Source organism: Streptomyces sp. NPDC000941, assembly GCF_053599555.1.
The window spans coordinates 1-56,504 of the sequence record NZ_JBSFMM010000051.1; the positions used below are offsets into that span (position 1 = coordinate 1).

49 protein-coding genes are annotated in these 56,504 nt (G+C 68.9%); 28 read left to right on the top strand and 21 right to left on the bottom strand.

Going from position 1 to position 56,504, the window contains the following annotated elements; translation table 11 throughout:
• Positions 1-49: 49 nt before the first annotated feature.
• On the bottom strand, positions 50-1,024 hold the full coding sequence (locus tag ACWDSL_RS18465) for a methionyl-tRNA formyltransferase (protein ID WP_450486579.1): 975 nt from the start codon (positions 1,022-1,024) through the stop codon (positions 50-52).
• Positions 1,025-1,897: a ThiF family adenylyltransferase gene (locus tag ACWDSL_RS18470; protein WP_014175765.1), complete on the bottom strand. Its 873-nt coding sequence runs from the start codon at positions 1,895-1,897 to the stop codon at positions 1,025-1,027.
• A gap of 339 nt (positions 1,898-2,236) precedes the next feature.
• On the opposite strand from ACWDSL_RS18470, the gene ACWDSL_RS18475 reads away from it, so the two are divergent.
• Positions 2,237-2,956: an ArsR/SmtB family transcription factor gene (locus tag ACWDSL_RS18475; RefSeq protein WP_450486581.1), complete on the top strand. Its 720-nt coding sequence runs from the start codon at positions 2,237-2,239 to the stop codon at positions 2,954-2,956.
• A gap of 56 nt (positions 2,957-3,012) precedes the next feature.
• Here ACWDSL_RS18475 and ACWDSL_RS18480 read toward each other — a convergent pair whose 3' ends face one another.
• The 4 genes from ACWDSL_RS18480 to ACWDSL_RS18495 form a co-directional block, all read right to left on the bottom strand.
• Entirely contained in the window at positions 3,013-4,011 is a 999-nt protein-coding gene (locus ACWDSL_RS18480; RefSeq protein ID WP_450486583.1) for an aldo/keto reductase, read from the bottom strand.
• A 16-nt stretch (positions 4,012-4,027) separates the two neighbouring features.
• Complete coding sequence (locus ACWDSL_RS18485; RefSeq protein WP_450486585.1) at positions 4,028-4,588, bottom strand: RidA family protein; 561 nt, start codon at positions 4,586-4,588, stop codon at positions 4,028-4,030.
• Positions 4,589-4,636: 48 nt separating this feature from the next.
• Positions 4,637-6,256 (bottom strand): long-chain-fatty-acid--CoA ligase, encoded by a 1,620-nt coding sequence (locus ACWDSL_RS18490; RefSeq protein ID WP_450486587.1) that lies wholly within the window; start codon positions 6,254-6,256, stop codon positions 4,637-4,639.
• A gap of 148 nt (positions 6,257-6,404) precedes the next feature.
• The gene (locus tag ACWDSL_RS18495) at positions 6,405-6,905 is read right to left on the bottom strand and encodes a TetR/AcrR family transcriptional regulator (protein ID WP_450486664.1); all 501 of its coding nucleotides are present in this window, start codon (positions 6,903-6,905) and stop codon (positions 6,405-6,407) included.
• A 190-nt stretch (positions 6,906-7,095) separates the two neighbouring features.
• Here ACWDSL_RS18495 and ACWDSL_RS18500 point away from each other — a divergent pair, with 190 nt between their 5' ends.
• Together ACWDSL_RS18500 and ACWDSL_RS18505 are read left to right on the top strand one after the other, a co-directional pair.
• The gene (locus ACWDSL_RS18500; RefSeq protein ID WP_450486588.1) at positions 7,096-8,538 is read left to right on the top strand and encodes an aldehyde dehydrogenase; all 1,443 of its coding nucleotides are present in this window, start codon (positions 7,096-7,098) and stop codon (positions 8,536-8,538) included.
• Positions 8,539-8,669: 131 nt separating this feature from the next.
• Complete coding sequence (locus ACWDSL_RS18505; protein WP_450486590.1) at positions 8,670-8,939, top strand: hypothetical protein; 270 nt, start codon at positions 8,670-8,672, stop codon at positions 8,937-8,939.
• Positions 8,940-9,144: 205 nt separating this feature from the next.
• On the opposite strand, the gene ACWDSL_RS18510 is transcribed toward ACWDSL_RS18505, so the two are convergent.
• On the bottom strand, positions 9,145-9,942 hold the full coding sequence (locus ACWDSL_RS18510) for an aldo/keto reductase (RefSeq protein ID WP_450486592.1): 798 nt from the start codon (positions 9,940-9,942) through the stop codon (positions 9,145-9,147).
• A 383-nt stretch (positions 9,943-10,325) separates the two neighbouring features.
• On the opposite strand from ACWDSL_RS18510, the gene ACWDSL_RS18515 reads away from it, so the two are divergent.
• The 13 genes from ACWDSL_RS18515 (at position 10,326) to ACWDSL_RS18575 (ending at position 24,949) form a co-directional block, all read left to right on the top strand.
• On the top strand, positions 10,326-12,263 hold the full coding sequence (locus ACWDSL_RS18515; protein ID WP_450486594.1) for a glycoside hydrolase family 127 protein: 1,938 nt from the start codon (positions 10,326-10,328) through the stop codon (positions 12,261-12,263).
• A 162-nt stretch (positions 12,264-12,425) separates the two neighbouring features.
• Positions 12,426-14,123 carry an ABC transporter substrate-binding protein gene (locus ACWDSL_RS18520; protein WP_450486596.1) on the top strand — a complete coding sequence of 566 codons (1,698 nt, stop codon included), beginning with the start codon at positions 12,426-12,428 and terminating at the stop codon, positions 14,121-14,123.
• A gap of 5 nt (positions 14,124-14,128) precedes the next feature.
• Positions 14,129-15,088, top strand: coding sequence for an ABC transporter permease (locus ACWDSL_RS18525; RefSeq protein WP_450486598.1), 960 nt, complete (start codon positions 14,129-14,131; stop codon positions 15,086-15,088).
• Positions 15,088-16,083, top strand: a complete 996-nt coding sequence (locus tag ACWDSL_RS18530) for an ABC transporter permease (RefSeq protein WP_450486600.1) — start codon at positions 15,088-15,090, stop codon at positions 16,081-16,083. The genes ACWDSL_RS18525 and ACWDSL_RS18530 overlap by 1 nt, the downstream gene beginning before the upstream one ends.
• Positions 16,080-16,928 (top strand): ABC transporter ATP-binding protein, encoded by an 849-nt coding sequence (locus tag ACWDSL_RS18535; RefSeq protein ID WP_450486602.1) that lies wholly within the window; start codon positions 16,080-16,082, stop codon positions 16,926-16,928. The genes ACWDSL_RS18530 and ACWDSL_RS18535 overlap by 4 nt, the downstream gene beginning before the upstream one ends.
• Positions 16,925-17,812, top strand: a complete 888-nt coding sequence (locus tag ACWDSL_RS18540) for an ATP-binding cassette domain-containing protein (protein WP_450486604.1) — start codon at positions 16,925-16,927, stop codon at positions 17,810-17,812. Before ACWDSL_RS18535 ends, ACWDSL_RS18540 begins: the two co-directional genes overlap by 4 nt.
• Positions 17,809-19,284: an aminopeptidase P family protein gene (locus tag ACWDSL_RS18545; protein WP_450486606.1), complete on the top strand. Its 1,476-nt coding sequence runs from the start codon at positions 17,809-17,811 to the stop codon at positions 19,282-19,284. Before ACWDSL_RS18540 ends, ACWDSL_RS18545 begins: the two co-directional genes overlap by 4 nt.
• A gap of 61 nt (positions 19,285-19,345) precedes the next feature.
• A complete protein-coding gene (locus ACWDSL_RS18550; protein ID WP_450486608.1) occupies positions 19,346-20,254 on the top strand; it encodes a dihydrodipicolinate synthase family protein in 909 nt (302 codons plus the stop codon).
• The gene (locus ACWDSL_RS18555) at positions 20,251-21,252 is read left to right on the top strand and encodes a proline racemase family protein (protein WP_450486610.1); all 1,002 of its coding nucleotides are present in this window, start codon (positions 20,251-20,253) and stop codon (positions 21,250-21,252) included. The genes ACWDSL_RS18550 and ACWDSL_RS18555 overlap by 4 nt, the downstream gene beginning before the upstream one ends.
• 96 nt (positions 21,253-21,348) lie before the next feature.
• Entirely contained in the window at positions 21,349-21,987 is a 639-nt protein-coding gene (locus ACWDSL_RS18560; RefSeq protein WP_450486612.1) for a GntR family transcriptional regulator, read from the top strand.
• The gene (locus ACWDSL_RS18565) at positions 21,984-23,180 is read left to right on the top strand and encodes an NAD(P)/FAD-dependent oxidoreductase (RefSeq protein WP_450486614.1); all 1,197 of its coding nucleotides are present in this window, start codon (positions 21,984-21,986) and stop codon (positions 23,178-23,180) included. Before ACWDSL_RS18560 ends, ACWDSL_RS18565 begins: the two co-directional genes overlap by 4 nt.
• A 4-nt stretch (positions 23,181-23,184) precedes the next feature.
• Positions 23,185-23,478 (top strand): (2Fe-2S)-binding protein, encoded by a 294-nt coding sequence (locus tag ACWDSL_RS18570; protein ID WP_450486616.1) that lies wholly within the window; start codon positions 23,185-23,187, stop codon positions 23,476-23,478.
• 16 nt (positions 23,479-23,494) lie between these two features.
• Positions 23,495-24,949 carry an FAD/NAD(P)-dependent oxidoreductase gene (locus ACWDSL_RS18575; RefSeq protein WP_450486618.1) on the top strand — a complete coding sequence of 485 codons (1,455 nt, stop codon included), beginning with the start codon at positions 23,495-23,497 and terminating at the stop codon, positions 24,947-24,949.
• A 20-nt stretch (positions 24,950-24,969) separates the two neighbouring features.
• Here ACWDSL_RS18575 and ACWDSL_RS18580 read toward each other — a convergent pair whose 3' ends face one another.
• On the bottom strand, positions 24,970-25,368 hold the full coding sequence (locus ACWDSL_RS18580) for a MerR family transcriptional regulator (protein WP_450486620.1): 399 nt from the start codon (positions 25,366-25,368) through the stop codon (positions 24,970-24,972).
• Between the two features lie 64 nt (positions 25,369-25,432).
• On the opposite strand from ACWDSL_RS18580, the gene ACWDSL_RS18585 reads away from it, so the two are divergent.
• Positions 25,433-26,614 (top strand): MFS transporter, encoded by a 1,182-nt coding sequence (locus ACWDSL_RS18585; RefSeq protein ID WP_450486622.1) that lies wholly within the window; start codon positions 25,433-25,435, stop codon positions 26,612-26,614.
• 7 nt (positions 26,615-26,621) lie between these two features.
• Here ACWDSL_RS18585 and ACWDSL_RS18590 read toward each other — a convergent pair whose 3' ends face one another.
• The 9 genes from ACWDSL_RS18590 to ACWDSL_RS18630 all read right to left on the bottom strand — a co-directional run bounded on the left by ACWDSL_RS18590 (position 26,622) and on the right by ACWDSL_RS18630 (position 36,159).
• The gene (locus tag ACWDSL_RS18590; protein WP_450486624.1) at positions 26,622-26,840 is read right to left on the bottom strand and encodes a hypothetical protein; all 219 of its coding nucleotides are present in this window, start codon (positions 26,838-26,840) and stop codon (positions 26,622-26,624) included.
• Between the two features lie 198 nt (positions 26,841-27,038).
• Complete coding sequence (locus ACWDSL_RS18595) at positions 27,039-27,593, bottom strand: hypothetical protein (RefSeq protein ID WP_450486626.1); 555 nt, start codon at positions 27,591-27,593, stop codon at positions 27,039-27,041.
• A 15-nt stretch (positions 27,594-27,608) separates the two neighbouring features.
• Positions 27,609-29,363, bottom strand: a complete 1,755-nt coding sequence (locus ACWDSL_RS18600) for an alpha/beta hydrolase (protein WP_450486627.1) — start codon at positions 29,361-29,363, stop codon at positions 27,609-27,611.
• 8 nt (positions 29,364-29,371) lie between these two features.
• On the bottom strand, positions 29,372-29,872 hold the full coding sequence (locus ACWDSL_RS18605) for a hypothetical protein (protein WP_450486629.1): 501 nt from the start codon (positions 29,870-29,872) through the stop codon (positions 29,372-29,374).
• Between the two features lie 215 nt (positions 29,873-30,087).
• Entirely contained in the window at positions 30,088-31,650 is a 1,563-nt protein-coding gene (locus ACWDSL_RS18610) for a S41 family peptidase (RefSeq protein WP_450486631.1), read from the bottom strand.
• A gap of 141 nt (positions 31,651-31,791) precedes the next feature.
• Positions 31,792-33,102, bottom strand: coding sequence for a sensor histidine kinase (locus tag ACWDSL_RS18615; protein WP_450486633.1), 1,311 nt, complete (start codon positions 33,100-33,102; stop codon positions 31,792-31,794).
• A 168-nt stretch (positions 33,103-33,270) separates the two neighbouring features.
• Complete coding sequence (locus tag ACWDSL_RS18620; protein ID WP_450486635.1) at positions 33,271-33,930, bottom strand: response regulator transcription factor; 660 nt, start codon at positions 33,928-33,930, stop codon at positions 33,271-33,273.
• 85 nt (positions 33,931-34,015) lie between these two features.
• Positions 34,016-34,504: a hypothetical protein gene (locus ACWDSL_RS18625; protein WP_450486637.1), complete on the bottom strand. Its 489-nt coding sequence runs from the start codon at positions 34,502-34,504 to the stop codon at positions 34,016-34,018.
• A gap of 26 nt (positions 34,505-34,530) precedes the next feature.
• Positions 34,531-36,159: an IS200/IS605 family accessory protein TnpB-related protein gene (locus tag ACWDSL_RS18630; protein WP_450486666.1), complete on the bottom strand. Its 1,629-nt coding sequence runs from the start codon at positions 36,157-36,159 to the stop codon at positions 34,531-34,533.
• A 441-nt stretch (positions 36,160-36,600) separates the two neighbouring features.
• Between ACWDSL_RS18630 and ACWDSL_RS18635 the strand changes: the two genes are divergently transcribed.
• The 4 genes from ACWDSL_RS18635 (at position 36,601) to ACWDSL_RS18650 (ending at position 43,260) form a co-directional block, all read left to right on the top strand.
• Positions 36,601-37,197, top strand: coding sequence for a hypothetical protein (locus tag ACWDSL_RS18635; RefSeq protein ID WP_450486639.1), 597 nt, complete (start codon positions 36,601-36,603; stop codon positions 37,195-37,197).
• Positions 37,197-41,918, top strand: coding sequence for a putative T7SS-secreted protein (locus tag ACWDSL_RS18640; RefSeq protein WP_450486641.1), 4,722 nt, complete (start codon positions 37,197-37,199; stop codon positions 41,916-41,918). Before ACWDSL_RS18635 ends, ACWDSL_RS18640 begins: the two co-directional genes overlap by 1 nt.
• Positions 41,911-42,576: a DUF7919 family protein gene (locus tag ACWDSL_RS18645; protein WP_450486643.1), complete on the top strand. Its 666-nt coding sequence runs from the start codon at positions 41,911-41,913 to the stop codon at positions 42,574-42,576. The genes ACWDSL_RS18640 and ACWDSL_RS18645 overlap by 8 nt, the downstream gene beginning before the upstream one ends.
• Before the next feature lie 453 nt (positions 42,577-43,029).
• The gene (locus ACWDSL_RS18650) at positions 43,030-43,260 is read left to right on the top strand and encodes a hypothetical protein (RefSeq protein WP_450486645.1); all 231 of its coding nucleotides are present in this window, start codon (positions 43,030-43,032) and stop codon (positions 43,258-43,260) included.
• A gap of 206 nt (positions 43,261-43,466) precedes the next feature.
• Here ACWDSL_RS18650 and ACWDSL_RS18655 read toward each other — a convergent pair whose 3' ends face one another.
• Both ACWDSL_RS18655 and ACWDSL_RS18660 read right to left on the bottom strand, forming a co-directional pair.
• Positions 43,467-43,679, bottom strand: coding sequence for a DUF397 domain-containing protein (locus tag ACWDSL_RS18655; RefSeq protein ID WP_450486646.1), 213 nt, complete (start codon positions 43,677-43,679; stop codon positions 43,467-43,469).
• 57 nt (positions 43,680-43,736) lie between these two features.
• Positions 43,737-44,597, bottom strand: a complete 861-nt coding sequence (locus ACWDSL_RS18660) for a DUF5753 domain-containing protein (protein WP_450486648.1) — start codon at positions 44,595-44,597, stop codon at positions 43,737-43,739.
• A gap of 151 nt (positions 44,598-44,748) precedes the next feature.
• On the opposite strand from ACWDSL_RS18660, the gene ACWDSL_RS18665 reads away from it, so the two are divergent.
• The gene (locus tag ACWDSL_RS18665; protein WP_450486650.1) at positions 44,749-45,084 is read left to right on the top strand and encodes a hypothetical protein; all 336 of its coding nucleotides are present in this window, start codon (positions 44,749-44,751) and stop codon (positions 45,082-45,084) included.
• Between the two features lie 60 nt (positions 45,085-45,144).
• Here the strand turns inward: ACWDSL_RS18665 and ACWDSL_RS18670 are convergent, their stop codons facing one another.
• Together ACWDSL_RS18670 and ACWDSL_RS18675 are read right to left on the bottom strand one after the other, a co-directional pair.
• Positions 45,145-49,023: a GH92 family glycosyl hydrolase gene (locus tag ACWDSL_RS18670; protein ID WP_450486652.1), complete on the bottom strand. Its 3,879-nt coding sequence runs from the start codon at positions 49,021-49,023 to the stop codon at positions 45,145-45,147.
• A 329-nt stretch (positions 49,024-49,352) separates the two neighbouring features.
• A complete protein-coding gene (locus ACWDSL_RS18675; RefSeq protein ID WP_450486654.1) occupies positions 49,353-49,880 on the bottom strand; it encodes a hypothetical protein in 528 nt (175 codons plus the stop codon).
• Positions 49,881-50,226: 346 nt separating this feature from the next.
• Between ACWDSL_RS18675 and ngcE the strand changes: the two genes are divergently transcribed.
• From ngcE to ACWDSL_RS18705, 6 genes are all read left to right on the top strand, one after another.
• On the top strand, positions 50,227-51,663 hold the full coding sequence (gene ngcE, locus ACWDSL_RS18680) for an N-acetylglucosamine/diacetylchitobiose ABC transporter substrate-binding protein (protein ID WP_450486656.1): 1,437 nt from the start codon (positions 50,227-50,229) through the stop codon (positions 51,661-51,663).
• A gap of 57 nt (positions 51,664-51,720) precedes the next feature.
• Entirely contained in the window at positions 51,721-52,752 is a 1,032-nt protein-coding gene (locus tag ACWDSL_RS18685) for a carbohydrate ABC transporter permease (protein WP_450486658.1), read from the top strand.
• A 103-nt stretch (positions 52,753-52,855) separates the two neighbouring features.
• The gene (locus ACWDSL_RS18690) at positions 52,856-53,815 is read left to right on the top strand and encodes a carbohydrate ABC transporter permease (protein WP_450486660.1); all 960 of its coding nucleotides are present in this window, start codon (positions 52,856-52,858) and stop codon (positions 53,813-53,815) included.
• Positions 53,816-54,103: 288 nt separating this feature from the next.
• On the top strand, positions 54,104-55,576 hold the full coding sequence (locus ACWDSL_RS18695) for a class I adenylate-forming enzyme family protein (RefSeq protein ID WP_450486668.1): 1,473 nt from the start codon (positions 54,104-54,106) through the stop codon (positions 55,574-55,576).
• Positions 55,576-55,824 (top strand): acyl carrier protein, encoded by a 249-nt coding sequence (locus ACWDSL_RS18700; RefSeq protein WP_385617542.1) that lies wholly within the window; start codon positions 55,576-55,578, stop codon positions 55,822-55,824. Before ACWDSL_RS18695 ends, ACWDSL_RS18700 begins: the two co-directional genes overlap by 1 nt.
• Positions 55,821-56,504, top strand: a 684-nt coding sequence (locus ACWDSL_RS18705; RefSeq protein WP_450486662.1) for a condensation domain-containing protein, incomplete at its 3' end; no start/stop codon positions are given. The genes ACWDSL_RS18700 and ACWDSL_RS18705, both read left to right, overlap by 4 nt.

A 56,504-nucleotide genomic window follows, 5' to 3' on the forward strand; every position in this document is an offset into this window, starting at 1 on the left:
GCAGCCGCGGCCGCGGCTGCGGCCGGACACGCTGGGGTGAAGGTCGCCGCTAGCTGTCGCCGCGGGCCTGGAATCGGGTGTCGAAACGCGCGGTGCCGTCCGGAACTCGGGCGAGCCGTTCCTCACCCTTGACGTCGATGGACCACAGCCGCAGCCAGCCGTCCCGGCTCGCCGCATAAACCGCGCCGGATTCGACGCGCAGCATTCCCGGAGCATCGGGCTCGGGGAATTTACGGCCGACGTCTTCCACGGTCAGGATGGTGAGTTGGTCCCCCCGGTCGGTGGAGACATACGCACCGGGTCTGCGGTATCCCGCACGGACGGTTCTCGCGATCGCGGCACTCGACTGGGTGAAGTCCAGCCAGTAGTCGCGATCCTCCGGCTTGCTGAAGTAGCTGCGCAAGTCGGCCGCCTGGGGGGAGGTCGTGTACTCCCGCGAGATCAGCCGGGGGAGGAGCTGCCGCAGCAGCGCCACATTGGCCATCGTATGGGATTCTCTGACCTCGAGGGCCGTTTCATGGCCGGTCAGCCGGATCGGCTTCTGCATGATGACCGGCCCACCGTCGATTTCCGGTGTCACATCGATCGCGGTCACCCCACTGTCCAGCTCTCCCTCTCTGACCATCCAGAAGAAGGGCGCCCAGCCGGCATAGCGCGGCAGCGGACTTGGGTGAAAGTTGACCGTGGTGACGGTCGGCACCGCCAGAATGTCGGGCCGGAGGATCTGCTGGTAGTTGCCGATCAGGAAGTAATCCGGCTCCAGCGCCGCCAGTTCACTGATCACCGCGGGGTCGTTGACCTTGGCCGCGCGAAACACCGGAATGCCTCGTTCACTGGCCTGCTTCTCGAGGTCGACCTGATCCTCTTCCCCGATGAAGTAGGGGGCCAGCTTTCCGGGCGGGCTGGTGACCACGCCGACGAGCTGGACCAGCGGGTGCTCGGCGAGAATGGACAGGAACGGCGAACCGAGCTTTGAGTTGACTTCGGAGAAGAGTACGACCCGGATCGGGTGTAACTCGCTCACTTAAGCCCACCACTTCCCCGGGACCATCTTCGCGGTCCAGCTCAACGAGTCGAAGATGGCGTAGCCGGGCTGGACGGGGAGGGGTTCGAGGCCCGGGATCTCAAGGATTTCCAGGGCGAGCCGCTCGGTCAGGATGCCCTCGGCCATCGGCGGGCAGGCGCCGAAGATGGGCATGCGCTGCATATCGACGAACCAGTGGTCGATCATCTCGCGTCCCGGATAGGACGGCATCACCGCGATGGCGCGCTCCACCAGCTTGTTGATGACCTCGGGCGTGAACTCGGCGTCCTCGGGGATGTCGTACACCTCCTCGATGGTCATCGAGTCCTTGGTGTACTTGTAGACGATGACCGTGTGGCCCACCGTCGGTATCTTGAGCATGAACTTGCACCGGTCGGACTTTCGGAATGCGCGGTGCAGAGCATACCGATTCTTTACCTGGTAGAACTCCATCTGGTCCATGACGTAGTCACAGCCGTCCATGAACTCTTCGGCTGAATCGGGCGTGATCCCCTCGGGGAACACGTCGATATTCACGTCCTTGGTCAGGTCGTACGTCATTTCCGCGACGACCTCGGCCTTGTTGCGGCCGATGGTCTTGACGTCCGCCCCCATCTGCCGCTGCACATTGGAGAGCTCGAAGATGTCGGGGTCGGCGAGCTTGAGATTGCGGACTCCCATACGGGCGAGCCGCATCGCGACCGCGCCGCCGATTCCACCGGTCCCGACGATTCCGATGACGGAGTCGCGAAGCTTCTCCTGGCGGGCCCGCTGCTCTTCGGGGGTGTTGCCGAGCCAGCCGAGGTTGCGGTCGACCCGCTCCCAGTAGAATTTCTCGTCGTAGGTGCCCCGATAGGTGAGCCTGTCAGCCATCGCGTGGATCCTCTCGTGAATGAGCGGAAAACTCAACGCACCTGGGCGCGGCCAAGGGGGTTGATTGATCCTTGTTTCCCTTGCGGCGCCTGCTGCCAAAAAGTTACCTGAAGAACAGTTCGGGACCCGCCTAAGTGTGCGCAAGCCGCAGGGTGTTGGCCCGACAAGGCAATCGGAATACTCCGTTCCGTTCCGATGGGGGTGAATCCATCGGTCTCTCTGGATTCGTTGGAAGTAAAGATTCCGTTCCTGTGGGCGAGGCCGAAAATGACTGTGGAATTCCCTACTTCGGCGTGTCGCTCAGTTGGCTTCGGCGGGGCCGAGGTTATCGTGATCGACATGGGACGATCACCGGAGTTCGGGCCTGATATCGCCACGGTGGCACAGTTGTTAGGGGATCGGACGCGTGCCCTCATGGTCGGTGAGTTGACAACGGGCCAGCCATTGTCAGCCAGTTCGCTGGCGGCCCTGGTCGGAATTTCCAGGCCGACCGCCAGCGAACATCTGGGCAAGCTGGTCGAAGGAGGCATATTGCATGTCGAGCGCGTCGGGCGGCACGCCTATTACCGGCTCGCGAGCCACGACGTCGCCGTCGCGCTGGATGCCTTGGCCTCGGTGGCCCCGGATCTGACGCCGTCCGCCCCGCCGGCTCACTGTCCGAGTGTTCTGAGCGAGACAAGAACGTGCTACGACCATCTCGGCGGGAAGCTCGGGGTGGCACTCACTGAAGCACTGCAGGAACAGGGTCTGATCCGCCGGGATGCCCAGCAATGGGACGTCGAATTCGAGACATGGGACGAACGCCGCCCCCTGGGCATCACCTGTGAGCCGCTGAAGGACTCCCGGCGGCCCATCGTCCGTGGCTGCGCCGACTGGAGCGGGCCGAGCCACCACATCGCCGGCGGTCTGGCCGCGGCCATGACCCAGCGTCTTTTCAGCCTCGGATGGCTGACGCGGGCCTCCAAGGACGACCGCACCGTCGCCCCGACGAGGGTCGGTCTGGCCGGGTTACGGCGCACCTTCGGTCTGACACTGTGCGAACTGGGGCCTGCCCGATGACCACCGTCATCGACCAGGCCCCAGTTCATTCAGCGGCAATGCCGCGCCGGTAGCGATCAGGCGTCGATCGTCCGCATGATTCCCTCCGGATACCGGTCTCCCGACACCGCGTCACCGGGCACCAGCGCGTCCAGTTCGCCGACCTGGTCGGCGGTCAGCACAACGCCGGCCGCCGCCGCGTTCTCCTCCACGTAGCGCACTCGCTTGGTGCCGGGGATCGGAACGATGTGTTCATTTTTGGCCAGCAGCCAGGCGAGTGCGATCTGCCCGGGGGTCGCTCCGGCCTCCTTGGCGAAGTCCTGGATACGGTCGAACAGGGCGAGGTTGCGGACGAGGTTGTCGCCCTGGAACCGGGGGTCGGTGTGCCGGTAGTCGTCATCGGACAGCCCCTCCAGGGTGCGGACCGTGCCGGTCAGCATGCCCCGCCCCAGCGGTGAGAAGGCGACCAGTCCGATGCCCAGTTCCAGGCACGCCGGCAGAATGGCGGGCTCGTTGTGCCGGGCGAACAGCGAGTACTCGCTCTCCAGGGCCGCCAGGGGATAGGTGGCGTGCGCCCGCCGGAGCGTGTCCTCGTTGACCTCGGACAGGCCGATGTGGCGGACCTTCCCCTCGGTCACCAGCTCGGCCATACCGCCGATGATCTCCTCAATGGGCATCGAACGGTCCCTGCGGTGCAGGTAGTAGAGGTCGATGACATCGGCCTTCAGCCGGCGCAGGGACGCCTCGCACGCCTGCTTCGCATACGCCGGGCTGGAGTCGAGGACGAAGCTGCCGTCCTTGGACCAGCCCTTGATGCCGAACTTGGTGGCGATCGTCACCTCGTCCCGGCGTCCGGCGATGGCCTCGCCGATCAGCTCCTCGTTGTGCCCCATCCCGGACAGGCTCGAAACCCCGTACATGTCCGAGCTGTCGAGGAACGTCATGCCGAGGTCGAGCGACCGGTGGATGGAGGCAATCGACTCACCCCGGTCGGCGGGACCGTAGTTCTGCGACATGCCCATGCAACCGAGACCGATGGCGGAGACCTTGAGTCCGCCCAGCATGCGTGTCTTCATCGTGGTGTCCTCACTCTCACTCGGGGTGCAATTCGAGTTCCGCCGCGATCTCCACCGGCACATCCCACGGCAGCCCGGCCACGCCGACCGCCACCCGGGCGTGGTAGCCGATGTCCTCGCCGAACATGTCGAGCAGGAGTTGCGAAGCCGGGTTGAAGACGGCGGGGAAGTCGAAGAAGCCGGGAACCGCGTTGGCCATGCAGTGCAGTCGGCACCACGCCTTCACCCGGTCCAGGTCCCCCACCGTGCGCTCGACGCTCGCGACCATGGACAGGACCGTCCGCACCGCGGCGTCCTGTGCGGAGGGGAGGCCGACGGTGTCGCCGATCTTGCCGTAGGGGCCGGTGAGCTGCCCCTCTGTGCTGATCGGTACATGCCCCGAGATGAAGACCCGGGAGCCGACCACCCGCACCAGCTGGGCCGGAATCTTCACATCGGGGCTGATCGGGATGCGCCAGGGTTCCGGCAGCGACAGTCCTCGCACCGCAAGCCGTTTGGACACTTCCTGGCTCGACACCCGATCGGCGGCCGGCACCTGATGGTGCACTTCCTCGCTGGTCGTTGCGGACTGCGCCACTATGAGATTCCTCTTCTCGGCTTCTGTGCGGCTTATGTGTGTGCGACCTCAGGCGGTGTCCTCGGAATACCGTGCCCGCAGGGTCTTCTTGTCGATCTTGCCGATGCTGGTCTTGGGCAGTGCGGCGACCGGCTCGATGGTGTCCGGGACCCATGAGGCCGCGACCCGGGAGGCCAGGAATTCGCGCAGCCGCTCACCCGTCACCGATTCGCCGTCCTCCGCGCGGAGCACCACACAGGCCAGCGGACGCTCTCCGGTCTTCGCGTCGGGGACCGCGACGACGGCGGCCTCCACCACGGCGGGGTGGTTGAGCAGCTGCTCCTCCAGCTTGAGCGAGGAGATCCACTCACCGTCGGACTTCACCAGGTCCTTCATCCGGTCGACGATGCGGATGTAGCCCAGTTCGTCGATGACGGCCACATCGCCGGTGCGCAGCCAGCCGTCCATGAACTTGTCGGGCTGGGCGCCTTCGCGGGCGTACTCGCGGGCGACCCAGGGGCCACGCGCCTGCAGTTCCCCCATGGTGTGGCCGTCCCGCGCCATCTCCGTCCCGGCGTCGTCGGCGATCCTCATCTCCACCAGCGGCAGCGGACGCCCCTGAGAGGTCGCGTAGTACCCGCGGGTCTCCTCGGTCGGGCGCTCGCCCACCTCCGCGGGGAGCCCGCTGAAACTGCCGTGGCCGCTGGTCTCGGTCATGCCGAAGACCTGGACGATCGGGAAGCCCACCTCTTCGTCGAACGCGCGCGAGATCGGCCGGGCGACCGGAGAGCCGCCGCACACCATGCGCTTGAGCGACGACAGATCGGGGCGCTGGGCCCGCCAGTGGTCGAGCAGCCCGGTCAGCGCGGCCCCGAACCCGACAGCCACGGTGGGGCGTTCCTTCTCCACCAGCTCGCACACCCCGGCCGGGGTCAGATCGCGGCCCGGCAGCACCAGCGCCGAGCCGTGCAGCGCGGCGGCGAAGGGCAGCCCGACCTGGCTGAGCCCCAACGGGACCAAGGCCAGCAGGGTCTCGGACGAGGAAAGCCCCTCCGCGTCGGTGAGGCCGGTGCAGAAACTCTGCAGAACGGTGCTGCGATGGCTGAAGACCACGCCCTTGGGGCGCCCCGTCGTACCGGTCGTATAGCTGGTGTGGGCCGGGGCGCTCTCCTCCAGTACGGGCCAGGTTTCCACCGGCTCCGCCGCGGCGAGCAGCGCCTCGTAGTCCAGCGCGTCTCCGTCCCGCGAGGTGTCGGTGGAGTCGGGCAGGACGATGACGCGTCGCGGGCGGCTCAGCTGCTTCTCGGCCAGCCGCCACTCGGAGAGGAGGCTGCGGTCGCAGAGCACGATCGAGTCGTCGGCGTGGTCCACGATGTAGGCGACCTGCTCGGCGGGGAGGCTGGTGTTCACGGTGTGCAGCACCGCGCCCATCGACGGTACGGCGAGATAGGTCTCGACGTGCCGGTGTGTGCTCCCGGCGAAGGTCGCCACCCGGTCGCCCGGCCGGATGCCCAGCTCCCGCAACGCCCCGGCCAACCGCCGGGCCCGCTCCACCACTTCGCCCCATGTCGAGCGGTGAAGGCCCTCCCCGACCCGGCTGACCACCGGCCGGCCGGCAAACAGCTTTTCGGCCCGACTCGTGATCATCGACGGGATGGTGAGCGGGACCTCCGGCACTGCCTGCTGCATCCGACTACCTTTCACACGAAGAGCACTCTGCCTGCGGGGTCGGTCCTTGAGCTCCGGTACGGGTGCGTACCGGCTGCCCATTCCAAGTATTCGGAAATACCGTTTGGCCGGGGCCGAAGTGTGTTGGTGATGGCGCGGCGACTGCGGGTTACCGTGCGGGTTGTTGCGCGCCGAGCCCGCGCAGAAAGGTGTCGACCACCATGTCGGCGGCCTGGGCGTCGCTGAGATGGGGCAGCTGCTGCGCGGCCAGGTGCATCAGCTGCGGCAGCAGTGAACTCGCCCAGGCGGCCGGGGTGTCCGCGCGGAGCAGCCCCTCGTCGGCGGCGCGCTCGAGGAAGGCGTCGACCTCCCGGATCAGGCCGTCGCGCCGTTCACGGATCGTTTCGTCGGCCCGCATCCGGGTGAGCTCCACGGGCCATTTGCGATTGACGCCGATGATCCCTTCGACGTAGCGGTGCAGGGCCACGGCGACGGGGGCCTCGCGCAGCCTGGAGTCCTCGGTGGCCCGCTCGACGGCCTCGTAACGCGCCTCGTAGATGGCCGCCAGCAGCTCCTCGCGGGAGGCGAACCGCCGGTAGACGGTGCGGCGGTCGACGCCGGCCTCGGCGGCGATGGCGGCGATGCTCGCGGCCGGATCGATGGCGAGCATGCGCGCTCCGGTCGTCAGGACGGCTTCCAGGTTGCGTGCTGCGTCTGCTCTCACGAGGCGAGCATAGCCCGGCGTGTGGAACCTAGGCCATGTACTGCCTCGCTGTCGAGGCAATGTAAATCATAAGTGCTACATTGAAGTGACAGATGGCAGGAGTAAGCAACCCCTGCGGACCCTGAGGAGTGAATGCATGATCACCTACGACCGGCTCTTCATCGCGGGTTCCTGGACCGCGCCGAGCAGTCCGGAACTGCTCGACATCCGCTCGCCGCACGACCAGGCGCTCATCGGGCGTGCCGCACAAGCCCGGCCCGCGGATGTGGACCGTGCCGTGGCCGCCGCCCGTACCGCCTTCGACGAGGGCCCCTGGCCCCGTACGGCTCCGGCGGAGCGGATCGCCGCCGTCCGGCGGCTCAACGCGCTGCGCGAGGCCGACGCCGAGACGGTCGCCGCGCTCATCTCCGCCGAGAACGGTTCGGCCGGATGGTTCACCCGGGCCGGGCAGCCAGGGCTCACCCGGCAGGCGGGCGCCTACTTCAAGGCGGCCGAGGAGTTCGGCTGGGAGGAGACCCTGACGCCCTCCGACCCCGCTTCCCCCACCCGGAGCGTGGTGCGCCGCGAGCCCATCGGCGTCGTAGCCGCCGTCATTCCGTGGAACTCTCCGTTCTCCGCGGCCATGGCCAAGATCATCCCTGCGCTCCTCGCCGGCAACACGGTCGTCCTCAAGGTGTGCCCGGAGAACTCGCTGAGCATGGGATTCCTCGCCGAGCTGCTGGAGCGGACCGGTCTGCCGGAGGGCGTGATCGGCGTGCTGCCCGCCGACCGGGAGACCAGTGAGCACCTGGTGTCACACCCCGGCGTGGACAAGATCGCGTTCACCGGCTCGACCCGGGCCGGCCGCAGGATCGCCTCCATCGCGGGCGACCGGCTGAAGCGGTTCAGCCTGGAGCTGGGCGGCAAGTCGGCCGCCGTCATCCTGCCCGACGCCGACATCGAGGCGGCGGTGCGGGGGCTGAAGTTCGCCTCCCTGCTCAACAACGGCGAGGCGTGCATCGCGCAGACCCGTATCCTGGCGCCGCGCAGCCGGTACGAAGAGGTCGTCGCCGCGCTCAAGGACCTCGTGGAATCGCTCAAGGTCGGCGATCCGGGCGACCCCGACACGTTCATCGGCCCGATGATCCGCCGCGATCAGCAGCAGCGCGTACGGGACTACATCGAACTCGGCATCGAGGAAGGCGCCCGACTCGTCACCGGCGGCCCCCAGGTCCCGCCGGGGCTCGAGCGGGGCAATTACGTGACCCCGACCGTGTTCGCCGACGTCGACAACTCGATGCGGATCGCGCAGGAGGAGATCTTCGGCCCGGTGCTCGTCGTCATCGCGTACGACGACGAGGACGACGCCGTACGGATCGCCAACGACTCGGCGTACGGCCTCTCCGGTGGGGTGTGGTCCGCCGACCAGGACCGTGCGCTCGATGTCGCCCGCCGTCTGCGGACCGGCACGGTCACGGTCAACGGCGCGCCCATCGCCTTCGACGGCCCGTTCGGCGGCTACAAGGCGAGCGGGATCGGCCGCGAGTACGGGGCTGTTGGGTTTGCCCAGTACGTCGAGTACAAGACCGTCACCCTATGACCGCCGCTGACGGGACCTCCGCGGCAGGAATCGCGTCATCTGTTTGACTGGCGTGACGCGACCTGTGTGACAGTCATCCCGCGGATCTCCTGCGACAGCAGGCCGACGCCGGACAACGCGGAGGCTTCCAGATGATCAACAGGCGTACCTTCGGCAAGGCCCTGGGCACGGGCGCGGCGGCCGCCTCGCTGACCGGCCCGCTGGGCCTCCCGGCCGCCTCCGCCGCCACACCGAACGCCGCCACACCGCACCAGGCCGCGACAGCGGCCGTGCCCGGCACGCACTCCGCCTTCACCCGGCTGCTCCACGGGCGCCGGGACCTGACACCCTTGAGAGTTGACCAGCTCCGAGATGGGCGACCTTCGATGGGAAGTCCCGATCTCCTCCATGCGCGTCAGTGAACATTTTCATCACTCGGCTCGCATTGGATTCCGGCGGTGCCGGGGCGGCCGTATCCGGGTGTTCGGTCGATCCGGTGGACGCCTCGGCTGGGGTGTCGTCAAGGGTGCTGGCCCGACCCCGGCTGGTCGTGACCGGCGAGGTCACCGGTGGTCGCGACGTCAACGACGTCGTCGAGCTGAACGTCGTGCGCGTCGAGCCCACCGGCTAACCCCGAGCGACCTCAGCGGTGTGCGCGGGGGTGTAGCGCTCGCCCATCACCTGGTCGCTCAGCGGGTCCAGCGCGGCCAGCGCCTCGGCGTCCAGGGTGAGTTCCAGCGCGGCCGCGTTCTGCTCCAGCCGGGCCGGGCTGCGGGTGCCCGGAATGGTCGCCACCGCCACCCCGAGCCGCTCGGCCTGGGCGTACACCCAGGCCAGCGCCACCTGGGCCGGGGTGGCACCCAGCCGGTCGGCCACCTCGCGCACGGTCTGCGCGATCTTCTCGTTGGCCTCGCCCGCCTCGCCGGCGAAGCGGGGGTTGGTGCGCCGGAAGTCCTTCTCGCCCAGTGTGGAGCGGTCCAGGGTGCCGGTCAGGAACCCACGCCCCAGCGGCGAGTACGGCACCAGCCCGACCCCCAGCTCGGCCATCACCGGGGTGACCGCCTCGACGTCGCGGGTCCACAGCGAGTACTCGCTCTGCACCGCGGTGATCGGGTGCACCGCGTGCGCCCGGCGCAGCAGCTCGCCGTCGACCTCGGACAGGCCCAGATGGCGGACCTTGCCCGCCTCGACCAGCTCGGCCATCGCCCCGACGGTCTCCTCGATCTCCACGTCCTGGGGCGGGCGGTGGGCGTAGTACAGGTCGATCACCTCGACGCCCAGCCGCAGCAGCGAGGCGTCGCAGGAGCGCAGCACGTAGTCCCGGGCACCGCGGATGCGGCGTGCCCGGTCGCCGGCGCTGCGGTCGATGCCGAACTTGGTGGCCAGCTGCACCTGGTCCCGGCGGCCGTGGATGGCCCGGCCCACCAGCACCTCAGGCGCGGCGGGGGCGGGCGAGGGTGAGGGTGAAATGGTCCACCGGCCAACAGGTCGCCACAGGGCCCGGAAACCACGTAGTAGGTGACGTGCATCGCGGTGGTGGGCCCGCCACCGCCCGGGTCCACCGTCGGTCGACGGTGTACGGGCACCTCGACAAGACCAGGACCGTGCCCCGCCAGCCGAAGAAGACCGCAGTCACGAAGCCCTGAAAGCTACCGGCGGGTTACTTGTTCCCTGGTGTCCGGGCCAGGACTCCGGGGCCGACCTGTCGGCCAGCGCGTTTCGCGGAGGTTTTCCTTCCGTATGACTCTTGGCACGGCGCGCGACTCTGTTTATGGTGCAGTGCAATGCTACATGTCACTGGAGGACGGATGGGTCACCAGACCGTGGCGCCCCTGCGGGGCTCACGTGTGCGCATCACCGGGGGGCTGCTGGCCGACTGGCAGCGGCGCAACCGCGAAGCCACCGCGCCGCACACGCTGGAGCAGCTGAGGAAGGCGGGCAATCTCGACAACCTCCGCCGACTGCTGCCCGAGGTGCCCGAGGAGAAGCGGCGCACCACGCCCTATCGGGGCCGGTATCCGTTCCTGGACACCGACCTCTACAAGACCTTGGAGGGGCTGGTCTACGAACTGGCGCTGCCGGACGACGACGGCGGCCGGCAGACGATGCGGGACTTCTACGAGGAGACCGTGGACCTGCTGGAGCGCGTCCAGGCGCCGGACGGCTACCTCAACTCCTTCTTCCAGGACCCCGACTCTGCCAAGGCCCCCTGGGAAGACCTTTCCTGGGGCCATGAAATGTACAACCTCGGCCACCTCATCCAGGCCGCCGTCGCCGCGCACCGGCAGCTCGGGGACAGACGGCTGCTGGACGTGGCCGTACGCTTCGCGGATCTGGTGGTGGAGCGCTACGGACCGCGGGGCGAGGATGCGGTCTGCGGCCACCCCGAAGTCGAGATGGCCCTGGTGGAGTTGTACCGGGAGACCGGCGAGGAGCGGTATCTGACCCAGGCCCGGCTGTTCGTCGACCGCCGAGGCCGGGGCACCGTGCCATCGCGGGGCATGGGCTCCGCGTACTTCCAGGACCATCTGCCGCTGCGCGAACTCCCGTCGGTGACCGGACACGCGGTGCGGATGGTCTACCTGGCCGCGGGCGCCACCGATGTGTTCCGGGAGACCGGCGACCGGACACTGCTCGACGCGCTGCGGCGGCTGTGGGACGACATGGTGGCCACCAAGCTGTATGTGACGGGAGGTCTCGGCAGCCGCCACTCCGACGAGGCCGTGGGGGACCGCTACGAACTTCCCTCCGAGCGCTCCTACAGCGAGACCTGCGCGGCCATCGGCACCATGCAGTGGGCCTGGCGGATGTTCCTGGCCACCGGCGACGCCCGCTATCCCGATGTGCTGGAACGCGTCCTGTACAACGCGTTCGCCGTGGGCCTGTCAGCGGACGGACGCGCCTTCTTCTACGACAACCCGCTGCAGCGGCGCCCCGATCACGAGCAGCGCAGCGGGGCCGAGGAGGGCGGCGAACCGCTGCGCCAGGCCTGGTTCGGCTGCCCCTGCTGCCCGCCCAACGTGGTGCGCTGGATGGCCCAGCTCGCGGACTTCCTCGTCGCGGAGCGGGAGGGAGAGCTGCTGGTCGCGGGGTACGCCGAGGCCGGTGTGGACGGGGAGGAGGTCGCGCTGGACATGGTGACCGGCTATCCGTGGGACGGCGAGGTGCGGCTCACCGTGCGCCGGGCGCCCGACCGGCCGTACCGGATCTCGCTCCGGGTGCCCGGCTGGGCCGACGCCGGGCGGGTTCGGCTCACGGTGGGCTCGGTGGGCGAAGAGGCTGTGGCCGGGGACGTGGCGGACGGCTGGCTGAGCGTCGAGCGGCGCTGGCGCCCGGGCGACGAACTGCGGCTGAGCCTGCCCATGCCGGTCCGCGGCCATGTCTCCCACCCCTACCTGGACGCGACGCGCGGCACGGTCGCGGTGGCCCGGGGGCCGTTGGTCTACTGCGTGGAGCAGCAGGACTGCACGGCCGGCGTCGACGACGTGCTGATCGGCGCCGAGCACATCGCGGCCGCCCGGACCGTCGCCGCCCCGGAATCCGACGGTGTGCCGTCGGGAGCGCCGCTGATCCGGATCACCGCGGACATCGCGCCGCCGCCCTCACCCGAGCTGTATCCCGTGCTCGCGACCGGTCCGCGACAGGACCGGCCCGACACCGACACCGCCGAGCTGACCCTCGTCCCGTACTTCGCATGGGGCAACCGGGAGCCCGGCCCCATGCGGGTGTGGATCAGAAACAGCTGATCAACCCCTGCCTGATCACCCCCCTGATCACCCCCGCCTGATCACCCCCCCCTGCCTGTACATCCCTCCGCCCGTACATCCCCCTGCCTGTATCTCCCCCCACGCGTACGTCCCCCTGCGTACGTCCCTTGTCCGTCCTCCCTTACTTCCGGAGAAGGTGCCATGAGAAGAGCTGTCCTGTCCTGCGCCGCCCTGTGTACCGCCATTCCCCTGACCCTCACCGCCTGCAGCGGAGGCGGTCCCGCCGCCTCCGGCCAGGCCAAGCCCACCGCGGACCCCGCCACCGGCGGCACCGTGCACTTCCTGGAGAAGCCCGACTTCTCGCACCTCGACCCGGCTCGCGGTTTCGACGGCGGGGTCAACAACTTCTACCGCCTGATCTACCGCACCCTCACCACCCGCGAGGCGACCGGTCCGAACAACGACGGGACGAAGATCGTCGGCGATCTGGCCACCGACACCGGCCGGCCGTCCGAGAACAACAAGACCTGGACCTTCACCCTCAAGAAGGGGCTGTTCTTCCAGAGCGGCGCCCCGATCACCAGCCAGGACGTCAAGTTCGGCGTGGAGCGGGCCTGGGATCCCGACGCGGGCATCGGCTCGCCGTACGCCAAGCAGGTCATCGCCGCACCCGCCGACTACAAGGGCCCGTACCAGTCGGGTGATCTGGAGACCATCGAGACCCCCGACGAGCGCACCATCGTCTTCCATCTCAAGAAGTCCTATCCGCAGTTCGCCAGCGTGGTCGCCCAGCCGAACTTCACCCCCTTCCCCAAGGGCACCGGCGCCAAGGCCGCCTTCGACACCAAGCCGATCGCGTCCGGCCCGTACCAGGTGGCGAGCTACCGGCGGGGCTCCACGCTCGAGCTGGTCCGCAACAAGCACTGGAAGCGCTCCACCGACAAGGTGCGCGCCGCCCGCCCGGACAGTTTCGTATGGACCTTCGGCCTGGACGCGGCCACCATCGACGAGCGTCTGATAGCGCAGCAGGGCAAGGACGTCAACGCCATCGGCCCCAAGGTGCAGCCCGCGACCATCGCCCGGCTCCAGACCCCGCAGCTCAAGCAGCGCACACTCGCCGGCGTGACCGGCTGCACCACGTACATGAGCCTGAACACCACCAAGGGGCCGCTCAAGGACGTCCGGGTGCGCCAGGCGATCGAGTACGCCGTCAACAAGCAGACCACGGTGGACGCGCTCGGCGGCTCCGCCCTGGCCACCGCGGCCACCTCCATCGAGCCCCCGTCGATCCCCGGGCGGGACGCCACGGATGTGTATCCCTCCAAGGACGGCACCGGCGATCCGGAAGCCGCCCGCAAGTTGCTGGCCAAGGCGGGCCAAGCCGACGGCTTCACCCTCACCGTGGACACCCGGGCCAACCCCACCGAGCAGGCGGTCGCGGTGGCCGTCCAGCAGGGGCTGAAGCGGGTGGGCATCAAGGTGAAGATCAACACCATTGACACCTCGACCTTCTACGAGGTCATCGGCACGCCCTCGCAGCAGCACGACGCGGCGCTCACCGGCTGGTGCCCGGACTGGCCGGGCGGCACCACCTTCCTGCCGCCGCTGTTCGACGGACGGCTCATCGCCGACAAGGGCAACGCGGTGCTCTCCATGCTCGACGACAAGAAGATCCAGAAGCGCATCGACGAGATCGCGGCGATGGACGACGAGACGGCGCAGAACGAGGCCTACGGCAAGCTCGACGCCGAGATCATGAAGCTCGCCCCGATCGTGCCGCTCAACTACTCCAAGACCGTGCTGGTGGTCGGCACCAATATCGCGGGCGCCCACACCTCGATCTCGTACAGCGGCGGGATCGACCTGGTCGGCGTCGGCCTCGCGGACCCGAAGAAGTAGCCGGCATGGCGACCACCACCCTCCACGAGGCGCAGCCCGGACTGCCCTCGCCCCCGGCCGGCGCCGCGCCGCCCGGGGGCACCGGGCGACGTGTGCTGCGCGAACTGCGGCGCGATATCGGGGCCGTGCTCAGCACCGCGTTTCTCGCCCTGCTGGTGCTGATGGCCCTGTGCGCGCCGCTGATCGGCACGCTGACCGGGCACGGCCCGGACACCTTCGACAGCGCGGCCGTCGACAAGGACCTGGGCGGGCTGCCCAAGGGATCGCTCGGCGGTATCAGCGGCGACCACTGGCTGGGCGTGGAACCGCAGAACGGCCGCGACATCCTGGTCCGGATCGCCTACGGGGCGCGGATCTCGATGCTGATCGCCGTCTCCGCGACCCTCCTGACCACCGTCATCGGCGTGGTGCTCGGCCTGCTGGCCGGGTTCTACGGCCGCTGGGTGGATCAGGTCATCTCCCGGCTGATGGACTTCCTGATGGCCTTCCCTGCCCTGATCTTCATGATCGCGGTGCTGTCCGCGCTGCCGGCCGGCAACCGTCCGGTGCTGCTGGTGATCGTGTTGAGCGTCTTCGGCTGGCCGTATCTGGCGCGTGTGGTGCGCGGTCAGACGCTGACCCTGACGGGCCGGGAGTTCGTCGAGGCGGCGCGGTCCTCCGGGGCGAGCAGCCGGGCGCTGATCTTCGCGGAGATCCTGCCCAATCTGCGCAGCACCATCATCGTGATGACCACGCTCGCCGTGCCCGGATACATCGGTACCGAGGCCGGACTCTCCTTCCTCGGCGTCGGGGTCACCCCGCCGACCGCCTCCTGGGGGCAGATGATCGCGAACTCGGTCAGCTGGTACCAGGTGGACCCGATGTACTTCGTGATCCCCGGAACCTTCCTCTTCGGCACCGTGCTCGCGCTCACCGTGGTGGGCGACCGGCTGCGGCACGCCCTGGACGCGGGGGAGGCCTCCTGATGCTCCGCTACGTCGTCGGCCGGCTCTCGTGGGTGCTGGTCATCCTGCTGTCCGTCTGTGTGTTCACGTATGTCATCTTCTTCCAGCTCTCACCCGACCCCGCGGTGATGATCTGCGGCAAGACCTGCACACCGGAGCGGATCGACACGATCCGAACCTCCCTCGGTCTCGACCGCCCGTTCCTCCAGCAGCTGTGGGACTTCCTGCGCGGCATCGTGGCCGGACGGGACTACGGCTCGGGCGCCAATCTGGTCCACTGCCCCGCCCCCTGCCTCGGCTACAGCTTCCAGAGCGGCCAGTCGGTGTGGGAGATGGTCCTCGAGCGGCTCCCGGTGAGCGTCACCGTCGCCGTCGGCGCGGCCGTGCTCTGGCTGCTCGGCGGGATCACCATCGGGCTGCTGAGCGGGGTCAAGGAGGGCACGTGGTGGGACCGCTCCACCATGGCGCTGGCGCTCGGCGGCTCCAGCATCCCCCCGTACGTACTCGCCCTGGCGCTCCAGTACCTGCTGGTGGTCAAGTGGCAAGTGCTGCCGTTCCCCGCGGCGATCCCGTTCGGCGACGATCCGGTGGCCTGGTTCCAGTCGTATCTGATGCCGTGGATCGTGCTTGCCATCGGATACGCGTGTCTGTACGCCAGGATGACCCGGGCCAACGTCATCGACACCCTCGCCGAGAACTTCATGCGCACGGCGCGCGCCAAGGGGCTCGGACCGGTCCTGATCCTCCGCCGGCACGCGCTGCGGCCGGCCCTCACCCCGATCGTCACCATCTTCGGGATGGACTTCGCCGGTCTGCTCGGCGGCGCCCTCATCACCGAAACCGTCTTCGGCCTCAACGGCGTGGGCAAGATGGCCTCGGACGCGATCGCGAAGAACGACCAGCCGGTGATCATGGCGGTCACGCTGCTGGCTGCGTTCTTCGTGGTGATCGGCAACGTCGTGGTCGATCTGCTCTATACGGCGCTGGACCCGCGCGTAAGGATCACCGCCTCATGACCGCACCCCCAGCCCACCGGGCCGACTCGGCCGAGTCCGCGGACCTGCTGGCGGTCGAGGGCCTGACCGTGACCTTCCCGACCACCCGAGGACCGGTGGACGTCGTCCGCGACAACACCTTCACTCTGCGGAACAACGAAACCCTCGGCATCGTCGGCGAATCCGGCTCCGGCAAGTCCATGACGGCCCTCGCCGTCATGGGGCTGCTCCCACGCGGCGCGCGCACCAGCGGCAGCATCCGGTTCCGGGGCACCGAACTGCTCGGCCGCCCGGACGCCGAACTGCGCCGGCTGCGCGGAAACGTGATGTCCATGGTCTTCCAGGACCCGCTGTCCTCGCTCAACCCGTACTACACCGTCGGCCTCCAGATCGCCGAGGTCTACCGCTGCCACCGCGGCGGCTCGCGCCGCGCGGCGCGAGCGATGGCCATCGACGCACTCGGCCGGGTCGGCATCCCGGACCCGGCCGAGCGGGTCGACCGCTATCCGCACCAGTTCTCCGGCGGACAGCGGCAGCGCATCATGATCGCGATGGCGCTGATGTGCGAACCCGCCCTGCTCATCGCGGACGAGCCCACCACCGCGCTGGACGTCACGGTGCAGTCCCAGATCCTCGAGCTGCTGGCCGAGCTGAAGCGGCAGACCGGCACCGGCATGCTCTTCATCACCCACGACCTGGCGGTGATCGCCACGATCGCCCAGCGGGTGCTGGTGATGCGCGAGGGCGAACAGCTCGAATACGCCGACACGGAGCGGGTCTTCTCCGCGCCGCGCCACCCCTACACCCGGATGCTGCTGGAGAGCATCCCGCGTATCGACGACGAAGCACAGGAGGAGGTCCGGTGACCGGCAGCCGAGCGGATGTACGGCCCCTGCTGCGCGCCCGCGATCTCACCAAGCGCTTCACCACGCGGGGCGGGGGCGGTCCGCTGGGGCGCAAATCGGTGTTCACCGCGGTGGACTCGGTCAGCTTCGAGGTGTTTCCGCACGAGACACTGGCGCTGGTGGGCGAGTCCGGCAGCGGGAAGTCCACCACCGCGCGGCTGGTGGCGAAGCTGATGGAAGCCACCGAGGGCACCGTCGAGTTCGACGGGCGGGACGTCACCCATGCCCGCGGGCCCGACCTGGCCCGCTTCCGCAACGACGTCCAGGTCGTCTTCCAGGACCCCTTCTCCTCGCTCAACCCCCGCCACACCGTGGAGCGCATCCTCACCGCACCCCTGGTCTACCAGGGGCTCCCCATCCCCGGAGGGCGGCGGGCCTTCGCCGGGGAGCTGATGGAACGGGTCGGTCTCAACCCCGACCATCTGCACCGCTACCCGGCGCAGTTCTCCGGCGGACAGGCCCAGCGGATCGGCATCGCCCGCGCCCTCGCGGTCGGCCCGAAGCTGGTGATCTGCGACGAGGCGGTCTCCGCGCTCGATGTGTCGGTGCAGGCCCAGGTGATGGACCTGCTGCTGCGCCTGCAGCGGGAGAGCGGTTTCTCCTACCTCTTCATCGCCCACGACCTCGCCGTGGTGCGGCGGATTTCGCACCGTATCGCGGTGATGAAGCAGGGTGTCATCGTGGAGTCCGGTCCCTGCGCGGAGGTCTTCGAGGACCCCCGGGACCCGTACACCCGCACCCTGCTGGCCGCGATACCCCGTATCGACCCGGAATGGGACCGCCGGCGCCGCGAGGGCGCCACTGAACACGCGTCCACCACCGCCTCAGCCGAGGAGCTGCCATGACCGACGACCTGACAACCCGCTCCCGTACCGCCACGGAAACTCCCGCGCCCCAGTCCTCGCCGCGGTCCACGCAGCTGGACCCGCGGATGCCCCGGCTGGCCGAGCTGCCCTCCTTCGCGGCGTTCATGGCGGAGGGCTGGGACACCCCCGACCGCAGCGCCCGGACCGTACCGGGAGCCGCGGAGGCCGCCGCACACCACCGGGCGCGGCTCAGCGCCGCCCACCCGGGAGCGGCGATCGTGGTGGCCGCCGGGCGCGCTCCGGTGCGCTCCAACGACACCAACTACGACTTCCGCCCGGACAGCGACTTCTACTGGCTGACCGGGTGCGGCGGGGTCGAGCACGGCGTACTGGTGCTGCGCCCCGTACCGGGGGGCCATGACGCGACCCTGCACCTGCCCGCCCCCGCCCGGCCCGGGGAGACGGGGTTCTTCGCCGACGCCGCGCACGGCGAGCTGTGGGTCGGTGGCGCACCCGGTCTCGAAGAGTGGAGCGAGGCGCTGGGCCTGGACGTCCGCCCGCTCGGCGAGCTCGACACGGTGCTGGCCGGGCTCGGCAAGCCGCTGCTGACCGGTGGGCTCGACCCCGACACCGCACACCGCCACGGCCTCGCCGCGTCCGCCGATCTGGGCCGTACCCTGTCCGAACTGCGCATGGTCAAGGACGCCTGGGAAATCGAGCAGATGCGACAGGCCGTGGACCGCACCGTCGAGGGGTTCGCCGCCGTGGTGCGCGAGTTCCCGGCGGCCATCGCGGGCGGCGGAGAGCGTTGGCTGCAGGGCACCTTCGACCGCTACGCCCGCACCCACGGCAACGGCCCCGGCTACGCGTCCATCGTGGGCAGTGGCACACACGCGGCCACCCTGCACTGGGTGCGCTGCGACGGCCCGGTGGCGGAGGACAAGGCGGTGCTGCTTGACCTGGGCGTGGAGACGAACAGCTACTACACCGCCGATGTGACGCGCACCTTCCCGGCCTCGGGCCGGTTCAGCCAGGCCCAGCGCGACGTGCACGACCTGGTGGAGCGGGCGCACCGGGCGGGCCTGGCCGCCGTCGTCCCGGGCCGGGACTTCGCCGACTTCCACACCGCCGCCATGGAGGTGGTGGCGCGTGGCCTCGCCGACTGGGGGCTGCTGCCGGTCTCCGTCGACGAGGCGCTGTCCCCGGAAGGCCAGCACCACCGGCGCTATCTGGTCTGCGGCATCGGCCACCACCTGGGTCTCGATGTGCACGACTGCGCGCGGGCGGACTATGCCGCGTACCAGGGGGCGAAGATGGCGCCCGGCATGGTGCTCACCGTGGAGCCGGGGCTGTACTTCCACGAGCACGACCTCACCCTCCCGCCGGAGCTCCGCGGGATCGGGATGCGCATCGAGGACGATCTGCTGGTCACCGAGGACGGCGCGGAGGTGCTGTCCGAGGCCCTGCCGCTGGACGCCACGGGTCTGGAGCGCTGGATGACGACTCGCTGAGCCGCATTACTCGTAATCATCAGTGGTATGTAACATTGCACTGTCCCTAGGAGGAGAATCCATGACCGTCGGCCCCGACACCCCCTGGCGCGGAATCCATGTCGCGACGCCGCTGCCGCTGCGCAGCGACCTCTCAGTCGACTACGACGCCTACGCGGAGCACGTCCGCTTTCTCGCCGCCGGTGGCTGTGACGGCGTCTGCCCCAACGGCTCCCTCGGCGAGTACCAGACCCTGTCCGACGAGGAACGCGCCCGTATGGTGCGCACCGCCGTGGAGGCGTCCCCCGAGGGCCACACCGTGATGCCCGGCGTGAGCGCGTACGGCGCGCTGGAGGCCCGCCGGTGGGCCGAGCAGGCGGCCGAGGCGGGCGCCGACTCGGTGCTGCTGCTGCCGCCCAACACCTACCGCGCCGACCGCGAGGGCGTGGTGGCGCACTACCGCGAGGTGGCCGCGGCCGGCCTTCCGGTCGTCGCGTACAACAACCCCCATGACACCCGGATCGACCTCACCCCCGACCTGCTGGCCGAACTGCACGCCGAGGGCCTGATCGTCGCGGTCAAGGAGTTCAGCGGCGACGTCCGCCGCGCCTATGAGCTGGCCGAACTCGCCCCCGGCCTCGACCTGATCATCGGCGCCGACGACGTCCTGCTCGAACTGGGCCTGGCCGGGGCGGTCGGCTGGATCGCCGGCTACCCGGGCGTCCTCCCGGAGAGCTGCGTGGAGCTCTACCGGCTCGCCACCTCCGGCGAACCCGCCGACATCGCCAAGGCCCTGCCGCTCTACCGCGATCTGCACCCGCTGCTGCGCTGGGACTCCAAGACCGAGTTCGTCCAGTCCATCAAGCTGTCCATGGATGTCGTCGGGTTGCGCGGCGGCCCCTGCCGCCCGCCGCGCACCCCGCTCCGGCCCGAGATCGCCGAGCGGGTCGTCCGGGACACCGAAGCCGCTGTCGCCAAGGGATACAAGTGAGATCCAGCCGCGTCTTCCACACCGTCGAATCCCATACGGAGGGCATGCCCACCCGGGTCGTGGTCGGCGGAGTGGGCGTCATCCCGGGGAAGACCATGGCCGAGCGCCGCTCGTGGTTCATGGCCAACCGCGACGACGTACGCACCCTGCTGATGTACGAGCCGCGCGGCCACTCGGCGATGAGCGGCGCCATCCTGCAGCCGCCGACCACCCCCGAGGCCGACTGGGGCGTGCTGTTCATCGAGGTCAGCGGCCTGCTGCCGATGTGCGGCCACGGCACCATCGGAGTGGCCACCGTGCTGGTGGAAACCGGCATGGTGGAGGTGCGGGAACCGGTCACCGTCATCCGGCTGGACACCCCGGCCGGGCCGGTGACGGCCGAGGTGGCGATGGAGGACGGCCGCGCACGCTCGGTGACCCTGCGCAACGTCGTCTCCTTCGCCCACGCCCTGGACCGTACGGTCGATGTGCCCGGCCTCGGCAAGGTCCGCTACGACATGGCGTTCGGCGGCAACTTCTACGCCATCGTCGAGCTGGCGGAGCTGGGCCTGCCGTTCGACCGGCGGGCCGGGAACGAACTGCTGGCGGCCAGCCTGGGGATCATGGCCGCCATCAATGAGCAGGACGAGCCGGTCCACCCCGAGCGCCCCGACATCCGCGGCTGCCACCACGTCTACCTCAAGGCGCCCGGCTCGACGGCCGCCCACTCCCGGCACGCCATGGGCATCCACCCCGGCTGGTTCGACCGCTCGCCGTGCGGCACCGGCACCAGCGCCCGCATGGCGCAGCTCCACGCCCGGGGCGAACTGGCCGTGGGGGCGGAGTTCGTGAACGAGTCCTTCATCGGCACGCGCTTCATCGGGCGGCTGATCGAGGAGACTGAGGTGGCCGGACGACCCGCCGTGGTGCCCACCATCACCGGGCGGGCATGGGTCACCGGCACCGCCCAGTACACCCTGGATCCGGACGACCCCTTTCCGGCCGGATTCCTGCTTTAGAAAGAGGCAACCCAGTTGGACGGCGAACGGCCGGTCACGGAGAAGTCGACGACGCAAGGGTCGACGACGCGAGAGTCGACGACGCACCTCCGCACCGTGGGAAAGCGTGAAATCCTCCGTGACCGGGTGCGAAACGCCCTGCGCGCCGCGATCATCTCCGGAGAGCTGACACCCGGCACGGTGTATTCCGCGCCGACGCTGGCCGCCAAGTTCGGGGTGTCCTCCACCCCGGTGCGCGAGGCGATGATCGACCTGGTCAAGGAGGAGCTGGTGGTGGCGCAGCCCAACAAGGGCTTCCTCATCACCGAGGTCTCCGAGCAGGACCTGGACGAGGTGACGGCGGTGCGGCTGCTGGTCGAACCGCCCTCGGTGCGGGCCGTGGTGCCGCTGGTCCCGGCGGAGGCGTTCCCCGAGCTGCGGGAGCTGGCCCAGCGGATCGTGGAGGCCGCCGAGAAGGGCGACCTGATCGGCTACGTCGAGGCCGACCGGGTCTTCCACCTCGCCCTGCTGGCACACGGCGGCAACCGGCGGCTGCTGGACGTGGTGTCCAGTCTCAGGGCCCAGACCCGGCTGCTGGGTCTTGCGCCGCTGGTCCGCAAGGGCATCCTGGTGGAGTCCGGGGCGGAACACCATCAGCTGCTGGACTTCGTCGAGTCCAGGAACGCCGAGGCGGCGGAGCTGTTCATGCACCGCCACATCGGACACGTACGGGGCATCTGGGCGGGCGGCACATGACGGGGGCGGCTCCGCACGCTGACACCGCCGACCTGGTGGTGATCGGGGCCGGGGTGGTCGGCGCGGCCGCCGCGTACTTCGCGGCCCGCGCCGGGCTCCGCGTCACCGTCGTCGACCGTGGCCCGCTCGCCGGCGGTACGTCCAGCGCCGGCGAGGGCAATCTGCTGGTCTCCGACAAGGAGGCCGGACCCGAACTCGATCTCGCTCTGTTCTCCCAGCGGGTCTGGCGCGAGGACCTGGCCGAACACGCCGGTCTGTGGGAGTTCGAGGCCAAGGGCGGCCTGGTGGTGGCCGCCACCCCGGGCGGTGCGGACGCGCTCGCCAAGCTCGTCCTGGAGCAGCGCGCCCAGGGGATCGAGGCCGTCGACGTACCGCAGGACGAACTGCCGGACTACGAGCCCCAGCTGTCGCCCGAGCTGGTCTCCGGCGCCTTCTACCCGCAGGACGCGCAGGTCCAGCCGATGCTGGTGGTGGCGCATCTGCTCCGGATGGCGCGGCAGGCGGGCGCCCGGGTACGGACGGACACCGAGGTCACCGGGTTCCTCCGGACCGGCGACCGGATCACCGGAGTCCGCACCAGCGGCGGCCCGCTCAGCGCCCCCGCCGTGCTCAACGCGGCGGGCACCTGGGGCGGCGCCGTCGCCGAACTGGCCGGGGTGCGGGTGCCGGTGCTGCCACGGAGGGGATGCGTCCTGGTCACCCAGCCGCTGCCGGTCATGGTCCGGCACAAGGTGTACGCGGCGGAGTACGTGGGCGACGTGGCCAGTTCGGACGCGGCGCTGCAGACCTCACCCGTCGTCGAGGGCACCCGCGCGGGCACCATCCTGATCGGCTCGTCCCGGGAACGGGTCGGCTTCGACCGCGAGGTCCCGCCCGCCGTCCTCGCGGCGCTGGCCCGCAACGCGATCGCGCTCTTCCCCTTCCTGGCCTCCGTTCAGGCCATCCGCAGCTATCTGGGCTTCCGGCCGTACTGCCCCGACCACCTGCCGGTGATCGGCCCCGATCCGCGGGCCCCCGGGCTCTGGCACGCCTGTGGCCACGAGGGCGCCGGAGTGGGCCTGTCGGTGGGGACCGGCAAGCTGCTCGCGCAGGCCATGACGGACCGCCCGACCGGCCTGGACCTGAGCCCCTTCGCGCCCGAACGATTCGAACAAGCCCTGCCCGGCGACGAGGTGAACCCCGATGCCCCCTGACCCGATGCCCCCTGAGACAGCACAACCCTTCGACCTGTCCTTCGACGGGCGGATCATCCACGCCCGGCCGGGCCAGAGCGTCGGGGCGGCGCTGGTCGCGGCCGGGGTGGTCGCCTGGCGCACCACCCGCGGGGAGGGCAGGCCGCGCGGGCTGTTCTGCGGGATCGGCGTCTGTTACGACTGCCTGATCACCGTCGACGGCCGCCCCGACCAGCGGGCCTGTCTGGTGCCCGCGGCCGACGGTATGCGGCTGGAGTCCGGACGTACGGGAAGGGACACCGATGCGCGGGAACGCTGATGCTACGGCCGAGGTCATGGCAGACGTGGCGGTGGTCGGCGCGGGTCCGGCGGGGATGGCCGCCGCGGCCGAGGCGGCGGCGGCCGGGCTGACCGTGGCCCTGGTGGACGCCGGCGAGCGGCCCGGTGGCCAGTACTGGCGGCACGGTCCGCACGACGAGGGACCAGTACGAGGCCAGCACGGCCGCCGTACGTTCGCCGCCCTGCGCGCGGGCCTGGTCCGTACGGGGACCCGTACGCTCTTCGGACACCAGGTGTGGCTCATCGACCGCGACACCGACCGGTTCACCCTCCACCTGCGGCCCGCGCACGACGGCCGTGGCCCCGGGACCAGGACTCTGAGCGCGCGTTCGCTGATCCTCTGCCCGGGTGCGTACGACCGCCAACTCCCGGTGCCCGGCTGGGATCTGCCCGGCGTCATGGCGGCCGGCGGGGTGCAGGCGCTGCTCAAGGGGAGTGGCACCCTGGCCGGGCGGCGGGCCGTGGTGGCGGGGACGGGACCGTTCCTGCTGCCGGTGGCCACCGGCCTCGCCGCGGCGGGCGCCGAGATCGTCATGGTCTGCGAGGCCAATCCGCTGCGCGGCTGGTTGCGCGACCCGGCCGGCGCGCTACGGGAACCGGCCAAGGCGGTCGAGGGCGCCCAGTACGCCGCGCTCCTCGCCCGGCACGGCATCCCGTACCGCACCAGGACAGTGGTCACCGAGATCCGCGGCGAGGACCGGGTGCGGTCCGTCCGTATCGCGCCGCTGGACCGCGACGGGCGCCCGCGCAGCGGTGTGCGGATCGAGCTGGACGCCGATCTGGTCGCGCTGGGCTGGGGGTTCACCCCGTCGCTCGAACTCCCGCTGATGGTCGGCGCGCGCACCCGGCTGGACACCGACGGCTCGCTGGTCGCCGTGGTGGACGCCCGGCAGCGGGCCGAGGTGCCCGGCGGCCCTGCTGTTCATCTTGCGGGGGAGGCCACCGGGGTCGGTGGCGCGGTGCTCGCCGTCCGCGAAGGGCGGCTGAGCGGGCTCGCCGCGGCAGCCGACCTGGGACGGACCATAGACGAGGGCCGGATACGCCGGCTCCAGCGCGCGGTCCGCAGGGGCCGGCGCTTCGCTGCCGCCCTGCACACCGCCACTCCGGTGCCGCCGGGCTGGACCGACTGGCTCGACGGGTCCACGGTCATCTGCCGCTGCGAGGAGGTGACGTACGGCGATCTGTGCCACGCGGCACGCGAACTCGGCGCGAGGGACCCTCGGACGCTGAAGATGCTGGCCCGTCCGGGTATGGGGATGTGCCAGGGCCGGGTGTGCGGCTTCGCGACCGCCCAGGTGGCGGCGGCGCTCACGGGCGGATCACGCGGTGCCCCCGGCACGCCCGGCACGCCCAGCACGCCCAGCGCGGACGATCTCCTTCCGCTGGCCCGCCGACCGCTGGCCACACCGGTGACGCTCGGCGAAATCGCCGCGCTGGACGAGGAGTCCTGACGCGCACGCACTCAACCGTCTCAACCGTCTGACGCCTGCCGGGTGGCGGCCCGCGCGCGGTCGTTGCTGAGTACCGTCTCCAAGTACTCCGCGATGGCGTCCCGGTTGCGCGCCAGACAGCCGATGCGCTCGGTCATCCGGTCGCGTTCGTGCTCCAGCGCGGCGATCATCTCCGGTGTCGCGTCCGAGAAGTGGATGATCCGGGGCTTGTCGAGGCAGGGGAGGATCTGTTTGATGATCCGGGTCGGCAGCCCGGCGTCGAGCAACCCCCTGATCTGCAGGACCCGGTCCACGAAGCGCTCGTCGTAGTCGCGGTAGCCGTTCGGGCAACGGTCCGCGGCGATGAGCCCCTGCTCCTCGTAGTAGCGCAGCAGCCGGCGGGGCGTGCCGGTGCGCTCCGACAGCTCTCCGATGCGCATGTGCTCCCCTTCATCCGCAGTCGCTTGACCTTCACATCTGTGTGATGGTTCGAGCATACGAGGCGTGCGCAACGACACCACACAGAAACTTCCCCTGCCCGCGCTGCTGGCCCTGGCCACCGCCGTCTTCATCACCAGCCTGACCGAGACACTGCCCGCGGGCGTGCTGCCCGCGATGGGCGCCGACCTGGGGGTCGGCGAATCCGCGATGGGGCAGTCGGTGACGATCTACGCCATCGGGACCGCGCTCACCGCGATCCCGCTGTCCGCGGCCACGGCGGGATGGCGCCGCAAGCGGCTGCTGCTGACAGCCATGGCGGGCTTTGCCGTCGCCAACACGGTCACCGCGGCCTCGGCGAGCTATCCCCTGACCATGGCCGCCCGGTTCGTCGCCGGGGTCGCCGCGGGCCTGGCCTGGGCGCTGCTGGCCGGATACGCCCGCCGTATGGCGCCCGTCGCGCTCCAGGGCAAGGCGGTCGCCGTCGTGATGACCGGCATACCGATCGCCCTGTCGCTGGGGGTGCCCGCGGGCACCTTCCTCGGCGAAGTGCTCGGCTGGCGGGTGACGTTCACCCTCATCACCGTGCTCGCCGCCGTTCTGATCGGGTGGATCGCCGCGCTGGTCCCCGACCACCCCGGACAGCGGCGGGACGGCCGCGCCCCGATCCTGCGGGCCCTGACCGTCCCCGGCGTGGCGCCGGTCCTGTTCGTCACGCTGGTCTATGTGCTGGCCCACACCATCCTCTACACCTATATCGCCACCTACCTCGACGGGCTCGGCATGGGCGGCTCCACCGACCTCGTCCTGCTGGTCTTCGGCGCCGCCTCCATGGCGAGCATCTGGATCGTGGGCGCCCGTATCGACCGCCGGCTGCGGGCCCTGACCATCGCCGCCACGGTCCTGTTCGCCGCCGCGGCCGCCGTCCTCGCGATCCCGGCCGGCAGCCGCGCCCTGGTCTACCTCGCGGCGGCGCTGTGGGGCCTGGGCTGGGGAGGCGTCCCCACGCTGCTGCAGACCGCCGTGGCCGACGCGGGAGGCGACGCGGCGGACTCCGCGCAGGCCATGCTCGTCACCCTGTGGAACGCGGCCATGGCCGGCGGCGGAGTCGCCGGCGGCATCCTCCTCGACCGCCTCGGCCCCGACGCCTTCCCCTGGAGCGCCCTGGCGCTCCTGGCGCCCGTACTGGCCGTGGTGATCGCCGCCCGCGCGCACGGCTTCCCCGCAGAGCGCTCGCGTACGACGTGAGCAGTGGTTACGGAACGCTCCGGCGAGCGTGGCGCTCCGCGGCGGCATGCCACCAGCCGGGCGGGGACGGTCCCAGGACCGCCGCGGTCGGCTGGCCGGGATGGAGCCCGAGGCGGCGTAGCGCGTCGGGGTGGACGTGGACCTGGATCCAGCCGCGCCGACGGCCGTCGGCGTCGACGCCGCACATCAGGTCGCAGCGGATCTCGTCCTCCGGCCTGAACGGCATCCAGTCGATGCCGCGGTCGCGCAGTCAAGCGCGCGCGGCCGCCAGGGGGCTCGGACAGCCGGGCAGGTTCTCGTAGGACGCGATGGTGACCCAGGCGTCCGGGGTCGGAGAGGTCATGGCGCCCATGATGCCCGATACGCCACGGAGTTGACGGTCCCGGTCGCCGGGCGACCGGGGTCGTTTCTGCCGTACGAGGGCTCAGTACTCGTCCACCGTGGTGCCGTCGGGGACCCGGAAGCAGGCGGAGACGAGATGGAACATGATCCCGGGCTCCGCACCGCTTCTCTCGGCGTCCCGTGCGGTCGGGATCAGCAAGGTGGCCTTCAGGGTGAACTTCTTCCGGGTGGAGTCGGCCATCAGGAACGGGGACTGGGCGACGGTCGACTCCCGCCCCTCGTGGACGATCTCCCAGCCGTGCCGGGGAAGGTCCTCCCTGAGGCCCTGCCAGCCGGCCTCGAGGTCCTCGGCCGGCAGGCCGTACAGCGACCACAGATGGCGGATGACGTAGAACGTCTCGGGGTCCAGGTCGCCGCATACGTCCACGCCCGGGCCGGGCGCGGATGTCTTCCCCTTCACCCGCAGCAGGTCGTACAGCTCACTGGAGAGCCGCCTGGCCTCCTCCCGGGGCGCGGAGACCTCCCGCACCTCGGGCGTATAGCCGAGACCGAGGTCAGCGGAGTCGGAGCCGGAGCCGGAGCCGGTGTCGGATTCGGCTCCGGAGTCGGATTCGGAGTCGGATTCGGAGTCGGACATCGAAAATTACCCCCGCTACTTCAACTGGACCTCGTCGTAGCGTCCCACCACGACTCTCGCCTGGTTCTCCAGGCTCTCCGAACCGGCCAGCCAGTAGTTTCCGTGCCCATGGGTGTCGGTGGCCATCTGGTTGGCGCCGAAGATGGGGTCTTTGGGGGTGATGAACTGCGTCAGACCTTCGTGGTGGCCATGGGTGGGCGCGCCCCACTTGGGCACCCAGTCACCCTCTGCCTTCTGGTTCCACACATGCCCCGAGGGCACGTCCAGATCCTTGGCCCGCCCGACCTGGACGCCGGGGCTGCCGCTGAGCATCACATCGTCCGCCTCCAGGGTGCCCTGGCGGGCGGCGGAGCCCACCACGACGGTGCCGTAGCTCTGCGCCTGCACCGACAGGTGGTCGTTCGCCGATGGGTCGTGGGCGGTGTGCAGCCCCGACAGGAATTTATTGAGATCCGGTCCTGCCTCGTCGGCGTACTTGTCCTTCATGGCTTCCGGGAAGAAGTTCTGCGGAGCGTCGTAACCGTGCCAGGTGATGGTCGACACCTTGGGGTCGCCTGGCATCGCGCTGGCCGCCTGCCACAGGTTGGTGCCCGCGATGACGGGTTTGTTGATGCCGCCGAGGGTGCCGTTGGTGCCGCCGACCATCACGGCGGTGTGGTCGGCCTTGTCCGGGTCGCCGTTCGCGATGATCGCGCGCCCGTTCTTCTCGGGGTCGAAATCCAGCAGATACGCGGGCGGCAGCCCGTCGCCGGTCGGTTTGTAACCGGAGGGCCGGGTGTTGTCGAAGGCGTCGACCTTCCCCGTGTCGTCGAAACGCATCTGAATGCGCTTCATACCGTTGAGGGAGGACTTCAATTGCTTCTTATGCTCGTCCCACTTGGTCCACTCCCGATTGAGGACCATGGACCGTCCGGCCAGGATGTACTTGGGCTTCGGCTCAGGTGGCAGATTGGCCAGCTCGGTCTGGTACTTCGCCCGCTGCTCGTTGAACCAGATGCGATTGGCCTCGTCGCGGTCCTCGGCGGGAAGCCCGTCCAGCTTGCCGATGCTCGCCGGATACAGGGAGATGTACTCCGCCTGCTCCTCTTTGCTCAGGCTCTTCCACCAGAGCGCGTTGTTCTTCGGCGACATGTCCTTGTTGGGGAAGTCCCGCAGATAGTCGCCGACCGTCTTCTTGACGTCTCCGCGGTCCTTCGCGGCGTCGGTCCAGTCGTCCTTGGTGACCGACAGATCGGCCACCGTGATCAGCTTGCCCAGCGTCTTCGCGTACTTGCCGTCCGCGTCCGTCGCGTCCTTGAGCGCGTCACCGATCCGGTCGGCGAACCCCTGCGCCTGCTGCTTCGGCGTCGTCGTCACAAACGGCGTCCCGTTCCCGGGCGGCTCGTACTCCTGGCCCGGCAGCAGGACCAACGGCGGCTTGTACTCCACCGAACCGTCTTCCTTGACGGTCATCCCCGCGTCCTGTGCGTCCTGGACGGCGTTGTCCAGTGTCTTCTTCGCCGCCCGCAACTCAGAGGCCAGCCCGTTCAACGCCGTCAGGATCAGCGCGCACTCCACCTGCATGTAGTGGAAGTTCTCGCTCAGCCGCTCCAGCCGGCCCAGCGCCGCACCGACCCCCTGGCCCTTCAGGCCCCCGCGGAGCTTCGCGTTGATCTCATTGTCCAGCCGGTCCTTGGCCGCACTGGCGCTGCTGCTCACCTTGTGCCAGCCGTCCGCCGCCTGCTCGAACTGGGCGGGGTCGATCGCCTTCAACTGTGCGAAAGTCACCATGGCGCGGATCACCAGCTCCCTGACGGGCCGCCCGGCGGGGGTATCGGCCTCGTATCCTGCGCCTTGAACAGAGTCTCAATCGCCTCGTCCTGATTGGCGAGGTCCTTGCCCGCCTTCTGCAGCTTCCCCATGAGTTCGCCGCATTCGTCGCGTACGACCGTCAGCCGCGCCTCCCAGGAGTTGAAGACCCGCTGCTGCACGGACGTGCTCTCCAGCCCCTCGACGCCCTTGCTGGCGACTCCCGCGCCCTCCTGGCCGTGCTTGAGGTCGCCCAGCGCGGTCGTGGCATTCCGGCGCAGCTCGTCCAGTGCGTTTGACGCGGTATTCCACGGCCCCTTCGACGATTTCAGATTGCCGTCGGAACCGCCCTTGCCGCCCCCTTTATTCCCGTCCGCACTGGCCAGCCTGGTTTGGACGCTTTTGTCGCCGCTATCCGTTCCGCCCGCCGCGTCGTAATACGCCTGCCAACGCTCAGACAGTCCTGTGTCCCCCATACTGCCTTCCTCCACCCGTACACCATGTTCTTCATGGCAGAACAAGGAAGGTAACAGAGCGCAATAACGGAAGGGAACTTGCCGAGAGCCGGGCATTGTCAGCAGACGTTGTCAGCAGACGGCGCCGTCCCCTTAGCACTCCGCGACAGTCCTATGAGCCGTTGTCGCCGCTGGGGCTCCGGGACCTTGTCGGGTCCCGGAGGCCCGTCGTGGCAGGGCCGCCGCGTCGGCTACGACGAGAGGATCGCCGTCGCCTTGTCGAGGGCCGCGTCCTTGCCGGTGGACACGTCCGCCGCGGTCAGCGGCGCGTAGTGGTCCGGGGGGACGCCGATACCGTCGATGATCTCGCCGTTCGCGCCGATGGCGCGCTGCGACGGCAGACGGATCAGGCTGGTGTGATCGTTGAGCGCGTACAGGCGGGCGGGGCCGGAGTTCACTCCCGCGGTGCGGGTGCCGACGAGGGCGCCCAGGTCGAGGTCCTTGACGCCCGTCGCGAACACCTCGCACGCGGAGGCGCAGCCGTCGTCGGTGAGCGTGACCATGGGCAGGTGCAGCAACGGGGTGCTGTTGTCGACGGGCTGGGGGTCGCAGGTGCCGTCGGCGTCGCAGAAGGAAACGGCCGATGCGTCGTGGACGAACGCGCCCATCAGTTTGTTGCCCTCGTCGGCGACGCCGCCACGGTTGCCGCGCAGGTCGAAGATGATGCCGGTGAGTTTGGTGGTCGCCTTGAGGTCGGCGATGGCCTTGAGGGCTTCCTGGGCGACGCCCGGATAGAAGGCGTCCAGGCGGACGTCGGCGATGCTGCCGGCCACCAGTGTGACGTCCACGCGCGGCTTGGGCTGCGCGGGCAGCGTGCCGGGAGTGACACGCATGTGCAGGGTCCGGTCGGTGGCGGGTCGCCGTACGGTCAGGGTCACCGGGACGCGCCGGGGATACGAGGGGTGGAGGGAGTCCACAACTCCCGGGTTGAGCTGGCCGTTGGTGAAGACCGGGACTTTGTTCACCCGCTCGATGACGTCTCCGGGCTTGAGCCCGGCCGCGGCGGCGGGGGTACCGGTGCCGACCGTGGTGACGAAGAGCGGACCGGTGAAGTCCGGGGCGGTCTCGGCCGGGGGGAGGGTCCTGTTCAGGCCGATGCCCAGGCCCCACGGGTGGGCGTCCGGTGTGGCACCCGGGCTGCCGGGCCCCTGGTAGTCGGCGTGGTTGTCGTGCAGGGCGCTGAGCATCCCCTGGATCGCGGCGACGGCGAGCGAGGAGCGCAGTGCCTGGTCTCCCGGCACCGCGTCCAGCACTTCCTGAAGCCGCTTGGCGAAGAGCGGCCAGTCCTTGTCCCGGTCGCCGGTCAGCGCCGGCAGGACGGCGAACGACTGGTCGACACCGCGTTTGCGCAGCTCCCGGACGACGGCCTGGGCGGCGTACTGGAGCAGTGGGCGGTCATCGAGCCGGGCACCGCCGTAATAGTTGTCGAAGATGCAGTAGTACGCCTGCTCCACCGTGCTGACGGAGGTCGGGGCCGGGTCCTGCGCGGGCGGCGGGGGGCTGGTCGGGTCCTGCGGTGCGCAGGCGGCGGGCCGGTCGGCCTGGTGCGGCTCTGCCGATGGGCTGGCGGACGCGGTCAGGGCGGTGACGAGCACGCTGCACGCGAGTACGGCGATCCCGGTCGTGGCCAGTACGCGCCGCTGCCGCGGCAGCCCGAGCCGGCGGTGGCCGAGCCCGCGGCCGGCCGACGGCGCTTGGGCGGTGGCCGGGAGTTCCGCCGACGAGGGTGTGGTTGCGGCCGGTGTGTTGCTCATGGGGAGTGCTCCTGAACTCGCGTCGGTCGTGCCGTGGGCGCCGCCGCGGCCACTGGTGCGGCGGTCGGTGCGACGGCGCTGACGGACGTTCTACGCGGCGGGCGGTTTCAGGGCGGTTGCGTCGTCAGGGCAGTTGTGTCGTCACGGCGGTTGTGTCGTCGCGGCGGGAAAGCGGACCGTGACGACCAGGCCGCCGCCGGGCCGCGGGGCGGCGGTGAGGGTGGCATCGTGGGCGGATGCGATGGCCGAGACGATGGACAGGCCCAGGCCGAACCCCTGGGACGACGCGTCGCGGGCACCGCTGCCGGTGCGAGCCGGGCCGAGGCGCTGGAAGGGCAGGAGGATCCGCTCGACGGCGTCCGCGGGCACGTCCGGGCCGGTATTGGCGACCGTGAGGACGGCGCGGCCGGCCTGTGTGCCGGTGGTGACGTCCACCTGCCCGCCGGGCATGTTGTAGCGGATCGCGTTGTCCAGCAGATTGGCCACCAGCCGTTCGGCGAGCGCCCGGTGGCCCGAGGAGACGGCCGCGTCGGTCTGGGGGCGCAGCGCCACCTGCCGTTCGTGGGCCGCGGTGGCGCGCGCGGCCACGGCTTCCCGGGCGAGCCGGGCCAGGTCGAAGGGGTGGCGCTCGTCGAGCCCCGCGTGGCCGCGGGCCAGGGTCAGCAGCGCTTCGATGAGCCGTTCCTGCTGCTGTCCGGCGGCAAGTATCCGTTCGTGGGCCGTACGCAGGCACTCGACGGTCGGTTCGGGGTCGGCCAGGGCGACCTGGCCCAGCACGCGCTGGCGGGCCAGCGGCGTACGCAACTCGTGGGAAGCGTTGGCGACGAACTGCCGCTGCGCCTGGAAGGCACCGTCGAGCCGGGCCAGCAGGGCGTCGAACGTGTCGCCCAACTCCCGCAGTTCGTCCCGCGGGCCGGCCAGGGCCAGCCGCCGGTGCAAGCTGGTCGCCGAGATGTCCTGTGCGGTGGAGGTGATGGTCCGCAGCGGGCGCAGGACACGGCCGGCCACGACCCAGCCCAACAGTACGGATGTCAGTGACATCAGGCCCAGGGCGATCCCCGACTGGACCAGCAGGGTGTGCAGCATGGCGGACTTCTGGTGGTCAACGGTCCGCTGTACGTCCTTCTGCAGGGCGGCCATGGCGGTGTTCATGGCCGCCCGATCACCGGGCTCACCCCCAGGCCGTGTCCCCTCGTTCCCCCCTTGTGCCCGGCCGGCCGGTGCGCTCGGGCTGGGGGAGGCCACTGTCACCTCCCGCTTCAGGACCGTGGGCGGACGGTCGACGGCGCCGGCCACCAGGCCGTACGTGACCGCGAGCAGCGCGGCGCCGGACACCAGGAACAGCCCTCCGTACAAGGCGGTCAGCCGCAACCGTACGGTGCGGCGGGGCAGGCCCGCGCGCACGATCCGGCCGGTGAGCCGGCGCAGAGCGGCGGGGGTGTGGACGGGCATGTGAACGTGGCGACCTTTCGGCTGGATCCTGCGCTGTGCTTGGTCGGAACGTCCGGCGGGCGCAGGTACCCGCGGACAGGCATGGGAGGAGGGTGCGGGAGACCGCGTCAGGCGACCGCCGAATGCGACCGCGCGAAAGAGCCCGGCAGCCCAGCCCCCCGCAACCCCTCAGATCCGGTAACCGCTCCTGGCCACCGTCTCGATAACCGGCGGCGCCCCGAGTTTGGCCCGCAGCCGGCTGATCGTGATCTTCACGGCGCTGGTAAAGGGATCGGCGGCCTCGTCCCAGACCCGTTCGAGCAATTCCTCGGCGGAGACGGTACGGCCCCCGGCGGCGAGGAGCAGTTCGAGGACGCCGAACTCCTTCGGCGTGAGGGCCAGCGCTCGGCCTGCCCGTACGGCGGTGCGCCGGGCGCTGTCGACCAGGAGGTCGCCGTGGCGCACCACGGGCGGTACGGCCGGATGCGCGCGGCGGGCCAGGGCAGCGATCCGGGCGACGAGTACGGGGAAATCGAAGGGCTTGGGGAGGTAGTCGTCGGCGCCCAGGCCCAGCCCGTCCACGATGTCGTCGGCCGTTCCCGCGGCGGTGAGCATCAGGATGCGGCTGCGGCACCCGGCGGCGATCAGCGCCGCGCAGACCTCGTCGCCGTGCGTCCCGGGCAGGTCCCGGTCCAGGACGACCACGTCGTACGCGTCGCCGTCGGCGCCCAGCCGTTCCAGCGCCTCCGTACCGTCGAACGCCACATCGACGGCCATCCGCGCACGGCGCAGGCCCACCGCGACGACCTGTGCCATCTCCTCGTCGTCATCGACGATGAGCACACGCATCCCCCGGCACCCCCCTCTCGTGTCGTCGTCCCAGTGTCCCGCAGCCCCATCGGGCGACTCCGGCGGGCCCACGGACACAGGAGCGTCAGATGTCCAGGGAACTCAGATCGCGACGCAGAACGTTGCGAGCCGCTTCGGTCGTCTCTCGATGTGCTTGCCTGGCCGCCTGATAGTCCGGTGTGGGCACGGTGGCGCCGGAGGCAAGTACCTCGCGGATCCGGCGAAGCGAGACGTACGACGCGTCGATCGCCGACACCACCTCGGCGGTTGATGTGAGGATCAGCCGTTCCCGCGCCTCATCACATCCCGACGCCTGGTAGACCTGCCGGATCCTGGCCGCTCTCGCCTGTGGACTCGGATGCTCTTCGTCGGCGGCCAACCGCATGGCCTCGTGCGCCTTCCGAAACGAGACGAGGCAATCCGCGTACAGGTTGCGGCGGTCCTGGAGCCTGTTGTCCCTGGTGGCGCGCCGCCACCGCACATGCTCGCCCACCAAGGTGGCCCCAACCCCCAGTACGGCCCCGAACCCCGTCCCGACCAGACTCGACCACTCCACGCCAACGGATAGTGCCATGCGGGCATAGGCGCACAGAACCGTTCCTAGGGACTGAGCGGGAGTGAGTCCTGGTGCCAGAACTCATGCTCAGCCGTGTGCCCCGAACGGTTGTGGGCACGCTGGTCCTCCGCTTTCGCTCCGCGTCCGGCGCCGGCGGATCGTGTCCGTGGTCCGGGGATGCGGGGGCGGGTTCCCTCACGCCCCGAGGTACCCGATGCGGCCTGGACGCTCCGATGCCCCACAGCATCGCTCCGGTGCTGTGGGGGCGGTTGCGTCCGTCGCCGGATCGGGCACCCCAGGGCGCGCCGTCCGATCGCCACGGCGGCTGCGTCGTGGCGGGTGGTTGTGCGGGTCTTGCAGGTCAGGGGCTTCTGCCAGTGCTGGGCCCCCCAGCGGCTGGTGTAGGCGGGATCGACGGCCACGATGGTGATGCCGAGCTCGGCGGCCATCGACACCAAGCGGGCCCGCAGCTTGCTGACGGGCATGCCGGAGATCAGTTTGCGGAAGCGCTTGCGCCGCCCGTGTTTCTCCCGGGTCGTCTCCGCCTGGAAGTCCAGGTCCTCGATCGCGATGGCCAGGTGGTGGCGTTGGGCCCAGTGGAGGAGGCGGATGAGGGCGTGCCGCACCTGCGCGTCCCGGTGCGGTGCGCTGCCCGTGAGGTCGTAGTCGAACCTGCGGGGCGCGCCGACGGGGTTGCCGTGGGCGTCCAGGCGCCAGGCGGCCAGATGGTCAGCGTTCATGTCCACACCGATCAGCCCGCTGACACGGGTCGCCTCCAGTGGCACTGTCCTGACCGACGGGATCTGCCAGGAGGCGGTCAGGTACCAGCGGCCACGACCCACGTCGTAGTGGATGCGGTACGCCACGGCACGGTTCGCCGCGACACGGTCCGCCCACTGCTCGCCCCGGTGCCGGAAACGGACCCGGCAGGCCAGCACGTACCGGCCGTGGGGCGCGTTCGCCAGCGCGGCCAGCGGCGCCGGAAGCCTGATACTCACCTCACCGTCCGGGGTGACACGGATCGTCTCGTTCCCGTACCGCTTCCCCGACTCACCATCGGCCTCAAGGAACCAGCGCCCGGCCTCCCACCGCTCCCGCCACTGCGTCTCGGTCAGGCGGGCGGCTTGGAGGTTGTGCCGGTTGCGCAGCAGTTTCTTGCCGCCTCGCACCACCCGCACGCGCCCGGCCGCACGGTCGGCCCGCACCAGCTCCAGCCGGTCCTCCAGCAGGTGCAGGCGCCGGGACTTGGCAAACCACTCCTGCCGGGAACGGTAACCACCCGGCGAACCCTTGGAACCCTTCGACCCCACCGGCAGCGACAGCCGGGACGCGATCATGCCGATCGCTGCCTGGAGGTTCTGGATATGCGCGAGCTGACCGCGCCGGGCCAGCACCCACTGATCATGCACGGCCTTGGTGATACTGCCCGCCCAGCGCGAGGAGGACTCCCCGGTCAAAGCACGCTTGCGCTCCGCCCACTGGTCACTGTCATGATCCAGCCCCGCCGCACAGCGCGCCTTCAGATCCCGGGAGGCCAGCGAGCCCAGCAGCCCACCGACCAGACGCAGGACCCTCTCGTCCTGCCCGGTCAGGCCCTTGAGGCTGCCGCGGATCGCCACCCCGGACGGGCCGGGCACCACGAACGGCGCCGCCACCTCGCGCAGCCCGCCCACTTCCCCCACCCCCGCCCGGTAGCGAAGAACCCGCCACCGTACCCAACGAACACCTCCCACAAAGGTCACGCATTCGATACAGGAACTCCCATTCCTTTCCAAGGCTCACCCGGTCGTCGACGCTCACTCACGCACACCAAAACGCTCCCAAGTGCTGTCAATCGGTAGCAGGTCCCAACCCTCTGATCCGTAGCGGTATCCGGAAGCGGTCGGCAACGGCCATCCTGCGCTGAATCGCGACACGCCCACAAATGGCGGTGACACTCCGTTGCGTGTCGAATACCTTTGCGTAGCAAGGGAGTTCGACCAGGGAGGGCAAGGGGGCGTGATGAGCCTGCCGGGGCAGATCGCGATACGAGGGGCCAGTTGCTGCGTACTCACTACGCGCGTAGTGGAGCTGAGACCTGCCCTGTGCGTCGCCCTGCCCGGGGAGGGCGCCGGATGAGCGGCGGTGGCGGTGGCGGGGGCGGTGGCAAGGAGCCGGACCTGAAGCTGGACAAGGAGGCGTTAGAGGACATCACGAAGGGTTTACGGGCGGCCATCAGTGAGTTGAAGGACATCGGGTCGGCGACGGACGCCGTGATCGGTTCGGGGTTCGACGAGTTGTCGCTGACGTCGATGGAGGCAGGGCACAACGGTCTCGCCAAGGACTTCGAGGACTTCTGCGAGCGCTGGGAGTGGGGGGTGCGCGGCCTGATCCAGGACGCGAACAAGCTGGCCAAGAAGGTGGGCCTCGCGGCGGGGATGCAGTGGGAGGAGGACCGGTACATCGACGGCACGTTCAAGGTCGTGGCGAACTCGGTGGCCGGCAATCCGCATCTGAGCGAGGAGGAAGTCACCCAGAAGGAGTGGGGCGAGTTGTTCTCGGGGGACACCTGGCGCCCGGACTACAGCAAGGAGTCCTACGACAAGGCGAGCGAGGAGATCAAGGGCACCTGGCAGGCCACGGGCGACAAGATAGGCGGCACCAGCCGTATCGCCCAGTACGCCCTCCCGCCTGATGAGCAGGGTGGCGAGCAGGGTGGCGGTGAGGGCTGATGGGTGGACTCGACCTGACGCCGGACTTCATCGATGACGCGGTCGAAAAGGGCACCGAGGTCATCGGGAACGGCGTCGAGTGGGGCGGCAACAAGGTCGCCGACGGCCTGGACAAGGTGGGCTTGGAGGGTGGGGCGGACTGGGTCCGTGACAAGTCCCGTTCGGCGGCGAATCAACTGGGCGCGGATGTCGCCGAGATGCAGCTGGACGAGACCGAGAACCCGAAGAAGCTGATCTTCGGCAGTGCGAGCAAGATCCGCTCGACGGCGAGCCATCTGCGGGACTTCAAGAAGGCATTCAACGATGTCGGGGACGGCCTGAAGCGGCTGGACTCGGCGCACTGGAAGGGCAAGGCGGCGGACGCGTTCCGCGAGGAGGTGGCGGTCGAGCCGAAGAAGTGGTTCAAGGCCGCCGACGCGTGCGAGAAGGCCGCGCTCGCGATGGAGGCGTTCGCGGGCACGGTGGAGTGGGCGCAGACCCAGGCGCAGGAGGCGATCGACGCGTATAAGGCCGCGAAGAAGGCGTCGAAGGACGCGGTGTCGGCCTACAACGAGCAGGTCGTGGCGTACAACGCGGCCGTCGAGGACGGCAAGGATGCCTGTAAGCCGGGGAAGTTCCACGACCCGGGCCCGGGTAAGGCCAAACTGGCGCAGCAGACGCTGGACGAGGCCCGTCGGCAGCGCAACGAGGCGGCGGATACGGCCCGTACGGCGGTCAAGGCGGCGCGGGACGCGGCGCCGCCCAAGCCGTCGTACTTCGAGCAGGCGGAAGACGGCCTGACCGGCTTGAAGCTGGACGCCACGCATTTCACGGCGGGTGTGGTCAAGGCCGGTGCGGGGTTTGTGGGCTTCGCGCGCAGTGTCAACCCATTGGACCCGTACAACATCACGCACCCGGCCGAGTACGCGACGGGCTTGAACAACACGGCGGCGGGGTTGGTCAACGTGGCCAGCGATCCGTACGGCGCGGGCAAGCAGATGCTGGACGGGTTCGCCAAGGACCCTGCCGAGGGCACGGGCAGGCTCCTCCCCGAACTCCTCGGCACGAGGGGAATCGGAGCGGCGCGGAAGGGGGTCACGGCGGGCAAATACGGCCGCCGGGCGCGGAGTGGCGCCCGTAAGTCCCTGCACGAGAACGGGCCGAACGCCCATGGACAGCCGGACGCCAAGAAGACCACCGATGGCACGGATCCGGTCGATCTGGCGACAGGGAAGATGTTCCTGCCCCAGACGGACGTGACCCTCCCGGGGGTGTTGCCTCTGGTCTTCCGCCGCCGTGTGGAGTCGGGCTACACGACGGGGCGCTGGTTCGGCACGTCATGGTCGAGCACGGCCGACCAGCGCCTGGAGATCGACGCCGAAGGTGTCGTCTTCATCAGTGAGGACGGCCTGCTGCTGGCCTACCCCCATCCTGCACCCGACCTGCCCACGCTCCCTGTGGCAGGCCCGCGCTGGCCACTGGAACGAGACGTGCATGGTGACTACACCCTCACCGACCCGTCCACCGGCCACACCCGCCACTTCTCATGCCCGAATGACGGTGCCGACGGGGTCGCGCGGCTGGAGCAGATATCGGACCGCTCCGGCAACTTCATCACCTTCGAATACGAGGACGACAGCACCCCCCTCGGGATCACCCACTCAGCCGGCTACTACTTGAAGCTGACCACCCAGGACGGCCGGATCACCGCCCTCCACCTGGTCGGCGCCGCCTCCGACGGAACCGACCAGGAACTGCTCCGCTACGGCTACACCGACGGCAACCTCACCGAGGTCATCAACTCCTCCGGCCTGCCGCTGCGATTCGAGTACGACGACGAGAAGCGTGTCATCTCCTGGACCGACACCAATGACCGCCGCTACGACTACGTTTACGACAACCGTCACCGCTGCATCGCGGAGGGTGGCGAAGCGGGCCACATTTCGATCCGTATCGACTACGACCGCATCGACCAGGCCACCGGCCACCGCGTCACGACTGTCACGACGGCTGATGGCCATGCCACCCGTTACCTGGTCAACGACGCCTGCCAGATCGTCGCCGAGACCAACCCCCTCGGCCGGACCACCCGCACCACGTACGACCGCCACGACCGCCCGCTGACCCACACCGACCCGCTGGGCCACACGACCACGTACGCCTACGACGAGGCCGGACACCTCACAAAGATCACGGGCCCGGACGGCCACGAGACCACCGCCACGTACAACGCCCTGGGTCTGCCGACGTCTGTGACCGGCCCGGACTACGCGACCTGGAACCAGGCGTACGACGAGGCAGGCCATTGCACCAGCGTCACGGACCCGGCCGGCCACGCCACTCGGTACACCTACGACGCCCGCGGCCACTTGATCGCCATCACTGACGCGCTGGGGCAGATTACGGGCGTGCGTTGTGACCCGGCGGGACTGCCAGTGGAGATCACCGACCCCCTCGGCGCCACCACCCGCTACCAGCGCGACGGCTTCGGCCGCCCAATAGTCCTCACCAACCCCATGGGCCACACCACACACCTGCGGTGGACGGTCGAGGGCAAGCTGGCCGCCCGTACCAACCCGGACGGGACGACGGAGAGCTGGACGTACGACGGCGAGGGCAACTGCACACGCGGCGTCGACGCGGCAGGGGGGGTGACCTCGTACGAATACACCCACTTCGACCTGCTGGCGGCCCGAACGGGACCGGACGGTGTCCGCTACGCGTTCGAGCACGACGCCTCCCTGCACCTGACCCAGGTCACGAACGCCCAAGGCCTGACCTGGTCCTACGAGTACGACCCGGCTGGCCGCCTGGTCGCGGAGACGGACTTTGACGGTCGCACCCTGACCTACACGCATGACGCGGCAGGCCGCCTCACCGCGCACACCAATCCGCTCGGCCAGACGATCCACTACGAGCACGACGCTGCGGGGCGCATCACCAGCAAGACCGCCGACGGTCGCGTCACCCGGTACACCTCCGACCCGGCAGGCCGACTCCTCCAGGCCACCGGTCCCGATTCCGAAGTGGTCTACCAGCGGGACCGTACGGGCCGTGTCAAGACCGAATTGGTCAACGGCCGGGTCCTGACTCACGCCTACGACGCCTTAGGGCGCCGCATCCGCCGCACCACCCCCGCCGGCGCCACCACCACATACGCCTACGACGCGGCGGGCAAGCGTACAACCCTCACCGCCTCCGGCCACACCGTTGCCTTTGACCATGACGCCGCAGGCCGCGAGGTCACCCGCCGCATCGGGAACGAACTGTCCCTCTCCCATGTCTGGGACCCGGCTGGCCGCGTCACCGAACAGGCCCTGACAGGACCGACCGTCGGAACAGTCCAGCGCCGCGCCTACACCTACCGTGCCGATGGCTACGTCACCGCGATCGACGACCAGCTCTCTGGCCGGCGCACCTTTGACCTCGACGCGGTAGGCCGAGTCACCACCGTTCAGGCGCTGGACTGGACCGAGAGGTACGCGTACGACGATGCGGGCAACCAGACCCAGGCCAACTGGCCCAGCGCCCACCCCGCCCAGGAAGCAACTGGCACCCGCGCCTACACCGGCACCCGGATCACCCGCGCGGGCAACATCCGATACGAACACGATGACGCGGGCCGTCTCACCCTCCGTCAGAAGACCCGCCTGTCGAAGAAACCCGACACCTGGCGCTACACCTGGGATACCGAGGACCGCCTAACCTCCGTCACCACACCTGATGGAACGGTCTGGCGCTACCTGTACGACCCCTTCGGCCGTCGGACGGCCAAGCAGCGTCTGGCGGCCGACGGCGAGACGGTTGCTGAGCAGGTGGACTTCACCTGGGACGGCCCCACACTCATCGAACAGACCACCACCACGGCCGACCTCCCGCACCCCATCACCCTCACCTGGGACCACAACGGCCTGCACCCCGTTGCCCAGACCGAGCGCATCACCGAGGCCACCACCCAGCGCGAGATCGACCAGCGCTTCTTCGCCATCGTCACCGACCTGGTCGGCGCCCCCACCGAACTCGTCGACGAGTGCGGGGACATAGCCTGGCAAACCCGCTCTACCCTCTGGGGCACCACCACCTGGGCCAGGGGCAGCACCGCCTACACTCCCCTCCGTTTCCCCGGCCAGTACTACGACCCGGAAACCGGCCTCCACTACAACCACCACCGCTACTACGACCCCACCACCGCCCGCTACCTCACTCCCGATCCCCTCGGCCTCACCTCAGCCCCCAACCCCGCCACCTACATCCACAACCCCCACACGTGGACGGATCCGCTCGGTCTAGCGCCGTACGAGGGCAACCAAGGTGCATCCGGCACCTTGAGTGAGCCCACCTCCGGCGGCGCCCGAGCGATTCCTGGGCTCAGGGATGACGGGACCACGGTCATTCATGGGCATGGTGGCTATCGTGGGGGCGGAACTTTCCAAGTGCCCGAGGGCACTCATGTGTACATGTACGTCGAAGACGGGGGAAAGTTGGACGCCATGAAGGGCCTGCGAATAGCTGGCCCCGGGGGCCCGAAGGTGGAGCCAGTGGAAGTGTTCGGTCCAGGCGACACAATTCCCAATTACACACTGTCCCCACTCGGGAAAAACCCGATAACGGGACTCCCCATGACCTACCGAGAAGGGTCGATCGTCGTGGATCAGCCCACCCTGCTCAGTGATATAATCGCGGAAAATATGGGAGTCTGCCACTGGGTGGCCTGCCGGAGTCCAAGGTTCGGAAATGGCTGAATATAAAGACCTCTCCGAGTTTACCTATGAAGAGTCTCCCCTGCCGATGAAAAATGTCGGCTGGCTGGGACCGGAGCTGGGAGTTCAGAGTTCCGGTGCAGAAGTTCCTCACGGCGTAGTGGACCGACTGAGAGAGGAATCTCGGTGGCCTAGGAGCCTGAAACTGGGCACCCACGAGTGCGAGTTCTGTACAGACTCACCACCCGAGGGCAATGGAGAGATCCATGTTTTCGGACGCGATGGTGTCACGTACTCGGCGCCTTGCCTCGTTCTACATTATGTCGAGCGCCACCACTATGTGCCGCCGCGTGAATTCATGGCCGCTCTGGTCAGTCCCGAGTTGTTGGGCTGGGACTCCCGGGCGGAGACCCTGCGGTCCATCCTGGCGAGTGAGGAGGCCGATCCCGCCTGGCGGGTGAACGCCTTGCTGAGCCTGCCGTGCTGGGATGACCCTCGCGCCGAGCAAGCCGTGGTCAAATCAGTGGAAGACGACGAGATCTCCACGCTAGCTGGCTACGAACTCGCGGGGTCCCTCGCCTCGATTTGGGTGCGCTTGCGAAAGGTGGATATGGGGATTTATCGAAATCTCTATCCCGAGACTCAGGCGAAGGTGCGCGATGAATTTGCGCGTCGACAGGTTTATTTCGAGGGCCTTTGACAAGAACGAGAAGAAGTCCCGGTTGGCCAGGGAAGCCGGCGGGCTGGGGCTCGCGGATTGCTTCGGTACGACAGTCGCTCAGTGGTATTCGATGCCTGAGCCTTTGGTGAATTTGAGACGCCGATGCAACGGCGTGTCAGCGTCTAAATTCACTGGATTCAATGGCGTTGCTGTGCGTGGAGGCAATGACGAAAGAGCCCGCCGCTGAGAGGTTCCTTGGCGAGGGCTATAGAGAGCTGGGAAAGAATCGAGGAGCCTTCCGTAGCGCAGACGGGTTGCGGCAGTTCCGGATGGACCCCGATTCCATACAGGGGAAGCATTGGCCTGACATCCCGCATGTACACTTCGAGATATTCGCGCAGCCTGGAGACAAGAAGGCTGTCGTGAACAATCACGTTCCATTGGTCGAATAGTCCGGACAGCTCTGGCGCGGGGCGATTTCTGGGAGGTCCTTTGATCCGGATCGATGAGGTCGGGTTGATCCGTTCCGGAGACGATGCGGGGAAGTATGTCAGGATCCAGAGGCTCCCAGATACCCCGCCGAGTTACCTGATCCTGATGGCCTTTGATCGTGAATTCGAGAATGGATACAGTGACTACTGGGTGGAGGATTACGCATCGCTGGAGGAGTTCTTCACCGAGGGCGAGTGGGCGGTCGAGTGGCCTGCGGCGGGAAATCCGTGAGGTGGCTAATTCGTTGGTAGCAGCTCCGGTGGCGCTTCCGATTGCCGGATTGTTTGAGGCTGTACTGCGGCGTCTTTCTGGAACCTGGCTCACGAGGCATTCATATGAGCGCGACACGCGGGCTCGTACTCGGTGGTGGTGGTCACCTGGGCGCGGGCGTCGTACTCGGCGACCATGCGCAGCTTGGTCGCCGGGGATTTCGAGTTCTATCGGTTGGCGAGGTGGTCGAACTGGCCCGCCTTGGCGGCGCGTATGAAGACGCCGAGGGTGGCGGGGGTGGTAGTGAGGGTGATGCCGGGGTCGTCGCTCTCGCGGAGTTTGATGGCGTCGGTGGTGGGGGCGGCGAGGTAGAGGCAGTTGGAACCTTCGTGGCTGTACGAGGACTTCTGCCAGTCGGCGGCGATCCGTGCGACGTTCACGCAGCTTTCTCCTTCTCCGCAGTACGAGGAGGTTTGCCAGGCGATGGTCCGCAACTTCTACTCCGTTCCAAGACTTTGCATGATGTTATGGATGAAACTGCGTGACTCTTCTTGCTTGAGGGCCACTTCCTCCAGGCGGTCCAAGAGCGCTCGGTACTTCTGAAGCTGCGCCTCCGCGTCGATGAATACGGGACCGTGTGTCTGGTCCAACTGCACCGTATCCAGTTGTGCGACGGGGCCGAGGGCGAAGAAGACAGCCTGACCAGCGCCCGGAAAGACTCCCGCGTCGAAGGGAATGACGCGGATCGTGATGTGGTCCCGCTCGCTCATCTCCGAAAGATGCCGCAGCTGCATCCGCGTGATCTCCGGTCCGCCGAACTTCATGCGCAAGGCGGCTTCGTGGATGACTGCGGTGAGTGGTGTTGCACCGTCCCGGTGCAGGACTTCTTGTCGTTTGATGCGGAGCGACACTCGATGCTCCACCTCGTGTGGTGGGAGGGCTGGGACGACCTGCCGGAACACCTCACGGGCGTGTTCCGGAGTCTGGAGCAGCCCGGGGATGTGGATGGCGGGCGCGACGCGCAAGGCGACCGCATGGTGGCCGAGTTCGGCCAGGTCGAGAAGCCCGGCGGGCAGGATTCCTCGGTACTCCTCCCACCAGTGGCGTCCGCGCTCTCCGGTCATGCCGATCAGCGCCTCGATGAGCGCGTCGTCCGTGCACGAGTAGTTGCAGGCGAGAGTCCGCACCCGGTCGGCGCTCACTCCGTGCCGCCCCGCCTCAATGTTGCTGATCTGGGTCTGGTTGCTGCCCAGGAGGCCTGCCGCTGCTGCCGCTGACATCCCGGCACGCTCGCGGAGCTTCCGCAGTTCCGCACCCAGGCGCTGTCGTCGCACGGTTGGAGGGTTGCTGGGCGGCATGGTCCTTCTCTCTTGCCCGTTCATGGGCCTCGTGGTCACCCACAAGAGGGTACTTGTAAAGCTTTTGGTGTGAGTCGAGTAAACTGTTAGGGGCGGCGCGCTACGTTGTGAGCCAGGCCACTCCAACTCCTCCTTGCGACAGGAGACATCCATGGACACCGTATCCCCGCAGAACACCCAACCCGCCCCGTATGACACCGACAAGGAGCTGCGCGAACTCGCCCTGAACAACGCTCCGCGCGTCTTCGCCGTTACCGTCCAGTACGACGTCGCCCCAGGCGAGCCCGAAGGGCGGATCGCAGCCTGGGGACTGGCGTACGGAGACGGAAGCGCTCACATTGTCACCGCGGACGGTCAGTATCGGCTGAGCCTCAAGTCCGCTGAGCGGGCAGCGTGGTGGTTCGGGCGGCGTGACAACACCACCGCCCGGCTGATCTGGTTCGCCGCACCGTCCGCGCCCACCTTCGAACCCGCCCAGGCGGCCTGAGACGCCGACGGGCCGCGCCGCCCCCGCAGGGACGACGCGGCCCGTGCCGAACACGCCGGGCTACGACAGCAGCTCAACCTCCGCCAGCGTCGTCTTCCCCTCCGGCACCAAGCGGTAGCGCTCATACGACCCCGGCGACCGCACCGAGAAGACCCGCGTCTGCTTGTCCCACGCGAAGGACTCGCCCGAGCGCCGGTCCAACTCCGTCCACTTCTCACCGTCGTGGGAACCCTGCAGCACCCAGCCCGACGGGGCCTTCGTCCGGTCCCCCGGCGACGTCAGCGTGTACTGGACCACCCGGGACGAATCGGCCAACGGAAGGTCCAGCGACTCGAACGACGCCTCCGTCCCCGACGTGTCGTCCAGCAGCGCCGAACCCCCGCCCGGCGGCACCGTCACATCGTGGCGCGGCGTCGGCACCTTGTCGTCCGTCGTAATCGATCTAGGCGCTGCGGCCACCCCAGTGCCCCACTTCGTGGGCTTGGCGCCCATGTCGAAGTCCAGCGTCCCGCCCCGCGCGAGCACGTCATGCGGCAGCGCGGTCGAGTTCCAGGGCTTGCCGTTGACCTTCAACCCCTGGATGTAGACATTCCGGGCGCTGTTCTTCGGGGCCCGGACGACCAGGTCGCGGCCGTTCTCCAGGTGCACCGTGGCCTTGGTGAACAAGGGGGAGCCCACCGCGTACTCGGAGCCGCCCATGACCAGCGGGTAGAACCCCAGGGCGCTGAAGATGTACCACCCGGACTGCTCGCCGTTGTCCTCGTCGCCGTGGTAGCCCTGGCCGATTTCGCTGCCGAGGTAGAGGCGGGAGAGGACTTCGCGGACCTTCTCCTGGGTCTTCCAGGGTTGGCCGGCCGCGTCGTACATGTATGCCGCGTGGTGGGCGACCTGGTTGCTGTGGCCGTACATGCCCATGCGGACATCGCGGGCCTCGGTCATCTCGTGGATGACGCCGTTGTAGGAACCGGCGAATTCAGGGGAGGCGGTTTCCGGGGTGGTGAAGTACGTGTCGAGCTTCTTCGCGAGCCCGGACCGGCCGCCGTAGAGGTTGGCGAGGCCCCGGCTGTCCTGGGGGGCGGTGAAGGCGTAGCCCCAGCCGTTGGTCTCGGTGTAGTCGTAGCCCCAGATCCGGGGGTCGTACTTCTCGGAGTCGACGCGCCAGCTCCCGTCCGCGTCCTTGCCCTGGAAGAAGCCCGCCTTGTCGTCGAAGAGCTTGACGTAGTTCTGGGCGCGGCGCAGGAAGTACTCGGACTCCTCCTTGTAGCGGGCCTTCTTGGTCTTCTCGTAGAGCGCCTTGCCCATCTCCGCGAGGCCGAAGTCGTTGACATAGCCCTCCAGCGCCCAGGACAGGCCCTCGTGGGCCTTGGTCGTGGTGTAGCCGAGGAAGATGGACGTGTCCATGCCCTTGCGGCCGACCCCCGACGCGGGCGGGACGGTGGTGGCGTTCTTCAGGGCGGCCTCGTACGCGGCCTCGGCGTCGAAGGGGACGCCCTTGAGGTAGGCGTCGGCGAAGGCGACGTCCGAGCTGGTGCCGGTCATCAGGTCGGCGTAGCCGGGGGAGGACCAGCGGGAGATCCAGCCGCCGTCCTTGTACTGCTGGACGAAGCCGTCGACCATCTCACCGGCCCGCTTGGGGGTCAGCAGGGAGTACGCGGGCCAGGTGGTGCGGTAGGTGTCCCAGAAGCCGTTGTTGACGTAGACCTTGCCGTCGACGATCTTGGCGCCGGTGCGGGTCGGGGTGTTCTCGCCGGCCGGCTCGGAGAATGCGCTGGCGTATTGGTACTTGGGCTTCTCCGTGGTGCCCGTGTTCTCGAAACCGGAATTGGGATACAGGTACAGCCGGTAGAGGTTCGAGTAGAGGGTGGTGAGCTGGTCGCGGGTCGCGCCCTCCACCTCGATCCTTCCCAGGATGTTGTCCCAGGCCGCCTGTGCCCTGGACTTGACCTGCGCAAATGAAGCCGACGCGGGGATTTCGCGGTCCAGGTTCGTTTTCGCCTGGTCCAGGCTTATCAGGGACGTGGCGATCCGCAGCGTGACCGTACGGTCCGCGCCGGGCTTGAAGCGGAAGTATCCGGTGACGTCCTGCCCGCCCCCGCCGGACAGCTTGCCGCCCGCGCTCACGGGCGCGTCGAAGACGCCGTACACGAACATGCGGCCCGACCCTGGGTTGCGGTCGCTCTTGACGTCGGAGTAGCCGGTGACGACGCCGTTCTCGGCGTCCAGGGTCAGCCCGCCGTCCCCGGTGACGTTGTCGAAGATGAGGCTTGCGTCATCGCCGGGGTAGGTGAACCGCATCAGCGCGGCATGGTCGGTGGGGGTGATCTCCGTCTTGAGGCCGTTCTCGAAGGTCACGCCGTAGTAGTGCGGCCTGGCTGTCTCATTGGTGTGACGGAAGGGGAGGGCGCGGGCGGTGCGTCCGGCGTCGGGGGTGCCGGTGGCGGTGGACGGCATCAGCTGGAAGGTCTGCCGGTCGCCCATCCAGGGGCTGGGCTCATGGCTGGCGCTGAAGGCCTGGATGGTGGGGAGGTTGTCGTCGTTGTTGGCGCGGGCGTACTCGTACAGCCAACTGCGTGACCCCGCGTTGGTCATCGGGGTCCAGAAGTTGAAGCCGTTCGGGACGGCGGTGGCCGGGAAGTTGTTGCCGCGGGAGAAGCTGCCGCTGGAGTTGGTGCCGCGGGTGGTGCTGGCGTAGTCGGAGAGGTGCTTGAGGCGCTTCTCGGGGGCCTTGGGAGCGATGGAGATGTCGTCGACCCAGCCGCGGAACTTCGCCGGGCCTTTGGGCGAGTCGTACGCGACCAGGACGCGGTCGATCGTCTTGCCCGCCGCGGCCGCGCCGATCCGCGACTCCTTGTGGTTCCACTGGTTGACGTACAGCGTCTTGGAGGCGGCCTGGCCCTGGGGGCTCAGCCGGGCGCCGTGCTGGTCGACGGCGCCGGGCAGATCGCTCAGGTAGGTGCCGTCGGTGAAGGCGAGGTCGACGGAGACGTGGGTGGCCGGATAGTTGAGGTCGGTCTCCGGCATCGAGGGGAAGATCCGGTACGAGAGCAGGGTGTCGCGGGTGACGGCCGTGTTCACGTCGAAGATCTTGTTGTACGAGTACGCCCGGCCGTCCGGCTTGTGGGTGCCCGCGTAGAGGAGGGCGTGGGTGCCGGTGAAGCCGGCGTCGGCCTTGGCGGTGGGGGAGCCGGCCGGGCCGCTGTCGACCTGCGTGCGCATATCGGCGGGGGCGGGCGGGGCGGTGTCGGCGGTGGCGAGCTGCAGCTCGGCGAGTTGCACGATGTCTTCGCCGGCGTTGCGGGTGATCTCCAGCCGGTAGTGCTGGTAGGCCGTCTCGTTGTCGAAGGCGAACTCGCGGGTCTGGAGGCGCGCGGAGAAGGACTGGTTCTCGCGGGTGTCGAGGGTCTTCCAGTCGGAGCCGTCGGCGGAGCCCTTGAGGGTCCAGTCGGCGGGGTCGCGGCCGGGGATGTCGTTGGCGGAGGTGAGGGCGTAGCGGACGGCCTTGACCGGGTCCTTGAGGTCGAATTCCAGCCAGGCGGTCTTCTCGAAGACCAGCCACTTGGTGCTGGACTCTCCGTCGACGAGGTTCTCCTTCACCTCGCCGTCCTCGCTGTTCTCCCCGTTGGCCCGGACCGCGGTCACCTTGTCGGTGACATTGCCGGGGATGCCGTTGCTGTAGCCGCCGTCGACCCCCGAGGCCTTCTTCTCGCCGTCGGGGCCCGTCTCCACCGTGTTGCGCCAGTCCAATTGCGGGTCGTCCGATTCGAAGGACGACGCGAAGGACGACTTGGCGGACGGCTTGGCGGACGCGGCGGCGGGATCGGCCTGCGCGGCGGCTGCCACCGCGCCCTGGGCCGTCAGCGTCAGCACAACGGCCGCCATCAGGGCGGCCGGTCGTCGGGGTGCGTGCCATGGTCTGGGGCTGGGGCGTCTCAGTCGCATGCTCCGCCTCTCCACGAGCTAGACAACGTTGTCAGTTGCGTCGGGCAGAGTTAAGTAGGGAGGCTGCGCCCCAGCGGTGTCAAGGCGGTGTCACGGATGTGTGGGGGAATCCGAACCGGGGTGAGCGGGTGGGGTGGCGGGGCGGGACCGGCGGGGCGGGACCGGCCGCGGTGGGGGTGGGGCCGCTCCCGCCTCCCATACTCATCGGCGGCTCAGAGCGCGGTCGTCCGCGGCTTCGGGCACGGTCGCCAGTGATTTATCAGAGCGCGGTCAGTAGTGGCTCAGGGCTTGGCATCCGCGGTCGGGGCCTGCCGTCCGCGACTCACGGCTCAGGACGCGGTCTTGGACTTGGTGCCGAGGGAGACCCGGCACTTTTTGGCCTTCTTGGAAGAGTCCGCCAGGAGTCCGACCACCTTGACGGTCTTGCTGGCGTTTCCGGCCACCTCGGCGTCCGACTCGAAGCCCGTGGTCACCGCCTTGTCGTTGCCGTCGACGAAGCCGACCATCAGCGTGTAGTAGGACGTGCTCGAATCGGAGTTGGTTATCTTCACATTGGCGTACGGGATGCCGGTCGAGCCCCATCCGCAGGTGCCCATCTTGATGTCCGGGCTGACGAGTGCGTTACCGCCCGTCGGCGTGTCCGTGGGGTCGTCGGTCGGGTCGTCCGTCGGGTCTTCGGTGGGGCTGGGGGACTCGGTCGGCTCGACCGGGAGCTCGGCCATGCCCTTTCCGAGCGCCGCGCCGCCCTTGGTGTCGCCGGCGGAGGACCCGCCCCCTTCGGAGCCGCACGCCGATATCGACGCGAGTGTCGCGACCACGACAAGCGCGGTGGCGAAGGGGAATTGCTTCCGGACCACAGGGGCCGCCTTTCTTGTTGGTTCACGCGCACGGCGGCGTGCCGTACGGGCTGTGTCCCCTACGGTATGTCGGACAGGTCTCAACTCGGGAAAGACTGTGGCCCAATGACCATTCGATCTTGCCCACTTGAGGCCCAGTGGACTATACCTGTCGCCCCGGGGGGAGGCCGCTGTGCGGCCCCACGTCGCGCTCGTCCTTAGCGGGCCTCCGTGCTCCCCGGCGCACACTCAGTAATACTCCGTTTTACGCTTCAACTGACCCGCGGTGTCGGGCCCCTCGCCGGAGGCGAGTATGTACGGGAAACCGCTACACCGCCTGAGTCCTGACGAAGGCGAGGACTTGAGCATGGGATCCACCCCAGATTTCGGCCGTCGCGGCCTGATCAAGCGGTCCGCGGCGCTCGGACTGGTTGCCGTGCCGTCCATCAGCATGCTGACTGCCTGCGCGAGCGGCGGTGATGACGACGGGAACAAGGTCGACAAGGGCAAGAAGAGCGACAAGAACCCGCTCGCCGTCAATGAGAGCGCCGCGCTCGACGTCGTCATTTTCGATGGTGGTTTCGGCCAGAAGTACGCGAAGGACGCCGAGGCCGAGTACGAGAAGGCGTACCCGAAGACGGCCGGCAAGGTCAAGCACTCCGCCACTCAGAAGATCCAGACGGTTCTGCAGCCGCGGTTCAACGGTGGCACCCCGCCGGACCTGATCGACAACTCCGGCGCCGAGCAGATGGACTTCGGCACCCTGGTCGCCAAGAACCAGCTGACCGACCTGACGCCGCTGCTGGACGCGCCCTCCGTGGACGACCCGAGCAAGAAGGTGCGCGACACGCTGCGCCCTGGTGTCGTGGAGATGGGCCAGTTCGACGGCAAGCCGGTGTGGATCCTGTACTACGCCTACACCGTCTACGGCGTCTGGTACTCCAAGACCAACCTGGAGAAGCTGGACGCGGAGTACCCCGAGACCTGGGACGACATGCTCAAGGTCTGCGAGAAGGCGAAGAAGAAGGGCATCGCCGGCTGGACCTACCCGGGCAAGTTCCCGTACTACATGCCGTTCAGCCTCTACCCCTTCATCGCGAAGATCGGTGGCCCCGAGACCCTGATCGCGATCGACAACCTGGAGCCGAACGCCTGGAAGCACCCGGCCGTCAAGGCCGCCTTCGAGGCGTACTACGAGCTCTACAAGAAGGGCTACATCCTCAAGGGCAGCCCCGGCCTGACCCACATCGAGTCGCAGACCGCGTGGAACCAGGGCAAGGCGCTGTTCATCCCGAACGGCTCCTGGGTGGAGAACGAGGCGAAGAAGACCACGCCGGACAACTTCCAGATGTCCGTCAGCGCGCCCTCCAGCCTGGACAGCGGCGACAAGATGCCGTTCGGCACCATCTGGGCGTCGGGCGGTGAGCCCTTCATCGTGCCCAAGTCGGCGAAGAACCCCGAGGGCGGCATGGAGCTGCTGCGCATCATGCTCGGCGAGAAGTCCACCAAGAACTTCGTCAAGCAGGTCTCCTCGCTCACCTCGCTCAACGGCGGCACCGAGGGCCTGAGCCTGCCGCCGGGTCTGGCGTCCGCCCAGGAGGCGCTGAAGAAGGCCGGGACGAACGTCGTCAACCCGCGTCTGCAGGACTGGTACGTGGCGCTGCAGAAGCAGCAGATCGGCGTGGGCGCGCTGGGCGAGATGATGGCGGGCCGGATGACCCCGGCCGAGACGATCAAGAAGATCCAGAAGTTCGCCGATGAGACGGCCAAGGACAAGGCCGTGAAGAAGTACAAGCACGCCTGATGAGGTTCGAGCGTCACCAGCGGCCCTGTGCGCAGGGAAAGACCGAGGTCGGTAGAGATGCAGCACGGTAAGCACCAGTCGGCTACGGCGGTGGTCGCGAAGGTCCCGGGCGGTAAACACCCGGGCGCCAGGCAACCGCGCGTCAAGCTGTCCACGCGGCAGAAGATCGAGCGTGCGTATCGGCAGTACGGGTTTCCCCTGGGATTCCTGGCCCTGCCGGTGGTCATTTATGCGATCTTCGTGATTTCGCCGTTCGTCCAGTCCATTTATTACTCCTTCACGGACTGGACGGGACTGAGCTCCGACTTCAAGATGGTCGGGTTCGAAAACTACGACTGGCTTCTGCACGACGACCTGTTCTGGACAGCGGTGGGGCACAATGTGCTCCTGCTGCTTGTCGTGCCGCTGGTGACGCTCGGCCTGGGCCTGTTCTTCGCCTTCATGCTCAACGTCGGCGGCCGTAGCAGGAAGGGCGCGGCCGTCTCCGGGGTGCGCGGGTCGGGCATCTACAAGGTGGTGTACTTCTTCCCGCAGGTGCTCTCGATCGCGATTGTCGCCCTGCTGTTCCAGTTCACGTACAACCCGCGGAACGGCGCGCTCAACGCGTTTCTGGGGGGCATCGGGCTGGATTCACTGCAGCAGGAGTGGCTGGCCGATCCGAAGCTCGCGCTGTGGTGCCTCATGGTGGTCATGGTCTGGTGCAACGTCGGCTTCTATGTCGTCCTGTTCTCCGCCGGAATGAGCGCCATTCCCAAGGACTTCTACGAGGCGGCGCTGCTGGACGGCGCCAACCGCATCACGACCTTCTTCAGGATCACCCTGCCGCTGCTGTGGGACACGGTCCAGACCGGCTGGATCTATATGGGGATACTCGCCCTCGACGCGTTCGCCGTCGTGCAGATCATGACCGTGGGGCCGGGGGGACCCGCGGACTCCACCCAGGTGCTGGGCTACATGGTCTACACGAAGACGTTCCGCGATGGGCAGGCCGGGCGCGCGACGGCGATCGGCGTCGCGATGCTGATCGTGACCCTGATCTTCGCGGTCATCGTGGGCAGGCTCGGCCGGCGCGAGCGGCTGGAGTACTGATGGCTGGAGTACTGATGGCCAGGCTCGCCCTTGCGTACCGGATGGCCGGGCCCTCTTTCGCATACCGGAACCGCCGTATCTCCGCTGACCTGGGGGTAGCACAGTGACCGCGCAAGCACAGCCCTCGGGGCTCCCGGGCGCCACCAAGACAGACGAGGCGCCCGGGGCGGCGGGCAAGGTGCCGGGCACGGGAACGCGCAAGGTGCCGGACTTCACCCCCAAGGGCCGCCTCGGCGGCGAGGGGAAGGTCCTCAACGTCTTCTCGCACGGCATGCTGGTGCTCTGGGGACTGCTGGTCACCCTGCCGCTGCTGTGGGCGGTGATGAGCTCGCTCAAGACCGACAAGGAGATCTTCACCTCTCCCTGGGGTCTGCCGTCCAGCCTGCACTTCGACAACTGGTCGCGGGCCTGGAACAAGTCGAACATCGGCGACTTCTTCCTCAACACCGTCCTGGTGGTGGGGTGCTCGCTGATCGGGACGATGCTGCTGGGGTCGATGGCGGCCTATGTCCTGGCCCGCTTCGAATTCCCGGGTAAACGGCTCATCTACTTCATGTTCGTGGGCGGAATGAGCTTCCCGGTCATTCTTGCGCTGGTGCCGCTGTTCTTCGTCATGAGGAACATGAGCCTGCTCAACACCTACCACGGGCTGATTCTGGTCTATATCGCCTATTCGCTGCCGTTCACCGTCTTCTTCCTCACGTCCTTCTTCAAAACGCTGCCCTCATCGGTGGCCGAAGCGGCGCTGATCGACGGGGCCTCGCAAACCCGGACCTTCTTCCAGGTGATGCTGCCGATGGCGAAGCCGGGCCTGATCAGCGTCGGCATCTTCAACTTCCTGGGGCAGTGGAACCAGTACATGCTGCCGACCGTGCTCAACACGGATGAGGACAAGCGGATGCTGACGCAGGGTCTGGTGCAGCTGGCGGCCAGCCAGCAGTACAAGGGGGACTGGTCCGCGCTCTTCGCTGGACTGGTGCTGGCGATGCTGCCGGTGCTCGGCGTGTACATCGTCTTCCAGCGTCAGGTCCAGGCGGGTCTGACAGCGGGGGCGCTCAAGTAACCCGGCGTTCCAGGCGTTCCAGGCCCCGCTCTTCCCCGGCACGGGGAGGGCGGGGCCTTGGTCTGTCGCGGTGTCGCTGATTTGCCGATGATGTTGCTGCCAATCCCTCTCACCCGCGCGGTACGCGCCTGTATGGTGCCCGTAGTTTCCCGGCGCTGACCCGGGCGACAAGTCGCCGTTTCCGGGCGGCAATTCCTCAATGGCGGCATTGCACGTCCTGTGGCGGAATTCCCGGCCGACGGGGCATTCAGGCGACGAGGCTTACAACGGGGAGGAGCCGCGGTGTCCATGGGGCTGTGCGAGGAGATCGCGAGCCGGATCGCCGATCCGGGCCGCGTCGCCGTCAGGGAGCAGGCCGGTCACACCTGGAGCTGGGACGGGCTGCTCGGGGCGGCCGAAGACCTGGCCGAGCGCCTGCGGTCGCGGGAGCCGCGGGGGCCGCTGCGGCTGGCGGCGGTGCGTACCAGCAGGCCCGTACAGACCCTCGTCGCGACCCTCGCCTGCGATCTGCTCCAGGTGCCGCTGATGCATCTGGACTCCGGCCAGCCGGCGGCCGAGTACGCCCGTGTCACCGCCGCCTTCGGGCCCCATCTGCTGCTGGCCGACCCCCGACCCGGCGACGCCGACTCTGGATCCGTATGGGAGCGTCACGGGCTCTCGCTGGCCGTCTCCGCCTCCGGGAGCGACGGCGGGGGCGCCGCCTTCCCCTCCCCCCGCTCGGGCATCTTCCTCACCTCCGGCTCGACGGGCGAACCCTCGGGCGCCGTGCGGTCGATGCGCGCCCAGATCGTGGACTCGCTGCGGTGCGCCGAGGCCATGGGCTATGGCCCCTCGACCCCCGTGGTGTGCGCGGCGCCGGTCTTCCATCTGTACGGACATACGCTCGGCCTGCTCGCCCCGCTGCTCAGCGGCGCGCCGGTGACGCTGTGCGGATCGCGCGTGGTGCCCTCCCAGATCGCGGCCGCGGTCCGGGACAGCGGGGCGCGGGTGCTGATCGCCCTGCCCTTCCACTACCGGCTCATGGCGGCCGACACCACCTCACGCTTCGACGGCCTGGAGCGCGCGCTGTCCGCCGGCGCCCCGATTCCCAGCGGCGCCGCGGCGGCGGTGATGAAGGAGCACGGCTTCGCGCTGCTCAACATGTACGGCTGCTCGGAGGCCGGGGCGATCACCGTGAAGCCCGTCGACCCGGAGGGCGACCGCCCGGGGGACGTCGGGCAGCCCCTGCCGGGGATCGTGGCGACCCTGCGGGAGGCGGACGGGGAGGACGGCGCGGGCGAACTCCAGCTGGCCACGGAGACGCTGGCCGACGGCTACGCCCATGTCGACGGGGTGCGCCCGCTGTCCCTGAACGGGGACCTGCTGCGCACCGGGGACCTGGCGACCCTGGGCCCCGACGGCTCCATCAAGCTGATCGGCCGGCTCGCCCGGATGATCAACGTCGGCGGGAAGAAGGTCAATCCGGTGGAGGTGGAGCGGGTGCTCGCCGAGCACCCCGCCGTCACCGACGCGCAGGTCTTCGCGGAGGCGGACGGCGGCCGCGGCCAGGTGCCGGTGGCCCGGGTCGCCGCCCCCGGGCCGGTGACGGCCGACGAGCTGATCCGGTGGTGCCAGGAGCGGCTGATGGAGCACAAGATTCCGCGGCGTATCCAGGTGACCGACGAACTGCCCCGCTCGACGACCGGCAAGGTCCTCGCCCCGCGTCCCGCCGCACCCGGGCCCGAGGCCGGGCCGGAGCACGACAAGGAAGGAAGCGCGTGATGGACCGCGAGAGCCTGGTCGAGGAGATCGCCCGGCAGATCACCGTGGTGGTGCCCGCGCTTGCCGAGGCCCCGCCCGGCCCCGGCACCAACCTGCTGGAGATCCCCGACTTCGACTCGATGGCCATGCTGGAGCTGCTGGTCTGGCTCCAGGGGAACTACGGAATCGACGTCCCCGACGGAGAGATGTCACCGGACAACCTCTCGACCGTCGGCCGGATGGCGGACTTCGTGCTGAGGCAGCGTTGACCGGCGCGGAGTTCCCTCGCGAGGAGGTCGTCGAGTTCGGCGGGCTGCGCGCCGTACGCGCCCCGCTCACCTGGGGCCAGCAGGTCATCTACCGCGCGCTGCAGAGCCGTGCCCAGCGGGCCCACTACGACTACAACCAGCGCATGTCGCTGCCGGTTCCCGAGGGCCGCTCGCTGCGCGAGGTGATCGACGCCGTACGGGAGTTGGTCACCGCCCACGAGAGCCTGCGCACCGTGTACCGGGACGGGACCGCCGACTCCACCCCGTACCAGGAGGTGCAGGGGGAGGGGCGGTTGACGGTCCGGGTCGTCCACGGCGACGATCCGGCCGCGGCGCTCGACGCCCTGGCCGTGACGGACTTCGACCTGTCGCGGGAGTGGGGCATCCGCGTGGCGGTGCTGACCGGGCCCGGTGGCGAACCGCGCCGGCTCGCGCTGTACGTGTCTCATGTCGCGGTGGACGGCTGGGCGATGGGCCTGATCGTGCGCCGGCTGAAGGGCCTGTTGGCGGACGGCGCCGCCGCGCCCGCCGAGGCCGGGGCCGAGGCCGGCGGGGCTGCGCCTGCCGGGGCTGCGGCCGCCCAGGGCGCGTCCGGCGAGTCTGCGCCTGCCGGAGGCGCGTCCGTCCAGGCCGTGCCCGCCGGGGCCGCGCCCGCCGAGGCGGCGCGAGGCGAGGGCGCG

What these genes read in the sequence shown, in the direction of transcription:
- ACWDSL_RS18470 (WP_014175765.1), bottom strand. Translation starts at nt 1,897, where the DNA reads ATGGCTGACAGGCTCACCTATCGGGGCACCTACGACGAGAAATTCTAC.
- ACWDSL_RS18475 (WP_450486581.1), top strand. Translation starts at nt 2,237, where the DNA reads ATGGGACGATCACCGGAGTTCGGGCCTGATATCGCCACGGTGGCACAG.
- ACWDSL_RS18480 (WP_450486583.1), bottom strand. Translation starts at nt 4,011, where the DNA reads ATGAAGACACGCATGCTGGGCGGACTCAAGGTCTCCGCCATCGGTCTC.
- ACWDSL_RS18490 (WP_450486587.1), bottom strand. Translation starts at nt 6,256, where the DNA reads ATGCAGCAGGCAGTGCCGGAGGTCCCGCTCACCATCCCGTCGATGATC.
- ACWDSL_RS18495 (WP_450486664.1), bottom strand. Translation starts at nt 6,905, where the DNA reads ATGCTCGCCATCGATCCGGCCGCGAGCATCGCCGCCATCGCCGCCGAG.
- ACWDSL_RS18500 (WP_450486588.1), top strand. Translation starts at nt 7,096, where the DNA reads ATGATCACCTACGACCGGCTCTTCATCGCGGGTTCCTGGACCGCGCCG.
- ACWDSL_RS18505 (WP_450486590.1), top strand. Translation starts at nt 8,670, where the DNA reads ATGATCAACAGGCGTACCTTCGGCAAGGCCCTGGGCACGGGCGCGGCG.
- ACWDSL_RS18515 (WP_450486594.1), top strand. Translation starts at nt 10,326, where the DNA reads ATGGGTCACCAGACCGTGGCGCCCCTGCGGGGCTCACGTGTGCGCATC.
- ACWDSL_RS18520 (WP_450486596.1), top strand. Translation starts at nt 12,426, where the DNA reads ATGAGAAGAGCTGTCCTGTCCTGCGCCGCCCTGTGTACCGCCATTCCC.
- ACWDSL_RS18525 (WP_450486598.1), top strand. Translation starts at nt 14,129, where the DNA reads ATGGCGACCACCACCCTCCACGAGGCGCAGCCCGGACTGCCCTCGCCC.
- ACWDSL_RS18530 (WP_450486600.1), top strand. Translation starts at nt 15,088, where the DNA reads ATGCTCCGCTACGTCGTCGGCCGGCTCTCGTGGGTGCTGGTCATCCTG.
- ACWDSL_RS18535 (WP_450486602.1), top strand. Translation starts at nt 16,080, where the DNA reads ATGACCGCACCCCCAGCCCACCGGGCCGACTCGGCCGAGTCCGCGGAC.
- ACWDSL_RS18545 (WP_450486606.1), top strand. Translation starts at nt 17,809, where the DNA reads ATGACCGACGACCTGACAACCCGCTCCCGTACCGCCACGGAAACTCCC.
- ACWDSL_RS18550 (WP_450486608.1), top strand. Translation starts at nt 19,346, where the DNA reads ATGACCGTCGGCCCCGACACCCCCTGGCGCGGAATCCATGTCGCGACG.
- ACWDSL_RS18565 (WP_450486614.1), top strand. Translation starts at nt 21,984, where the DNA reads ATGACGGGGGCGGCTCCGCACGCTGACACCGCCGACCTGGTGGTGATC.
- ACWDSL_RS18570 (WP_450486616.1), top strand. Translation starts at nt 23,185, where the DNA reads ATGCCCCCTGAGACAGCACAACCCTTCGACCTGTCCTTCGACGGGCGG.
- ACWDSL_RS18575 (WP_450486618.1), top strand. Translation starts at nt 23,495, where the DNA reads ATGGCAGACGTGGCGGTGGTCGGCGCGGGTCCGGCGGGGATGGCCGCC.
- ACWDSL_RS18580 (WP_450486620.1), bottom strand. Translation starts at nt 25,368, where the DNA reads ATGCGCATCGGAGAGCTGTCGGAGCGCACCGGCACGCCCCGCCGGCTG.
- ACWDSL_RS18590 (WP_450486624.1), bottom strand. Translation starts at nt 26,840, where the DNA reads ATGCCGTTCAGGCCGGAGGACGAGATCCGCTGCGACCTGATGTGCGGC.
- ACWDSL_RS18595 (WP_450486626.1), bottom strand. Translation starts at nt 27,593, where the DNA reads ATGTCCGACTCCGAATCCGACTCCGAATCCGACTCCGGAGCCGAATCC.
- ACWDSL_RS18600 (WP_450486627.1), bottom strand. Translation starts at nt 29,363, where the DNA reads ATGGTGACTTTCGCACAGTTGAAGGCGATCGACCCCGCCCAGTTCGAG.
- ACWDSL_RS18610 (WP_450486631.1), bottom strand. Translation starts at nt 31,650, where the DNA reads ATGAGCAACACACCGGCCGCAACCACACCCTCGTCGGCGGAACTCCCG.
- ACWDSL_RS18615 (WP_450486633.1), bottom strand. Translation starts at nt 33,102, where the DNA reads ATGCCCGTCCACACCCCCGCCGCTCTGCGCCGGCTCACCGGCCGGATC.
- ACWDSL_RS18620 (WP_450486635.1), bottom strand. Translation starts at nt 33,930, where the DNA reads ATGCGTGTGCTCATCGTCGATGACGACGAGGAGATGGCACAGGTCGTC.
- ACWDSL_RS18625 (WP_450486637.1), bottom strand. Translation starts at nt 34,504, where the DNA reads ATGGCACTATCCGTTGGCGTGGAGTGGTCGAGTCTGGTCGGGACGGGG.
- ACWDSL_RS18635 (WP_450486639.1), top strand. Translation starts at nt 36,601, where the DNA reads ATGAGCGGCGGTGGCGGTGGCGGGGGCGGTGGCAAGGAGCCGGACCTG.
- ACWDSL_RS18640 (WP_450486641.1), top strand. Translation starts at nt 37,197, where the DNA reads ATGGGTGGACTCGACCTGACGCCGGACTTCATCGATGACGCGGTCGAA.
- ACWDSL_RS18645 (WP_450486643.1), top strand. Translation starts at nt 41,911, where the DNA reads ATGGCTGAATATAAAGACCTCTCCGAGTTTACCTATGAAGAGTCTCCC.
- ACWDSL_RS18660 (WP_450486648.1), bottom strand. Translation starts at nt 44,597, where the DNA reads ATGCCGCCCAGCAACCCTCCAACCGTGCGACGACAGCGCCTGGGTGCG.
- ACWDSL_RS18665 (WP_450486650.1), top strand. Translation starts at nt 44,749, where the DNA reads ATGGACACCGTATCCCCGCAGAACACCCAACCCGCCCCGTATGACACC.
- ACWDSL_RS18670 (WP_450486652.1), bottom strand. Translation starts at nt 49,023, where the DNA reads ATGCGACTGAGACGCCCCAGCCCCAGACCATGGCACGCACCCCGACGA.
- ngcE (WP_450486656.1), top strand. Translation starts at nt 50,227, where the DNA reads ATGGGATCCACCCCAGATTTCGGCCGTCGCGGCCTGATCAAGCGGTCC.
- ACWDSL_RS18685 (WP_450486658.1), top strand. Translation starts at nt 51,721, where the DNA reads ATGCAGCACGGTAAGCACCAGTCGGCTACGGCGGTGGTCGCGAAGGTC.
- ACWDSL_RS18695 (WP_450486668.1), top strand. Translation starts at nt 54,104, where the DNA reads ATGGGGCTGTGCGAGGAGATCGCGAGCCGGATCGCCGATCCGGGCCGC.
- ACWDSL_RS18700 (WP_385617542.1), top strand. Translation starts at nt 55,576, where the DNA reads ATGGACCGCGAGAGCCTGGTCGAGGAGATCGCCCGGCAGATCACCGTG.